General features: G+C 71.5%; 51 protein-coding genes (1 of these 51 running past the window's edge). 29 read left to right on the top strand and 22 right to left on the bottom strand.

The annotated features are described in order from the left end of the window. The 9 genes from SLAV_RS18685 to SLAV_RS18725 form a co-directional block, all read left to right on the top strand. Positions 1-696: the 3' portion of a hypothetical protein gene (locus tag SLAV_RS18685; RefSeq protein ID WP_030225354.1), read on the top strand. It extends 120 nt beyond the left edge of the window; only the last 696 of its 816 coding nucleotides appear in the window; its start codon lies off the left edge, out of view; the stop codon is at positions 694-696. A 109-nt stretch (positions 697-805) separates the two neighbouring features. Then, positions 806-1,540, top strand: a complete 735-nt coding sequence (locus SLAV_RS18690) for a YcnI family copper-binding membrane protein (RefSeq protein ID WP_030225351.1) — start codon at positions 806-808, stop codon at positions 1,538-1,540. 70 nt (positions 1,541-1,610) lie between these two features. Next, positions 1,611-2,264 carry an SCO family protein gene (locus SLAV_RS18695; protein ID WP_030225349.1) on the top strand — a complete coding sequence of 218 codons (654 nt, stop codon included), beginning with the start codon at positions 1,611-1,613 and terminating at the stop codon, positions 2,262-2,264. Next, positions 2,261-2,770, top strand: coding sequence for a copper chaperone PCu(A)C (locus SLAV_RS18700; RefSeq protein ID WP_030225346.1), 510 nt, complete (start codon positions 2,261-2,263; stop codon positions 2,768-2,770). The genes SLAV_RS18695 and SLAV_RS18700 overlap by 4 nt, the downstream gene beginning before the upstream one ends. Positions 2,771-2,792: 22 nt before the next feature. Next, entirely contained in the window at positions 2,793-4,835 is a 2,043-nt protein-coding gene (locus SLAV_RS18705) for a copper resistance CopC/CopD family protein (RefSeq protein WP_030225345.1), read from the top strand. A gap of 5 nt (positions 4,836-4,840) precedes the next feature. Next, positions 4,841-6,124, top strand: a complete 1,284-nt coding sequence (efeB, locus tag SLAV_RS18710; RefSeq protein WP_030225344.1) for an iron uptake transporter deferrochelatase/peroxidase subunit — start codon at positions 4,841-4,843, stop codon at positions 6,122-6,124. A gap of 42 nt (positions 6,125-6,166) precedes the next feature. After that, complete coding sequence (pheA, locus tag SLAV_RS18715) at positions 6,167-7,102, top strand: prephenate dehydratase (RefSeq protein WP_030225342.1); 936 nt, start codon at positions 6,167-6,169, stop codon at positions 7,100-7,102. Between the two features lie 527 nt (positions 7,103-7,629). Continuing rightward, positions 7,630-8,907 (top strand): serine--tRNA ligase, encoded by a 1,278-nt coding sequence (gene serS / locus SLAV_RS18720; RefSeq protein ID WP_030225340.1) that lies wholly within the window; start codon positions 7,630-7,632, stop codon positions 8,905-8,907. Next, positions 8,904-9,716 carry an HAD family hydrolase gene (locus SLAV_RS18725; RefSeq protein ID WP_030225337.1) on the top strand — a complete coding sequence of 271 codons (813 nt, stop codon included), beginning with the start codon at positions 8,904-8,906 and terminating at the stop codon, positions 9,714-9,716. The genes serS and SLAV_RS18725 overlap by 4 nt, the downstream gene beginning before the upstream one ends. A 191-nt stretch (positions 9,717-9,907) precedes the next feature. Here the strand turns inward: SLAV_RS18725 and SLAV_RS18730 are convergent, their stop codons facing one another. From SLAV_RS18730 to SLAV_RS18750, 5 genes are all read right to left on the bottom strand, one after another. After that, positions 9,908-10,555: a rhomboid-like protein gene (locus tag SLAV_RS18730; RefSeq protein WP_037686172.1), complete on the bottom strand. Its 648-nt coding sequence runs from the start codon at positions 10,553-10,555 to the stop codon at positions 9,908-9,910. 84 nt (positions 10,556-10,639) lie between these two features. Next, the gene (locus SLAV_RS18735) at positions 10,640-11,359 is read right to left on the bottom strand and encodes an ABC transporter permease (protein WP_030225331.1); all 720 of its coding nucleotides are present in this window, start codon (positions 11,357-11,359) and stop codon (positions 10,640-10,642) included. Between the two features lie 14 nt (positions 11,360-11,373). Beyond that, complete coding sequence (locus tag SLAV_RS18740) at positions 11,374-12,285, bottom strand: ABC transporter ATP-binding protein (RefSeq protein ID WP_030225329.1); 912 nt, start codon at positions 12,283-12,285, stop codon at positions 11,374-11,376. Beyond that, positions 12,282-13,169, bottom strand: coding sequence for an ABC transporter permease subunit (locus SLAV_RS18745; RefSeq protein ID WP_030225324.1), 888 nt, complete (start codon positions 13,167-13,169; stop codon positions 12,282-12,284). The genes SLAV_RS18740 and SLAV_RS18745 overlap by 4 nt, the downstream gene beginning before the upstream one ends. Continuing rightward, positions 13,159-14,208, bottom strand: a complete 1,050-nt coding sequence (locus tag SLAV_RS18750) for an ABC transporter ATP-binding protein (RefSeq protein ID WP_078950084.1) — start codon at positions 14,206-14,208, stop codon at positions 13,159-13,161. Before SLAV_RS18750 ends, SLAV_RS18745 begins: the two co-directional genes overlap by 11 nt. A 254-nt stretch (positions 14,209-14,462) precedes the next feature. Here SLAV_RS18750 and SLAV_RS18755 point away from each other — a divergent pair, with 254 nt between their 5' ends. The 3 genes from SLAV_RS18755 (at position 14,463) to SLAV_RS18765 (ending at position 18,235) form a co-directional block, all read left to right on the top strand. Beyond that, the gene (locus tag SLAV_RS18755) at positions 14,463-15,332 is read left to right on the top strand and encodes a M24 family metallopeptidase (protein ID WP_030225317.1); all 870 of its coding nucleotides are present in this window, start codon (positions 14,463-14,465) and stop codon (positions 15,330-15,332) included. Between the two features lie 5 nt (positions 15,333-15,337). Continuing rightward, positions 15,338-17,110 (top strand): SDR family oxidoreductase, encoded by a 1,773-nt coding sequence (locus SLAV_RS18760; RefSeq protein WP_030225315.1) that lies wholly within the window; start codon positions 15,338-15,340, stop codon positions 17,108-17,110. A 210-nt stretch (positions 17,111-17,320) separates the two neighbouring features. Further along, complete coding sequence (locus SLAV_RS18765; protein ID WP_030225313.1) at positions 17,321-18,235, top strand: MerR family transcriptional regulator; 915 nt, start codon at positions 17,321-17,323, stop codon at positions 18,233-18,235. A gap of 104 nt (positions 18,236-18,339) precedes the next feature. Here SLAV_RS18765 and SLAV_RS18770 read toward each other — a convergent pair whose 3' ends face one another. Continuing rightward, entirely contained in the window at positions 18,340-19,143 is an 804-nt protein-coding gene (locus tag SLAV_RS18770; RefSeq protein WP_030225312.1) for an aquaporin, read from the bottom strand. Between the two features lie 134 nt (positions 19,144-19,277). Here SLAV_RS18770 and SLAV_RS18775 point away from each other — a divergent pair, with 134 nt between their 5' ends. The 3 genes from SLAV_RS18775 (at position 19,278) to SLAV_RS18785 (ending at position 24,960) form a co-directional block, all read left to right on the top strand. After that, entirely contained in the window at positions 19,278-19,817 is a 540-nt protein-coding gene (locus tag SLAV_RS18775; protein ID WP_030225310.1) for an RNA 2'-phosphotransferase, read from the top strand. A 143-nt stretch (positions 19,818-19,960) separates the two neighbouring features. Then, positions 19,961-21,901, top strand: coding sequence for an HSP90 family protein (locus SLAV_RS18780; protein ID WP_078950083.1), 1,941 nt, complete (start codon positions 19,961-19,963; stop codon positions 21,899-21,901). After that, complete coding sequence (locus SLAV_RS18785; RefSeq protein WP_051840242.1) at positions 21,898-24,960, top strand: hypothetical protein; 3,063 nt, start codon at positions 21,898-21,900, stop codon at positions 24,958-24,960. The genes SLAV_RS18780 and SLAV_RS18785 overlap by 4 nt, the downstream gene beginning before the upstream one ends. Positions 24,961-25,022: 62 nt before the next feature. Here the strand turns inward: SLAV_RS18785 and SLAV_RS18790 are convergent, their stop codons facing one another. Further along, on the bottom strand, positions 25,023-25,925 hold the full coding sequence (locus tag SLAV_RS18790; protein WP_030225303.1) for an LLM class flavin-dependent oxidoreductase: 903 nt from the start codon (positions 25,923-25,925) through the stop codon (positions 25,023-25,025). A 163-nt stretch (positions 25,926-26,088) separates the two neighbouring features. Between SLAV_RS18790 and SLAV_RS18795 the strand changes: the two genes are divergently transcribed. After that, positions 26,089-26,967, top strand: a complete 879-nt coding sequence (locus tag SLAV_RS18795) for a Cof-type HAD-IIB family hydrolase (RefSeq protein ID WP_051840240.1) — start codon at positions 26,089-26,091, stop codon at positions 26,965-26,967. A gap of 10 nt (positions 26,968-26,977) precedes the next feature. Here SLAV_RS18795 and SLAV_RS18800 read toward each other — a convergent pair whose 3' ends face one another. The 4 genes from SLAV_RS18800 to SLAV_RS18815 all read right to left on the bottom strand — a co-directional run bounded on the left by SLAV_RS18800 (position 26,978) and on the right by SLAV_RS18815 (position 34,897). Then, positions 26,978-28,714, bottom strand: a complete 1,737-nt coding sequence (locus SLAV_RS18800) for a sensor histidine kinase (RefSeq protein ID WP_051840238.1) — start codon at positions 28,712-28,714, stop codon at positions 26,978-26,980. A 24-nt stretch (positions 28,715-28,738) separates the two neighbouring features. Next, a complete protein-coding gene (gene cydD, locus SLAV_RS18805; RefSeq protein WP_030225296.1) occupies positions 28,739-32,284 on the bottom strand; it encodes a thiol reductant ABC exporter subunit CydD in 3,546 nt (1,181 codons plus the stop codon). A gap of 87 nt (positions 32,285-32,371) precedes the next feature. Then, entirely contained in the window at positions 32,372-33,373 is a 1,002-nt protein-coding gene (cydB, locus tag SLAV_RS18810; RefSeq protein WP_030225294.1) for a cytochrome d ubiquinol oxidase subunit II, read from the bottom strand. Positions 33,374-33,391: 18 nt separating this feature from the next. Next, positions 33,392-34,897: a cytochrome ubiquinol oxidase subunit I gene (locus SLAV_RS18815; RefSeq protein ID WP_030225292.1), complete on the bottom strand. Its 1,506-nt coding sequence runs from the start codon at positions 34,895-34,897 to the stop codon at positions 33,392-33,394. Positions 34,898-35,086: 189 nt separating this feature from the next. Here SLAV_RS18815 and SLAV_RS18820 point away from each other — a divergent pair, with 189 nt between their 5' ends. Next, positions 35,087-35,455, top strand: coding sequence for a cyclophilin-like fold protein (locus SLAV_RS18820; RefSeq protein ID WP_030225289.1), 369 nt, complete (start codon positions 35,087-35,089; stop codon positions 35,453-35,455). Between the two features lie 42 nt (positions 35,456-35,497). Here the strand turns inward: SLAV_RS18820 and hisC are convergent, their stop codons facing one another. Beyond that, positions 35,498-36,580: a histidinol-phosphate transaminase gene (gene hisC / locus SLAV_RS18825; RefSeq protein ID WP_030225286.1), complete on the bottom strand. Its 1,083-nt coding sequence runs from the start codon at positions 36,578-36,580 to the stop codon at positions 35,498-35,500. Positions 36,581-36,942: 362 nt separating this feature from the next. On the opposite strand from hisC, the gene SLAV_RS18830 reads away from it, so the two are divergent. The 3 genes from SLAV_RS18830 to SLAV_RS18840 all read left to right on the top strand — a co-directional run bounded on the left by SLAV_RS18830 (position 36,943) and on the right by SLAV_RS18840 (position 40,490). Next, complete coding sequence (locus SLAV_RS18830; RefSeq protein WP_030225284.1) at positions 36,943-38,058, top strand: LacI family DNA-binding transcriptional regulator; 1,116 nt, start codon at positions 36,943-36,945, stop codon at positions 38,056-38,058. A 214-nt stretch (positions 38,059-38,272) separates the two neighbouring features. Next, the gene (locus SLAV_RS18835) at positions 38,273-39,529 is read left to right on the top strand and encodes a metallophosphoesterase (protein ID WP_030225282.1); all 1,257 of its coding nucleotides are present in this window, start codon (positions 38,273-38,275) and stop codon (positions 39,527-39,529) included. A 148-nt stretch (positions 39,530-39,677) separates the two neighbouring features. Continuing rightward, entirely contained in the window at positions 39,678-40,490 is an 813-nt protein-coding gene (locus SLAV_RS18840) for a membrane protein (RefSeq protein WP_030225280.1), read from the top strand. Positions 40,491-40,596: 106 nt separating this feature from the next. On the opposite strand, the gene SLAV_RS18845 is transcribed toward SLAV_RS18840, so the two are convergent. The 4 genes from SLAV_RS18845 to thiC form a co-directional block, all read right to left on the bottom strand. Beyond that, on the bottom strand, positions 40,597-41,646 hold the full coding sequence (locus SLAV_RS18845) for an aldo/keto reductase (protein WP_030225278.1): 1,050 nt from the start codon (positions 41,644-41,646) through the stop codon (positions 40,597-40,599). A gap of 155 nt (positions 41,647-41,801) precedes the next feature. Then, positions 41,802-42,224 carry an LppU/SCO3897 family protein gene (locus tag SLAV_RS18850; protein ID WP_030225276.1) on the bottom strand — a complete coding sequence of 141 codons (423 nt, stop codon included), beginning with the start codon at positions 42,222-42,224 and terminating at the stop codon, positions 41,802-41,804. A 202-nt stretch (positions 42,225-42,426) separates the two neighbouring features. Beyond that, entirely contained in the window at positions 42,427-43,164 is a 738-nt protein-coding gene (locus SLAV_RS18855; RefSeq protein ID WP_030225274.1) for a DUF6585 family protein, read from the bottom strand. Between the two features lie 143 nt (positions 43,165-43,307). Further along, entirely contained in the window at positions 43,308-45,095 is a 1,788-nt protein-coding gene (thiC, locus tag SLAV_RS18860) for a phosphomethylpyrimidine synthase ThiC (protein WP_030225272.1), read from the bottom strand. 211 nt (positions 45,096-45,306) lie between these two features. On the opposite strand from thiC, the gene SLAV_RS18865 reads away from it, so the two are divergent. After that, positions 45,307-46,707: a YibE/F family protein gene (locus SLAV_RS18865; protein ID WP_037686167.1), complete on the top strand. Its 1,401-nt coding sequence runs from the start codon at positions 45,307-45,309 to the stop codon at positions 46,705-46,707. A 12-nt stretch (positions 46,708-46,719) separates the two neighbouring features. On the opposite strand, the gene SLAV_RS18870 is transcribed toward SLAV_RS18865, so the two are convergent. The 4 genes from SLAV_RS18870 to SLAV_RS18885 all read right to left on the bottom strand — a co-directional run bounded on the left by SLAV_RS18870 (position 46,720) and on the right by SLAV_RS18885 (position 49,036). Then, positions 46,720-47,169: an SsgA family sporulation/cell division regulator gene (locus tag SLAV_RS18870; RefSeq protein ID WP_030225266.1), complete on the bottom strand. Its 450-nt coding sequence runs from the start codon at positions 47,167-47,169 to the stop codon at positions 46,720-46,722. 96 nt (positions 47,170-47,265) lie between these two features. After that, positions 47,266-48,012 (bottom strand): IclR family transcriptional regulator, encoded by a 747-nt coding sequence (locus SLAV_RS18875; RefSeq protein WP_234333377.1) that lies wholly within the window; start codon positions 48,010-48,012, stop codon positions 47,266-47,268. Between the two features lie 283 nt (positions 48,013-48,295). Further along, the gene (locus SLAV_RS18880; protein WP_030225260.1) at positions 48,296-48,514 is read right to left on the bottom strand and encodes a DUF5326 family protein; all 219 of its coding nucleotides are present in this window, start codon (positions 48,512-48,514) and stop codon (positions 48,296-48,298) included. Positions 48,515-48,718: 204 nt separating this feature from the next. Further along, positions 48,719-49,036 carry a cupin domain-containing protein gene (locus SLAV_RS18885; RefSeq protein ID WP_030225259.1) on the bottom strand — a complete coding sequence of 106 codons (318 nt, stop codon included), beginning with the start codon at positions 49,034-49,036 and terminating at the stop codon, positions 48,719-48,721. 93 nt (positions 49,037-49,129) lie between these two features. Between SLAV_RS18885 and SLAV_RS18890 the strand changes: the two genes are divergently transcribed. The 5 genes from SLAV_RS18890 (at position 49,130) to SLAV_RS18910 (ending at position 52,836) form a co-directional block, all read left to right on the top strand. Continuing rightward, entirely contained in the window at positions 49,130-49,510 is a 381-nt protein-coding gene (locus SLAV_RS18890; RefSeq protein WP_030225257.1) for a phage holin family protein, read from the top strand. 10 nt (positions 49,511-49,520) lie between these two features. Beyond that, positions 49,521-50,030, top strand: a complete 510-nt coding sequence (locus SLAV_RS18895; protein WP_030225256.1) for a low molecular weight protein-tyrosine-phosphatase — start codon at positions 49,521-49,523, stop codon at positions 50,028-50,030. Positions 50,031-50,131: 101 nt separating this feature from the next. After that, positions 50,132-51,223: a cystathionine gamma-lyase gene (locus SLAV_RS18900; protein WP_051840289.1), complete on the top strand. Its 1,092-nt coding sequence runs from the start codon at positions 50,132-50,134 to the stop codon at positions 51,221-51,223. Between the two features lie 176 nt (positions 51,224-51,399). Continuing rightward, positions 51,400-52,296 (top strand): LysR family transcriptional regulator, encoded by an 897-nt coding sequence (locus SLAV_RS18905; protein ID WP_030225252.1) that lies wholly within the window; start codon positions 51,400-51,402, stop codon positions 52,294-52,296. 60 nt (positions 52,297-52,356) lie between these two features. Beyond that, positions 52,357-52,836, top strand: a complete 480-nt coding sequence (locus SLAV_RS18910; protein WP_030225251.1) for an NUDIX domain-containing protein — start codon at positions 52,357-52,359, stop codon at positions 52,834-52,836. 83 nt (positions 52,837-52,919) lie between these two features. Here SLAV_RS18910 and SLAV_RS18915 read toward each other — a convergent pair whose 3' ends face one another. Further along, positions 52,920-54,125 carry a globin domain-containing protein gene (locus SLAV_RS18915; RefSeq protein ID WP_078950080.1) on the bottom strand — a complete coding sequence of 402 codons (1,206 nt, stop codon included), beginning with the start codon at positions 54,123-54,125 and terminating at the stop codon, positions 52,920-52,922. Between the two features lie 120 nt (positions 54,126-54,245). Beyond that, positions 54,246-54,896 (bottom strand): HAD family hydrolase, encoded by a 651-nt coding sequence (locus tag SLAV_RS18920; RefSeq protein WP_030225249.1) that lies wholly within the window; start codon positions 54,894-54,896, stop codon positions 54,246-54,248. 129 nt (positions 54,897-55,025) lie between these two features. Between SLAV_RS18920 and SLAV_RS18925 the strand changes: the two genes are divergently transcribed. The 3 genes from SLAV_RS18925 to SLAV_RS18935 are packed head-to-tail and all read left to right on the top strand — an operon-like array spanning position 55,026 to position 57,635. Further along, complete coding sequence (locus SLAV_RS18925) at positions 55,026-55,925, top strand: GNAT family N-acetyltransferase (protein ID WP_051840235.1); 900 nt, start codon at positions 55,026-55,028, stop codon at positions 55,923-55,925. An 18-nt stretch (positions 55,926-55,943) separates the two neighbouring features. Then, a complete protein-coding gene (locus SLAV_RS18930; protein ID WP_030225247.1) occupies positions 55,944-56,405 on the top strand; it encodes a GNAT family N-acetyltransferase in 462 nt (153 codons plus the stop codon). 54 nt (positions 56,406-56,459) lie between these two features. Then, positions 56,460-57,635 carry a winged helix DNA-binding domain-containing protein gene (locus SLAV_RS18935; protein WP_078950079.1) on the top strand — a complete coding sequence of 392 codons (1,176 nt, stop codon included), beginning with the start codon at positions 56,460-56,462 and terminating at the stop codon, positions 57,633-57,635. Positions 57,636-57,671 lie beyond the last annotated feature (36 nt).

Raw genomic sequence — 57,671 nt, forward strand, 5'->3', positions numbered from 1 at the left:
GTGCCGTGGTGGGCACTGGCCCTGGCCTTCGTCGCCGTCTTCGCGGTCGTGGCACCCCTGGCGGGGCGCCGACGTCCGCTGCCGGGCATCGCCGCCGGACTCGTCGTCGGCCAGCTCGGACTGCACACGCTGTTCGGGCTCGGCCAGCACGGCGCCGCCGCGGCCCAGGCCCCGGCCGATGGAGCCGACGCCTCGCTCGCGGCGCTCGCCGCCCGGCTGGTCTGCGGGGGCAACTCCGTACCGCTCAGCCCGGCCGACGCCCGGCGGATCCTGGAGACCGCCGGACTGGACCCGGCCGCCCTGGCCGGGGAGGCCGCCGCGCAGGCCCACATGGCCCACGCGCACATGGCCTCCGCCCCCGCGGAACCCGCGATCGGCCTGTTCAGCCCGGCCATGCTGGCCGGCCACCTGCTGGCCGCGCTCGCGGTCGGCTGGCTGCTGGCCCGCGGTGACGCCGCGCTGTTCCGGCTGATCGAGCTGTCCCGGCTCTCCCGCGAGGCCGACCCGGTACGTCCGCTGCGCGCCGCGCTGGCCTTCGTACGCGTCCTCGCGGCCGGGCTCCCGGGCGCGCCCGCCGGTGGCCCCCGGGCCCGCCGCACCACGGCGGCACCCGCCGTCGCGACCGGCCGCGACGCGCTCCTGCACACGGTCATCAGGCGCGGACCGCCCGCGGCGGCGTTCGCCCTCGCAGCCTGACGCGGCACCCCACTCCCCGTACGCACAGCGGGAGCACCGGTGCCGCGACCTCCGCGCGCGCCTGTGCGCCGGAGCCACCGTCACCCCCGCATCCTGGAGTGTTCCCGCCGTGAAGACCTCTCGCGTCTCCCTCGCCGCCGCCCTCGCCGCCGGCGCCGTCCTCGTCCTGTCCGGTCCCGCCTTCGCGCACGTCAGCGTGCAGCCCTCGGGCGAGGCCACGAAGGGCGGGTACGCGGTCATCAACTTCAAGGTGCCCAACGAGCGCGACAACGCCTCGACCACGCAGCTCGAAGTGAACTTCCCCGTGGACCAGCCGCTCACGTCCGTCATGCCGCAGGACATCCCCGGCTGGACCGTGACGGTCGAGAAGAGCAAGCTCGACAAGCCGCTGACCGTGCACGGCAAGCAGGTCAACGAGGCCGTCACCAAGGTGACCTGGACCGGCGGCAAGATCGAGCCCGGCAAGTTCCAGCAGTTCCCGGTCTCCGTCGGCAAGCTCCCCGACAACGCCGACCAGATGGTCTTCAAGGCCATCCAGACGTACGACAACAACGAGGTCGTGCGCTGGATCGAGGAGAGCAAGCCGGGCGCGGCCGAGCCGCAGACCCCGGCGCCCGTGCTGAAGCTGACCGCCGCCAAGGCGGCCGACGACCACCACGACGACGACGCCGCCAAGCCCGCCGCCGGGGCCACCGCCACCGAGGGCGACAAGAAGGACGCGCACGACGAGGCCGCCGCCAAGAGCGACTCCGACACGACGGCCCGTGCCCTCGGCATCGCCGGCATCGTGATCGGCCTCGGTGGCGTCGCCTTCGGCATCGCCTCGCGCCGCCGCGCCTCCTGACACCGCGCGCCCCCGGGCGCCTGTCGTTACGAGTACGTCCGTACATCCCCGATCCCAGGGACACCTCTTCATGCGCACCACACGTGTGACGGTCGCCGCCCTCGCGGTGGCGACCGCGCTCGCCCTCACCGCCTGTGGCGGTGAGACGGCCAAGAACACCGGCACGGTCACGCAGATCACCGGTCAGAAGAAGGCCGGAGCCGCCACGGTCCTCGACCGCCCCTTCGACAAGCCCGAGCTGGTCCTCACCGACACCACCGGCAAGCCGTGGAACCTGCGCGAGCAGACCAAGGGCCGCCCGACCCTCATCTACTTCGGCTACACGAACTGCCCGGACGTGTGCCCCCTGACGATGAGCAACATCGCCGTCGCCAAGAAGGCCCTCCCCCAGGCGGACCGGGACAAGCTCCAGGTCGTCTTCGTCACCACCGACCCCGAACGGGACACCCCCGACTCCCTCGGCGCGTGGCTCAGGGCCCAGGACCCGTCCTTCACCGGACTGACCGGGGACTTCGCCACCATCCAGGCCGCCGCACGCTCTCTCGGCATCGGTATCGAGGCCCCCAAGAAGGAGGCGGACGGCAGCGTCGTCTCCATGCACGGGGCCCAGGTCATCGCGTTCTCGCCCAAGACCGACGAGGGCTACGTCCTCTACGGCGAGGGCACCACCGTCGATGACTACACCAAGGACCTGCCGAAGATCGTCAAGGGAGAGAACCCGTGAACACCCGCACCACCCGCACCCTCGCCGTCGCCCTCTCCCTGACGGCGGCACTCGCGATATCCGGCTGCTCGTCCTCCGACTCCTCGGCACCCTCCGGCTCCTCCGACGGCGCCGGGGAATCGGCCAAGCCGAAGATGACGGTCAGCGGGGCCTTCATGCCCGAACCGGTCAACGACAAGATGGCCGGCGCTTTCATGGTCATCAAGAACGACTCGAAGACGGCCGACAAGCTGACCGCCGTCACCAGCCCGCTCTCGGACGATCTGCAGATCCACGAGACCAAGGACCAGAAGATGCAGCAGGTCCAGGCCATGGACGTGCCGGCGAACGGTGAGCTGAAGCTGGAGCGCGGCGGCAGCCACGTCATGTTCATGGGTCTCAAGAACACGCCGAAGGTCGGTGACAAGGTCACCGTAGAGCTGCGTTTCGAGAAGGCCGACCCGGTCAAGGTCGAGCTGGACGTCAAGGAACGGACGTACAACGCGCAGAACTCCAATGCCCACTGACGGACCGAGGAACTGACACGCCATGACGGCCACCGCCCCCGCTCCTTCACCGGCCCGCGCCGCCCGCGCCACGGCATACCTGCCGCGGCTGGCGCTGGTCCTCGCAGCCCTGCTGGCATCCCTGTTCACCGCGGCCTCCCCGGCCTCGGCACACGCCGCACTCACCGCGAGCGACCCCAAGGACGGGGCGGTGGTCGCCACGGCACCCGCCCAGGTCACCCTCTCCTTCTCGGAGCAGGTCGCCATGGGTGACGACTCCATCCGCGTCATGGACCCGCAGGGCAAGCGGGTCGACACCGGTGAGCTGCGGGACATGTGCAGCGGATCGACGGTCCGCTACGGCACCGCCCTGCACAGCGGCCTGCCGAACGGCACCTACACCGTCGCCTGGCAGGCCGTCTCCGCCGACAGCCACCCGGTCTCCGGCGCCTTCACCTTCTCCGTGGGCGCCCCGTCGGCCACCAGCGTCTCCCTCCCCGACCGGCAGGCGGGCGGCGGGCCCGTCGGCGTCGTGTACGACATCGCCCGCTACGCCGCCTACGCCGGGTTCACCGTCCTCGTCGGCGGCGCCGCCTTCATCCTGCTGTGCTGGCGCCGGGGCTCCGCCGAACGGCCGCTGCAGAAGCTGGTGGTGCGCGGCTGGGTCACCCTCACCGCCGCCACCCTGGCGATGCTGGTGCTCCGGACCCCGTACACCGGCTCCGGGAAGTTCGCCGACGTCTTCGACCTCGACGGGCTCCAGGCCGTCCTGGAGACCAAGACCGGCGCCTCGTTCGTCTCCCGGCTGCTGCTCCTCGGCGCGGCCGCGCTGTTCATCGCCGTGCTCTTCGGGGCGTACGCCCGGCGCCAGAAGACCTCTCTCGAAGCCGTCGACGAGACCGGGGCCGGAGACGGAACCGGAGCCGAAGCCGAAGCCGCCGACGAGGCGGAGAAGGAGACGAGCGACCTCGCCTTCGGGCTCGCCATCGGCGGCACCGTCGTGGCCGGCGGCATCGCCGCCACCTGGGCGCTCGCCGAACACGCCTCCACCGGGATCCAGCCCGGCATCGCGATGCCGGTCGACATCCTGCACCTGCTCGCCGTGGCCGCCTGGCTCGGCGGTCTGGTCGCGCTGCTGGTCGCGCTCCACAAGGTGCCGGACATCGAGCGGGAGGCCGTCCAGCGCTTCTCCAAGGTCGCCTTCATCAGCGTCCTGGTCCTCACCGTGACCGGCGTGTACCAATCCTGGCGCCAGCTCGGCAGCTGGTCGGCCCTGACCGGCACCAGCTACGGCCGGCTCCTGATCATCAAGGTCTCGCTGGTCGCCGTCCTGGTCGCCATCGCCTACCTCTCGCGGAAGTGGACGGGGCGGCTCGGGGAGGTCCGTTCCACCGAGGATGCCGGGGCCGGAGCGACCGGGGAAGAGCCCGCCGAGGTGCTCGCGGGGGCCGATGTTTCACGTGAAACATCGACCGGCTCCGGCTCCGGCTCCGACGCCGGAGCCGACGCCGACCCCCGGCGGGCCGCGCAGCTGGCGCGCCAGCGCGCCGCCCGCGAGAAGGCCCGCGAGAAGCAGGTCCGCGACGCTGATCCGGGCCGCGCGGGGCTGCGCCGCTCGGTGCTCGCCGAAGCCGGTGTGGCCGTGGTCCTGCTGGCTGTGACCACCGTCCTGACCAGCACCGAACCCGGCCGCGCCGCACAGCTGGAGACGAACCGCAGCACGGCCGGCCCGGCCGTACCCAACCGGGCCGTCAAGATCACCCTGCCGTTCGACACCGGCGGCCAGAACGGCAAGGGCACCGTCCGGCTGGAGCTCGACCCGGGCCGGGTCGGCGCCAACACCCTGCACCTGTGGGCCGACGGCGAGGACGGCAAGCCCCTCGACCTCCCCGAGATCAAGATCGCCTTCACCCTCCCGGCCAAGGAGATCGGCCCGCTGCCGGTCGCCCCGGACCGCGACGCTCCCGGACACTGGAGCGCGTCCGGGGTCCAGCTGCCGCTCGCGGGGGAATGGCGCATCGACGTGACCGTCCGTACCTCGGACATCGACCAGACGACCGTCCAGAAGAACGTGAAGATCGGCTGAACAGCGTGACCGAAAGCACCGGGAGTAACCCCGACATCGAAATCTCCCGGCGCCGCCTGCTGGGCACCGTCGGCGCCGCGGGCGCCGCCGGGCTCGCACTCGGGGCCACCGGCGGTGCCCTGGTGCATTCGGCGGTCTCCGACTCCCCGGCCGGCGCCCCGGGCGCCGCCGGGGCACCCGGCTCCCTCGGAGCCACCCGGGTCGCCTTCGAAGGGGACCACCAGGCGGGCATCACCACCCCGCTCCAGGCCAAGGGGCACGTCCTCGCCTTCGACCTGGCCCCGGGCGCCGGGCGCAAGGAGGCCGCCGCGCTGATGCGCCGCTGGTCCGACACCGCACGGCGGCTGATGGCCGGCGAGACCGCCCCGACGTCGGACAGCGGGATCGCCCTCGACGCGGGGCCGTCCTCCCTGACCATCACGTTCGGCTTCGGACACTCCTTCTTCGAGCGCACCGACCTCGTGGCGCGCCGCCCCGCCGCCCTCGACCCGCTGCCGGACTTCTCCTCCGACCGCCTCGACGCCCAGCGCAGCAACGGTGACCTGTGGGTGCAGATCGGCGCCGACGACGGACTCGTCGCCTTCCACGCCCTGCGCGCCGTGCAGAAGGACGCCGGGGAGGCCGCCCGGGTGCGGTGGCAGATGAACGGTTTCAACCGCTCTCCCGGCGCCACCAGCACCCCGATGACCGCCCGGAACCTGATGGGCCAGGTCGACGGCACCGGGAACCCCAAGCCGGCCGATCCCGACTTCGACCGGCGGATCTTCGTCCAGGGCGCCGGCCCCGGGCCCGCGGAACACTCCTGGATGGCCGGTGGCTCGTACGCGGTCGTCCGCCGGATCCGGATGCTGCTCGACGACTGGGACAAGCGGTCCCTGGCGCAGCAGGAGCAGGTCATCGGCCGGACCAAGGCCACCGGGGCACCCCTGACCGGCGGCGGGGAGACCACGAAGCCGGCCCTGGACAAGCTCGGCCCCGACGGCAAGCCGGTCATCGCCTCCAATGCCCACGCCCGGATCTCCGCCCCGGAGCAGAACGGCGGCGCCGCGATGCTGCGCCGGCCCTTCTCCTTCCACGACGGGATCGCCGCCGACGGCACGCCCGACGCCGGACTGCTCTTCATCTGCTGGCAGGCCGACCCGCTGCGCGGGTTCGTGCCGGTCCAGCGCAAGCTCGACCGCGGCGACGCACTGTCGGAGTTCATCCGGCACGAGTCGAGCGGTCTGTACGCCGTCCCGCCCGGGCCGCGCAGCGGGGAGTACGTGGGGCAGCGCCTGCTCGAAGGGTGAACAGCCCCACGGGGGCGGGTGCCCCGGCATTAGGCTGATCGCATGTCGGCCACCCGCTTCACCTATCTCGGTCCCGAGGGCACGTTCACCGAAGCCGCCCTTCGCACCCTGCCGGAAGCCGCCACCCGGGAGCTCGTCCCGATGGTGTCGGTCCCGGCCGCCCTGGACGCCGTGCGCAACGGCGAGGCCGCCGCGGCGCTGGTGCCGATCGAGAACTCGGTGGAGGGCGGGGTCACCGCCACCCTCGACGAGCTGGCCTCGGGCGAGCCGCTGATGATCTACCGCGAGGTGCTGCTGCCGATCGCGTTCGCGCTGCTGGTGCGGCCCGGGACCAAGCTGTCGGACGTCAAGACGGTCACCGGGCACCCGGTGGCCCAGCCCCAGGTGCGCAACTGGCTGCGGACCCACCTGCCCGACGCGGTCTGGGAGTCGGCGGCCTCCAACGCCGACGGTGCGCGGCTCGTCCAGGAGGGCCGCTTCGACGCCGCCTTCGCGGGCGAGTTCGCGGCCGCCACGTACGGGCTGGAGGCGCTGGTCACCGAGATCCACGACGCGCAGAACGCCGAGACTCGCTTCGTGCTCGTCGGCCGGCCCGCCCGGCCCGCGGCGCCCACCGGCGCCGACAAGACCTCCGTGGTCCTCTGGCTCGGCGACGACCACCCCGGTGCGCTGCTGGAGCTCCTCCAGGAGTTCGCCGTCCGCGGGGTGAACCTGATGCTGATCCAGTCCCGGCCGACCGGGGAGGGCATCGGCAACTACTGCTTCGCGGTCGACGCCGAGGGCCACATCTCCGACCGCCGGGTCAGCGAGGCGCTGATGGGCCTCAAGCGGACCTGCCCGCAGGTGCGCTTCCTCGGCTCCTACCCGCGGGCCGGGGTCGCTCTGAGTGAGGTGCGCGCCGCGCGGCCGGGAACCTCCGACAGCGACTTCACGGAGGCCTCCGACTGGCTGACGCGCTGCCTCGACGGCCGGGCGTAGGTCCTCGTCCACTGTCCACAGAGTTATCCACAGGCCGAGATGGGGACCTGGGGACAAGTCGACAGAGCGGCACGACAAGGTCGACAAATCGTCCGGGTGACCCAGGTTTCGCGCTGGGGAGCGGTAGGTGAACGGCGTCACCCACGTATCACCGATCAACTCTTTGGGGCGAGTCATTCCCACCCGAATGAGTGTGTGAGGGCGGTTTGAACCCTGATCGGCCCCGACCGCTCACCGATCCCTATTGATCTCATTCCGTGTCCACAGAACCAGCGCACAGCCTGTGGATAAGACGGCCCTGTGGGGAATTCCTGTGGACAAGGAAGCCCCTGCGCGGCTGCTCAGGCCCTGGCGGACCCCCGTCGTTGTGCCCCTTTTCGGGGAATGGGGCCGGTTTTATCGACCGGCCCGCGGGGGCCGGATCCGGCCGCGGGGCAAGAGTTTTGCATTCGTACCAATTGGGACATAGCGACACGCAGCGTGATATCGATGTGATCCCGGGAACCCCAGCCCGGTAGCCTGGAGGGGTGATTGACCTTCGGCTGCTCCGTGAAGACCCTGACCGTGTCCGCGCCTCGCAGCGCGCCCGTGGAGAGGACGTCGGCCTCGTCGACGCACTCCTCTCCGCCGATGAGCGCCGCAGGTCCTCCGGCATGCGCTTCGACGAGCTGCGCAACGAGCAGAAGTCCCTCGGCAAGCTCATCCCCAAGGCCTCTCCGGAGGAGCGGGCCGAGCTGCTGACCAAGGCCGAGCAGCTCAAGCAGGACGTCAGGGCCGCCGAGTCCGAGCAGAACGAGGCCGACGAGGCTGCCAAGAAGCTCCTGCTCCAGCTCGGCAACATCGTCCACGGCGACGTCCCGGTCGGCGGCGAGGAGGACTTCACCGTCCTGGAGACGCACGGCACGATCCGCGACTTCGCCGCCGAGGGCTTCGAGGCCAAGGACCACCTGGAGCTCGGCGAGTCCCTGGGCGCCATCGACGTCGAGCGCGGCGCCAAGGTGTCGGGCTCGCGCTTCTACTACCTCACCGGTGTCGGCGCCCTGCTGGAGCTGGCCCTGGTCAACGCCGCGATCGCGCAGGCCACCGAGGCCGGCTTCATCCCGATGCTCACCCCCGCGCTGGTCCGCCCGCGCGCCATGGAGGGCACCGGCTTCCTCGGCCAGGCCGCGGAGAACGTCTACCACCTGGAGAAGGACGACTACTACCTGGTCGGCACCTCCGAGGTCCCGCTCGCGGCGTACCACATGGACGAGATCATCGACGCCGACAAGCTGCCCCTGCGGTACGCCGGCTTCTCGCCGTGCTTCCGCCGCGAGGCCGGTACCTACGGCAAGGACACCCGCGGCATCTTCCGCGTCCACCAGTTCGACAAGGTCGAGATGTTCTCGTACGTCGCGCCGGAGGATGCCGAGGCCGAGCACAAGCGCCTCCTCGACTGGGAGAAGCAGTGGCTGACCAGCCTGGAACTGCCGTTCCAGGTGATCGACGTCGCCACCGGCGACCTGGGCGCCTCCGCCTCCCGCAAGTTCGACTGCGAGGCCTGGATCCCGACCCAGGGCAAGTACCGCGAGCTGACCTCCGCCTCGAACTGTGACGGCTTCCAGGCCCGCCGCCTGTCGATCCGCTACCGCGAGGGCAAGAAGACCGCGCCCCTGTCCACGCTGAACGGCACCCTGTGCGCCGTCCCGCGCACCATCGTCGCCATCCTGGAGAACCACCAGCAGGCCGACGGCTCGGTGCGGGTTCCCCCGGTGCTCCGTCCGTACCTGGGCGGCCGTGAGGTGCTGGAGCCGATCGCCAAGTGAGCCCGGCCCCGTTCCCCTACAAGCTCGTCGCGACGGACCTCGACGGCACGTTGCTGCGTGACGACGACACCGTCTCGGAGCGCACGCGTGAAGCGCTCGCCGCGGCCACCGCGGCGGGCGCGGCGCACATCGTCGTCACCGGCCGGGCCGTGCCCTGGACCCGTCATGTGCTGGACGACCTCGGCTACAAGGGGATCGCCGTCTGCGGGCAGGGCGCCCAGGTCTACGACGCGGGGGCGCACCGTCTGCTGACCTCGGTGACGCTGGACCGGCAGCTGGCCGGGCTGGCGCTGTCGAAGATCGAGGCCGAGGTGGGTCCGCTGGCCCTGGCCGCCAGCCGGGACGGGGTGGACGGCGAGGTGCTGTTCGGCCCCGGCTACCAGGTGCAGGAGGGCCTCCCCGCGCAGTACCTGGAGGACACCGCGGCCGTCTGGACGGCGCCGCTGAACAAGCTGTACATCCAGCACCCGGGCATGGGCGAGGACGCACTCGTCAAGGTGGCGCGGGCGACCGTGGGCAACCTGGTCGACATCGTGATGGCCGGTCCGGGGATAGTGGAGATCCTGCCGCTGGGGCTGAGCAAGGCCACCGGCCTCTCGCTCGCCGCCCGCCGGCTGGGCGTGAAGGCGGCCGAGACGATCGCCTTCGGCGACATGCCCAACGACATCCCGATGTTCGGCTGGGCCGCGCACGGCGTCGCGATGGCCAACGCCCACGCGGAGCTCAAGGCCGTGGCCGACGAGGTCACCACCTCCAACCAGGAGGACGGCATCGCCGTGGTGCTGGAGCGCCTGCTGGGCGCCGCGTAGCGCGACGGCCGCAAGGACGTACGAGAGGTCCGGGACAGCCCGCGCCGCGAGGCGCGCTCGAAGTGGCTGCCCCGGACCTTTTGTTGCTCCCCGCGCCCCTCACTCTGCCGGGGGCGCAGGACCCGTACCAGCGAATTTCCCGGCGGGGCCGAGGGCCGAGGCGATGTTTCACGTGAAACACCGGCCGGGCGTCAGGGGGCGGCGGCTGCCGGGTGGGGGTCCGGATGCAGGGTCAGCGGCCAGGCGAGCAGCCCGACGGCGAGCGAGATGGCGTGGCCGAGGTCGGTGAAGGTGCCGCCGGTGAGCAGCGGGAGGCCGAAGAAGGCCACGGCTCCGGCGAGGTACAGCCATCTCCAGGGGCCCGGGAGCCGGTAGGTCAGCACGCCGACGGAGGCCGCGAGGCCGTAGCTGACGCCGATGTCCACGACGTGGGTCATGCTGTGCGGCGCGCGGTTGTCCTGGATGGCCATCAGGAGGAACTTCTGGCTGGCGAGGGTGGCGACGACGTGGGCGGTCGCGACGATCACGAGCCAGCGCAGGGTGCCGAGCCAGCGCTCGACGGTGGCGTGGAAGAGCTCGAAGAGCACGGCGTACAGGGCGAGGGAGGCCGGGTCCTCGATCCAGAAGGCACTGCTGATCAGGGCCCGTATCGGGTGTTTGACCAGTTCGTGGATGTTGCTGCTGTTGCGGTGGAGCAGGACGTGCTCGACCCGGTCGGGCGCGATCACGACGACGACACTGGTGACGGCGATGATGAGCAGCCAGATGTGGGTTCCGGGCGAGGCACGTATCCAGGACCGCAAGGGCCTGGACGGCTCGGGCTCGGTGTGCTCGATCATGCACCGATGATGCCGTGTACGACGGTGCCCCGCCTGGCCGGTGGGCCGGGCGGGGCACGGGTCGTGCGGTGGTGCGGGGGGGGCCTACTCCTCGCCGGCGAGGGTCAGACGGCGCAGCTTCTGGCCCGCGTACGCGGTGGCGCCGACGGTGACCACGATCAGCAGGACCACGGCGGTGGGCAGGCCGACGCTCGCGTCCACGTACCCCTGTCCGGCCACCTTCTCGGCCAGGGCCAGGGCCCACTGCTGGACGCTGAGGGTCTTGGCGCCGGAGACCAGGCTGCCGAAGAGGGACTCCCAGATCAGGGCGTAGACCAGGCCGAAGACGACCGCGTGCCGGCTGACGGTGCCCAGCAGCAGGAACAGGGCGCTGTAGGCGATCGAGGCGACGAGCGCGGCGACCGTGTAGGCCACGGCGATCTGCTGGCCGTTGCCGTTGAGGATGAAGCCCGCGATCAGGGTCGGGATGGCGGAGAAGGCCATCGTGACGGCGATCGCGACGATCAGCTTGGTCAGGATGATCGTCGGGCGCTTCACCGGCTTGGAGAGCAGGTAGACGATCGATCCGTCGTCGATCTCGGGGCCGATGGCTCCGGTGCCGGCGATGACGCCGATCAGCGGGACCATCGTGGCGAGGGCGAAGCCGCCGAGCAGGTCGGCCGCCACCTTGTCGTCCACGCCGGTGAAACCGCGGACCGCGGCGGAGATGACGATCAGCAGGGCGGGCAGCGCGAAGAGGATCAGTGCGCGGCGGCGGCCGAGCAGGGCCCGGTAGGTGAGCCGGGCGACGGTGGGGTTGTACATGGGTGCCAGCTCCTTCAGGCCGCGACGAGGTAGGAGAAGACCGACTCTAGGGACTCGTCGGAAGGCGAGACCGTCAGCAGCCGGATGCCGTGCGCGCGGGCGACCTGCGGCAGCAGCTCGGTGAAGCGCCCGAAGTCGACGGCCTGGATGCGCAGGGCGCCTTCCTTCAGGTCGACCTCGATGCCGGCCGTGGACGGGTCGGCGATCAGGGCCGCGGCGAGGGCCCGGTCGTCGGAGGAGCGGATGAGGTAGCGGTGGGGGCGGTCCGTCATCAGGCGACGGATCTTGCGGAAGTCGCCGGAGGCCGCGTGCCGGCCGGCGACCACCACCTCGATGTGGGAGGCGAGCTGCTCGACCTCCTCCAGGATGTGGGAGGAGAACAGTACGGTGCGGCCCTCGTCGCCCATGCGCCGCAGCAGGTCCATGAGCTGCATGCGCTGGCGCGGGTCCATACCGTTGAAGGGCTCGTCGAGGAGCAGGACGGAGGGGTCGTGGACGAGCGCGGAGGCCATCTTCACGCGCTGGCGCATGCCCTTGGAGTACGTGGAGATCTTGCGGTCCTGCGCGTACTCCATCTCGACGGTGGCGAGCGCCCGCTGGGCGTCCGCGGCGTCGAGCCCGTGGAGCTCGGCGTTGGCGACGACGAACTCCCGGCCGGTGAGGAAGTCGTACATCGCCTCGCGCTCGGGGACGACGCCGATCTGCTTGTAGACCTGCTCGTTGCGCCAGATGGGCGCTCCGTCGAGGGTCACGGTGCCCGTGGAGGGGGCGAGGAAGCCGCCCATCATGTTGATGAGGGTGGACTTCCCGGCGCCGTTGGGGCCCAGCAGGCCGGTGACGCCGGGACCAATGCGCATGGTCACGTCGTTGACGGCGACGACGTTCCCGAACCAGCGGGAGGTGTGGTCGATGTCGATGATGGTCACAGCCCGGCCTTCCGGTAACGGGCCATCAGGGCGGCGTAGGAGCCGACGATGAGGCCGAGGACGACGAGCAGGTAGACGAAGCCGAACCCGGCGGAGGGGCCCTCGCCACCGGGGAAGGCGGAGGTCGCGCCGAGGAAGGCGGTCTGCACGCCGTCGATCAGGGTGATGGGGGAGAACAGGCCCATCAGGTCGATGGCCCCGGTGTGGCCGGTGTTGTAGGCCACGCCCTGCACCGCCGTGACGGCGCCGTAGGGGATCAGGAGCAGGCCGATGACGGCGGCGACGCCGAACCCGCGGCGCGGGGTGAGCGCGGCCATGACCAGGCCGAGTCCCGCGAAGAGCAGTGACAGCAGCAGTACGGACACCAGTCCCTGCCCGAATCCCTTGGTCTGGTCGCCGAAGTCGAACTTCGCCAGCAGCGAGCCGATCCACATGATCAGCAGCGGGGTGGCGGTGAGGATGAAGAGGGCCGAGGCCATGGCCGCGTACTTGGCCACGACGTAGTCGACCCGCTCGATGGGCCGCGAGAAGTACAGCGGCACGGTCTTGAAGCGCAGGTCCCGGGAGACCGACTGGGGTGCCTGGGAGGCGAGGTAGAGGCCGATGATCACCTGCGTGGTCAGGGCGTACGTCGTGTACTTGATCGGCAGGTCGGTGGAGCCGGGGACGGCGATCGCCACCGCGACGATGATCAGCGCGGGGACGCACATCACCGCGAAGAGGATCATCGGCAGCACCTTGGACTTGGCGGAACGGCCGAGTCCGTACGCGCCCCGGAGGGACTGCGAGAAGAGGGAGGTGCGGGCGTAGGAGCGCCCGAGGCGGGGGCCGTCGTAGGACCGGTAGCCGATGTTGTGGATCTGGGTCGAGGTGTCAGGCGCCATCGGAACCGGCTCCCTTCTGCTGGGTCTGGAACTGCGGGACGGGCGGGGCGGCCACGGGGGCCTGGGCGGCCTGCGCCGCCTGCGCCGCCTGCGCGGCCCGGTCGCCGTCGTGGAAGACCTCGGCGATGTGGTGGCGGCGCTGCTCCATGCGGACCAGGCCGAGCCCGAGGTCGGCGACGGTGTCGCGGACGGTGTCGTACGTGTCCTCGCCGGTGGCCTCGACCAGGAGGATGTGGCCGGCGCCGGGCAGGCCCTGCTCCTCGCCCGCGTGCAGGACGATGCCCGCCGCGGTGAGCGCCGCACGCACGGCGGCGGTGCCGTCGGGGTGCCTGTCGGAGTCGGTGACCTCGACCGCCAGGGTGGTGGTGGTCTGGGTGAAGTCGCTGGTGGAGCTGGAGCGCAGCAGCTTGCCGCCGTCGACGACGACCACGTGGTCGCAGGTCCGCTCCAGCTCGCCGAGGAGGTGGGAGGTGACCAGGACGGAGATGCCGAAGTCGGTGTGGATGCGGCGGATCAGGCCGAGCATCTCGTCGCGGCCGACCGGGTCCAGGCCGTTGGTCGGCTCGTCGAGGAGGACCAGCTGCGGGTCGTGGACGAGCGCCTGGGCCAGTTTGACCCGCTGCTTCATGCCGGTGGAGTAGCCGCCGATGGGGCGGTAGCGCTCCTCGTACAGCCCGACGTGGCGCAGGGTGTCGGCGGTGCGTTCGCGGGCCGCGGTCGGCGGCAGCCCGGACATGCGCGCCATGTGGACGACGAACTCCGTGGCGGAGACGTCGGGTGGCAGGCAGTCGTGTTCGGGCATGTAGCCGACGCGTTCACGGATGGCGCTGCCATGCGTGGCGACGTCGAGTCCGAGCACGGCGGCGCGGCCCTCGGTGGCGGGGGACAGTCCGAGCAGAATCTTGATCAGCGTGGACTTGCCGGCTCCGTTGGCGCCCACGAGCCCGGTCACTCCGGGCCCGATGTCCAGGGAGAGCCGGTCGAGGGCGGTCACTCGGGGGTACCGCTTGCTCAGGCTTTCGGTCGCGATGACAGTCACGCGTTCGACGTTAGTGCCGCGGGCGGCCCGGATCGTCAGACCTGGAGCGGGATCACGTATCCGCCTTGAGGACTACGGACCCTGACGCGAGGCTGATGCCCGCCCGGCCGCCGGCGCTCCCGCGGGAGCTTTGGACATGGCCCGGACAACTTTGTCCACAGGTCCGTGCACGGGCCTTGACGCGATCTCCGGTCATTGTCACATTCATCAGTGTCAAGTTACGGGCGCGCACGCCTACAGGACGGACGGCTGGCATGGCTGGGGCAACCAAGCAACGCACCGCGCACGACCGGGCAGGGCTCTCCGACGAACTGCGCGGGTTCAGAGAGGTCCAGCGCCTCGCCTACGAGTGCGCCGAGACCGTGGCGGCGCAGCTGCGGCCCGGCGTGACCGAGCGCGAGGCGGCCCGGATGCAGCGCGACTGGCTGCGCGAGCGCGGGGTGCGGGACTGGTTCCACCTGCCCTTCGCCTGGTTCGGCGACCGCACCGCCTTCGTGAACTTCAAGATCCCCCTCCAGTTCTTCCCGACGGGGCGGAAGCTGGAGCCGGGCATGCCGTTCATCCTCGACATGGCCCCCGTGTACCGGGGGTATGCGGCCGACATCGGGTACTCCGGCAGCCTCGGCCTGCACCCCGTGCAGGACCGGCTGATGTCCGACCTGCGCCCGCACCGGGAGCTGATCCTGGAGCAGGTGCGCGAACGCCGCCCCCTCCGGGAGATCTACGAGAACGTCGAGCGGCTGATGACCCGCCAGGGGTACGCCAACCGTCACCGGGCCTACCCCTTCGGCGTCATAGCGCACAAGATCGACCGCGTCCGGGAGCGGCGCTGGTCCCCGACCGCGTTCGGGTTCGGCACGCAGTCCCTGAGGGGACTGGCCGCGGACGCCCTGCACGGGCACCGCGAGGGCTGGTCCCCGCTGTGGAGTCCCTACCGCTTCTCCGACCACCCGCCGCAGCCCGGCCTGTGGGCGGTGGAGCCGCACCTGGGCTTCCGGGGGACCGGCGCGAAGTTCGAGGAGATCCTGGTGGTCACCGACTCCCGGGATCCCGGGGAGAGCGCGTTCTGGCTGGACGACGACCTGCCGCACGTGCGGCGCTGGGCTGAGGAGAAGGCGGCATGAGCGGGATGAGCGGTACGGCACTGGCGGGCGCCCGGGAGCGCCGGGTGAGCACCGGCGGCATCGAACTGTGCGTCGCAGAACTGGGGGACCCGGACCACCCGACCGTGGTGCTGGTGCACGGCTATCCGGACAGCAAGGAGGTCTGGTCGGAGGTCGCCGAGCGGCTCGCGTCCCGCTTCCACGTGGTCCTGTACGACGTCCGCGGCCACGGGCGCTCCTCGGCGCCGGTGCCGCTGCGCGGGGGCTTCACCCTGGAGAAGCTGACCGACGACTTCCTGGCGGTGGTGGACGCGGTCAGCCCGGACCGCCCGGTGCACCTGGTCGGCCACGACTGGGGCTCCGTACAGGGCTGGGAGTTCGCCACGGTCGCCCGCACCGAGGGGCGGATCGCCTCCTTCACCTCCATGTCGGGCCCCTCCCTCGACCACTTCGGGCACTGGATCAAGAAGCGGATGACGCGGCCGACCCCGCGGCGGGCCGCCCAGCTGCTGAACCAGGGCGTGAAGTCCTGGTACGTCGGCATGCTGCACACGCCGGTGCTGCCGGAGCTGGCCTGGCGCGGGCCGCTCGGCAAGCGCTGGCCGAAGATTGTCCAGCGGGCGGAGAAGTTCCCGGACAGCTCCTACCCGACCGCCTCGCTCCGCGAGGACGCGGCGCACGGAGCCTGGCTCTACCGCGACAACGTCCGGCCCCGCATGCGTAGGCCGCGCACCGACGCGTACGCGCACGTACCGGTGCAGCTGATCGTGCCGACCGGGGACGCGTTCCTCTCCGAGCGGCTCTACGACGACACGGAGCGGTGGGCGCCGGACCTCGTGCGCCGGACCCTGTCCGCCAAGCACTGGATCCCACGGACCCGGCCGGACCAGGTGGCGTCCTGGATCTCCGAGTTCGTGACCGCGCGGGAGGAACCGGCCGCGCGGGCACCGCAGCAGAAGGCCCCCGGCCGCCACGCCGACCGCTTCGGCGGCCGGCTGGTCCTGGTCACGGGCGCCGCCAGCGGCATCGGACGGGCCACCGCGTTCGCGTTCGCCGAGGCCGGGGCCCGGGTCGTGGCCGTGGACCGGGACGCCGAGGGCGCGGCGCGCACCGCGGAGATGGCCCGGCTGGTCGGTGCGGCCGAGGCCTGGGGCGAGTGCGTCGACGTCAGCGACGAGCAGGCGATGGAGAAGCTCGCGGCGAAGGTCGCCACCGAGTACGGCATCGTCGACGTCCTCGTGAACAACGCCGGGATCGGGCTGTCGGGACCCTTCCTGGAGACCACCTCCGAGGACTGGAAGAAGGTCCTCGACGTCAATCTGTGGGGTGTCATCCACGGCTGCCGGATCTTCGGGAAGCAGATGGCCGAGCGCAACCAGGGGGGCCACATCGTCAACACCGCCTCCGCCGCGGCCTACCTGCCCTCCCGGACCCTGCCCGCCTACAGCACCTCCAAGGCGGCGGTGCTGATGCTGAGCGAGTGCCTGCGCGCGGAGCTCGCGGACAAGTCGATCGGCGTCTCGGCGATCTGCCCGGGCATCGTCAACACCAACATCACGGCCACCTCGCGGTTCGCCGGGGTGGACGCGGCCGAGGAGAAGCGCCGCCAGGAGCGCTCCTCGCGGCTGTACGGGCTGCGCAACTTCCCGCCGGAGAAGGTCGCCGAGGCGATCCTGCTGGCCGTGGTGAAGAACCAGGCGGTGGTGCCGGTGACCCCGGAGTCCAAGGGCGCCCTGTGGATGTCGCGCTTCACGCCGCGCACGCTGCGGCGGATCGCGCGGCTGGAGCCCCGGCTGTGAGCGGGGCCGGACGGAGGCGGGCCGTGACCGGTGGACCGGGTCCGGCGCGCAGAGAGCCGGGCACGGCCATACCCCGCTCCTTCCGGCGGTCGTACCATCCCTCGCAGGAGGGCTCGCTGCGCAGGGCGGTCGAGTACCTGGCGGCGTCTTCTGCCGCCCGGACCGCGGCGGGCGCGGTCGGCCGAGCCGCCATGTCGTAGGGAGCCGGGATTGTCCGATCAGGCGGTAGCGGAGTACCGGATCGAGGATCTGGCCCACCACAGCGGAGCGACGGTACGCACGATCCGGGCGTACCAGGACCGCGGTCTGCTCCCGAAGCCGGAGCGCCGCGGCCGGTCCAACGTCTACCGGGACACGCATCTGGCACGGCTGCGGCAGATCGCCGACCTGCTGGACCGCGGCTACACCCTGGCCTCCATCAAGGAGTTGCTGGAGGCCTGGGACGCGGGACGCGGGCTGGGCGGCGTCCTCGGCCTGGTGGCCGAGGTGCACGGCCCGTGGACCGACGAGGAGGCGGCCCGGATCAGCCGGGCCGACCTCAACGAGCGGTTCGGGGGCCGGCCCGACGACGACGCCGTGGACGAGGCGTGCGAGCTGGGGGTGCTGGAACGGATCACAGGGCGCCCGGACGAGTTCCTGGTGCCCTCACCGCAGGAGCTGGCGGTCGCGGCCGAGCTGTACGCGGCCGGGGTGCCACTGGTGGCGATCACCGGACACCTGCGCGAGCTGCGCGGGCAGGTGGAACACATCGCCTCCCGCTTCCTGGAGTTCACCACCGAGCACGTCTTCGCCCGCTACCTCGGTCAGGTGCCGCCGACCGACGCGGACGCGGCGGAGGCGGCGACGATGGTGCGCAGGCTGCGGCCCCTGGCCCAGCAGACGGTGGACGCCGAGCTCGCACGGGCGATGCGGCTCTTCGCGACCCGGCACCTCCAGCGGCACCTGGGGGCCGCCGGCGGGGCGCAGACCTCCGGCCCGGCGCCGGTGGCCCTGCCCGCCGAGACGGTGCGGGCGGTACAGGAGCTGGTGGGTCCCGCACACGTGGCGGAGTTTGTCCGGGCCGCGACGGAACGCGAGCTCCAGGCCCGGACCATGAACGATCTGGTCAGCAAGGGCGGCCGATAGTGCTCGATCAGCAGTCCACAGGGCGAATCACACGGTTGTCACCGAAACCCACCGAAACGGCTGTGGACAACTCCCCTTCTGCTGTGGGGAACCTGCTCTGATCCTCAGACGACGGCCTCGAAAGCGGGACCGGTGCGGGTGATATCGGCCACCGGTTCCGCCTCGTCCGCGGTGAGCGGTCCGGACGCTCCGGCGCCCGGCACGCGCTCCGCCGGCCGGGCGCCGCGGTCGCGTCCGTAGAGGAGGGTGGCCAGGGCGAGGCCCACACAGCCTCCCAGCAGCTGGGCCGCGACGAAGCCGGGCAGCGACTGCGGGGCGATGCCGGTGAAGGAGTCGCTGAAGGCCCGGCCGACGGTGCCCGCGGGGTTGGCGAACGACCCCGAGGAGGTGAACCAGATCGCGGCGGCGATGTACGCGGCGACGGCGGACGGGATCAGCCGGGACCGGCCGATGCGGCCGAGCCCCTGGATGACCAGGACCAGGCCGGCGGTGGCGACGATCTCCCCGATCAGCAGGTGGCCGTCGTCGCGGACCCGCGTGGAGAACACCCCGGGGGTGCGGCCGAACATCACCTCGGCGAGGACGGCCCCGCCGATGGCCCCGGCGGTCTGGGCGGTGGCGTAGGCGAGGGCCTCCCGGACGTCGAGCCCCTCACCGCCGGTGCGGCGGGCCCACCAGGCGGTCAGGGTGACGACCGGGTTGAGGTGGGCTCCGGACAGCGGCCCGAAGAGGGTGATGATCAGCCCGAGGCCGATGGCGGAGGCGAGCGAGTTGGCGACGAGGGCCACTCCCGTGTCGCGGCTGAGGGACGCGGCCTGGATGCCGGAACCGATCACCACCACGAGCAGGCTCGCGGTGCCGATGAGCTCAGCAGTCACGCGCCGTAGCAGTGAAGCCTTATTTGTCATAGTTTCTCCCTGTGGGCAGCAGTTCAGCGGAAAATGTATTCCGTATCTTGGAAACGCGATAGAGGGGGTCCGCGTTCAACGGGGCGGCAGAAAATCCCTGCTCGTGCCCGTCCCGACCCGGCAAGCTGGGGGCCATGGACGACAGACGCACCGTGAAGGTGTCCAAATACGTCTCGAAACACCTGCGGCATCAGCCGGATCGGATCGGACTGGTGCTCGATCCCCAGGGATGGGTGGAGATCGACGATCTCCTGAGCGCCGCCGCGGCCCACGGATTCCACTTCACCCGAGCCGAGCTCGACCACGTGGTCGCCGCCAACGACAAGCAGCGCTTCGCCGTCGACGGCACGCGCATCAGGGCCAGCCAGGGGCACACGGTGGCGGTGGACCTGGGCTTGCCGGAGGCCGAACCGCCCGCGTTCCTCTACCACGGCACCGTCGCCGCGGCCCTGGACGCCATCCGCGCCGAAGGCCTGCGCCCCATGGCCCGCCACCACGTCCACCTGTCACCCGACCGCGAGACGGCGACGCGCGTGGGGGCACGGCGGGGCCGGCCGGTGGTGCTGACGGTGGACGCCGGCGCGATGCACGCGGCCGGACACGTGTTCCGCATCAGCGCCAACGGGGTGTGGCTGGCGGAGGTCGTGCCCCCGGAATTCCTGCGCTTCCGGTAAGGGCGGGACAAGTAAGAGCGGACGAGCCGGAATTCACGGGAAGACTGTCAGATCATCCCCCTAATCTGTTCTCGTTCCGGGATCAGTGAGGGGGGAACCTCGCGATCGCCGACCATCCCTGTGACCACGCGAGGTGACACCCCATGACGTCCGACTCCCTTTCCTCGTCCGACCTCACCGACAGCACGAAACCCACCGCGGCGGGCGGAGCCGAGGCCGGAACCGGAGGCGGAACCGGAGCCGAGGTCAGCAACTTCCAGGTCGACCTGCGCGGTCTGGTCGACCTGCTCTCCCACCACCTCTACTCCAGCCCCCGCGTCTACGTCCGCGAACTCCTGCAGAACGCCGTCGACGCCATCACCGCCCGACACGCCCACGAACCCGGCGCCCGCGTCCGCATCCGCCTGTCCGCGTCCGCCGGCCGCGTCACCATCGAGGACTCGGGCATCGGCCTGACCGCCGCCGAGGCCCACTCCCTCCTCGCCACCATCGGCCGCAGCTCCAAGCGCGGCGGCAACGGCACCGACCCCGACATCCGCGGTCTGGAGACCACCCGCCAGGAGTTCCTCGGCCAGTTCGGCATCGGCCTGCTCGCCTGCTTCGTCGTCGCCCGCCGGATCAGGGTCGTCACCCGCTCCGCCCGCGACCCCCTGGCCGCGCCCGTGGAGTGGCTGGCCACGGACGACGGCTCGTACACCGTGCGCGAACTGCCCCACGAGGCCCGCCCGGAGCCCGGCACCACCGTCCACCTGGAGGCCCGCCCCGGCGCCGAGGAGTGGACCGAACGCGCCAGGGTCGAACGGCTCGCCCGCGACTACGGCTCGCTCCTGCCCTACGAGATCACCTTCGACGACGGCCTCGGCGGCGACCCGCGCCCCGTCACCGACCGGCCCGCCGTGTGGGACCGCGCCTTCCCCACCCCGGCCGCCCGCCGTGTCGCGCTCGCCGGGCACTGCGCCGCCCTCTTCGGCTTCACCCCCCTCGACAGCATCGACCTCGACCTGCCGGTCGCCGGAATCCGCGGGGTCGCGTACGTCCTGCCCGAACCCACCAGCCCCGCCCACCGGGCCGGACACCGCGTCCACCTCAAGGGCATGCTGCTGACCGACCGGGCCGACAACCTGCTCCCCGACTGGGCGTTCTTCGTCCGCGTGGTCCTCGACACCGACACGCTGCGCCCCACGGCCTCCCGCGAGAACCTCTACGACGACGAGACCCTGGCCGCCGTACGCGAAGCCCTCGGCGCCCGCGTCCGGACCTGGCTGGCCGAGCTCGCAGCCAGTGAACCCGACCGGCTGGCGGCCTTCCTGAGCGTCCACCACCTCGGCGTGAAGTCGCTGGCCCGGCATGACGCCGAGCTGCTCGCACTGATGCTGCCGTGGCTGCCCTTCGAGACCAGCGACGGCTCGATGAGCCTGGAGGAGTTCGCGGCCGCCCACACCGACATCCACTTCACGCGCACCGTCGAGGAGTTCCGCCAGATCGCCCCGATCGCGGCGGCCCACGGCCTCGGCGTCATCAACGCCGGCTACACCTACGACGCCGACCTGCTGGCGCTGCTGCCCTCCGTGCGCCCGGACCTCAAGGTCACCGAGCTCGACGCGGGAGCGGTCACCGAGCGCCTCGACCCCGTCGCCACCGAGGTCGAACTGGCCCTCGCCGCCTTCCTGGCCACCGCCCGCACCCGTCTGGAACCCCAGAGCTGCGACGTGGTGCTGCGCGCCTTCCAGCCCGTGGCCGTCCCCGCCCTCTACCTCGACGACCGCCAGGCCCGCCAGGAACGCGACCGCACGGCCGCGCTCGACAACGCCGATTCCCTGTGGAGCGGCATCCTCGGCTCCCTGCGCGGCTCCGGCCCCCGGGCCCGCCTGGTCCTCAACCACAACAACCCGCTGATCAGGCGCATCGCGGGCCTACCCGACCCGACCCTGACCGGCACGGCCGTCGAATCCCTCTACGGACAGGCCCTGCTGATGTCCCAGCGGCCCCTGCGGCCGGCGGACTCCACCCTGCTCAACCGGGCCTTCCTCGGGCTCCTGGAATGGGCGACCCACTCCACCGCGGCCCAGGAGGACGGCAAGTGAGCACCATGACCGACGAAGAGATCCGGCAGGGACTGCAGCAGAACCGCGGCCTGCCCTACGGCGCGGCCCGCAACGCCCAGGCCGAGGCACTCACCGCGGCCGCCGAGGTCAGCGGGGACCCCGCACTGTTCCGCCAGGCGCTGATCACCCAGATCGACGCCTACGAGTACAGCGCCGAACGCACCCGCATGGTCGTCCCGTTCGCCCGCCTCCTCCAGGAGTACGACCGCGACCCCACGGCCTTCGACGGCGGCCACGCCCACGCCCTGTTCTGGCGCTTCAAGTGGGTGGCCGGCCGGATCGTCGAATCCCCCGAGATCCCCATCGAGACGGTCACCCGCTGGCTCGACGACATGGAACGGCGCTACCGGATCGCCGGGTACAGCGAACGCGCCGTGCGCCAGTCCGAGTTCTACCTCGCCCACGCCACCGGAGACCGCGAGCGGGCCGAACGGGCCATCGCGCGGTGGCGAGCCGCCGACCGCGACTCCATGAGCGACTGCCGCGCCTGCGAGACCCACACCCAGGGCTGGTTCTGGGCCGACCGGGGCGAGGACGCGAAGGCGATCGAGGTCTGGGAGCCGGTCCTCGGCGGCGACCAGACCTGCATGGAGGAGCCGCACCGGGTCCTCGCGCGCTCCCTGCTGCCCCTCGTACGGCTCGGCCGCGCCGACGAGGCCCGCTCCCACCACCTGCGGGGATACCGCCTGGCCCGGGGCAAGGAGAGCCTGCTGCGCTCCATCGGCGAGCACATCGAGTTCTGCGCCCTGACCGGCAACGAGGCCCGCGGCCTGGAGATCCTCTCCGAACACGCCGTCCACCTCGGACCGCTCGCGGACGTCGACACCCAGATGGAGTTCTTCGGCGGCGCACTGGTCCTGCTGCACCGGCTGAACCGGCTCGGGCACGGCGCGGACCTGTCCGTCCCCTACGAGGGGTCCCCGCGCACCGTCGACGAGCTGTACGCGATCCTGCGCGACCAGGCCCTGGCGATCGCCGCCCGCTTCGACGCCCGCAACGGCGGCAGCCGGGTCTCGGACGAGTTGCGCGAGCGGATCGGACGGGAGCCGCTGCTCGACGTCCTCCCGCTGGGGGTGCGCAGCGCCGGACTGCCGCGAGCGGTGCCGGTGACGCCCGCCCCGGCCGCGGCACCGACCCGGCCGGAGGCCCCCGGGGCCGGGCTCGACGCCCTCGTGGAGCGCGCCCGCACCGCACGCGACTCGGGTCACCCGGGGGCGGACGCCCTGTGGGCGGAGGTGGCCGCACGGATCTCCGCCCTCCCCGCCCCCGAGGTGGACCCGCTGGTCACCGCCGACGTGGCCGACCACCAGGCCCTGGCCGCCGCACGGGCCGGGGCGAAGGAGGCCCCGCAGCTGCTGGCGGACGTCCGCGACCGGTACCGGGCACTGGGACGGGCGGAGCGCGTGGCCCTCACGGAGCTCCGGCTGGCGACCGCCGCCGCCCAGTCCGGGGAGGAGCCCGGACGGGTCCGGGAACTGCTGGCGGCCGCACTGCGCGCCGCCGAGGCACTGGACCCGGCCGAACCGCTGCGGACCCGGCGGATCGCGCTCGCGGAGCTGTCGTCGATGCGCGTGGAGTCGTACCTGCGCACGGTCGAGGCGACGCGCACGCAGGACCACGACCACGGGCATGACCACGGCCACGGCCACGGGGAGGAGCACGGCCACGAGGTGCTGGTGGCCGGACTCGGCGAGTTCGTCGCCACCTACGGCCCGGACCTCGCCGACCTGACCGCCGAGGCCGAGGAGACGCTGGGCCGGCTGGCGCTCTCCGCGGGCGACACCGACCGGGCCCTGCCCCTGCTGGCCTCCGCCGCGGCCCGGGTGGTCGGGGCCGACCGTCCGTGGGAGGCCGTGGACCCACTCGTGCTGCGGGCCGGCGTGCTGCTGTCCCTGGAGCGGCCCGAGGAGGCCGAGGAGGCCGCGCGGTCCGCCCTGGAACACGCCGCGGAGGTCGTCGACGCCGAGCAGCAGGGCATCGTACGGATCACCCTCGCGGACGTCCTGCTGCGCCGGGACTCGGCGGCGGAGGCCGCCGAGCACGCCCTGACGGCGGCGCACTGGTTCGACCAGGCCGGCCTGGCCTCCGACGGCGGCGCCCAGGCCCGGCTGCTGCTGGCCCGGGCCTATGCCGGGGAGGGCCGGACCGCCGACGCGGCGGAGGTGCTCCAGTCCACGCTGCCCGACCTGCTCCGGCACGGCGAGGGCCAGGCCGTCTCGGCGCGGGAGTTCCTGGGCAACCTGCTGCGGGAGCTGCGCGATGCGCGCGGCGCCGCGGAACAGTTCCTGCTGGCGGCGGAGCTGGTGCAGGGCTGGGAGGACCCGCGTCCGCAGGCGGGCTTCGCCCAGGCGGCCGCCGACTGCCTCTCCGACGCCGGCCTGGCCGGGGAGGCCGTCGCCGCCTACGAGCGGGCCCTGGAACTGCGGCGGCTGACCGGGGAGGCCGTCGTCTCCGAGGCGCGGATCCTGCGTTCGCTGGCCTGGCTGGGGCTGCGCGAGGCGGTCACGGACGAGACGACGGCCGCCGCCCGAACCCGGATGGACGAGGCGGCCGGGGTCCTGGAGGCCGCCCTGGCCCGGGACCCGGAGGATCCGGAGCTGCGGTCCGAGCTGGCCCAGACCTGGCACCAGCTGGCCCAGGTACTGGACCGGCGGGTCAGCGCCGAACTCCCCGACGAGGACGGGGACGAGGACGGGGACGAGGACGGTCGGGAAGGCCGGGAGGGCCGGGACGGGAGCGGTACCTCCCCGGCCCGGAACACGCTGGGCGCGGCGGGCATCGAGGCGCTGCGACTGGAGGAGATCGGGCTCTGGGAACGGGCGGCCGCGCTCTACGCCGCGCTCGGGACCGCGTACCTCCAGGAACGCTTCCAGTGCCTGAACAACGCCGCCTGGACGGACCAGGAGCTGGGACGGCCGGCGGCGGGGGCCGCCCGGATCTCCGCGCTGATCGAGGAGGTCGGGGCGCTGCCCGAGGGAACGGCCCCGGAGTGGCTGCTGCCGCAGGCGCATCGGGTCGTCACGCACCTGACGGCCTGAGGACACGACCGGCCCGGCCGGGACCCGCCCCGCGGCGGGTCCCGGCCGGAGCGCTGGACTTGTCAGGCGCCGAGCTGGGCGAGCGCCTCGGTGGCGATCCGCTCGAAGACGTTCTCGTCGGCCGCGAAGTCGGAGTCCGGGATCGGGGCGTGGATGACGATCTCGGTGAAGCCCAGCTCACGGTGCCGGCCCGCGAAGTCGACGAACGCGTCCACGGACTCCAGCATGGTGCTGCGCTCCGGCGTGAAGCCGGTCAGCAGGACCTTCTCGATGGTGTCGGACTCGCGCCCGATCTCCGCCAGGGCCTTCTCCAGCTTGCCGACCTGGACGCGCAGGGCCTCCAGCGACTGCTCGGGCGTCCCCTCGAAGACCTTCGGGTCACCGGCCGTCACCCAGGCCTGACCGTGGCTCGCGGCGAGCTTCACCCCGCGCGGGCCGGTCGCGGCCACGGCGAACGGCAGCCGCGGGCGCTGCACGCAGCCCGGGATGCTGCGGGCCTCCACGGCGGAGTAGAAGGTGCCGTGGTGGGTCAGGGAGCTCTCGGTCAGCAGCCGGTCGAGCAGCGGCACGAATTCGGCGAAGCGGTCCGCCCGCTCGCGCGGGCTCCACTCCTCCTGGCCCAGCGCCACCGCGTCGAAGCCGTTGCCTCCCGCGCCGATGCCGAGGGTGATGCGTCCGCCGGAGACGTCGTCCAGCGTCATCAGGTCCTTGGCCAGGGTCACCGGGTGCCGGAAGTTCGGCGAGGTCACCAGCGTGCCCAGCCGGAGCCGATCGGTGACGGCGGCGGCAGCGGTCAGGGTGGGTACGGCCGCGTACCAGGGTCCGTCGCGGAAGGTCCGCCAGGTGAGGTGGTCATAGGTGTAAGCGGTGTGGAACCCGAGCCGCTCGGCCCGCTCCCACTGGTCACGCCCGCCCTCGTGCCAAGGACGGACCGGGAGGATGACAGTGCTCAGACGCAGACTCATGCGTTCGAGCCTACGGGCGCCTCCGCACCAACCGCACATTCCGCACCGCGCGTCCCGCCGGTACGGGGCGCCCGCCGACGTGCCCGCGCCGTGTTTCACGTGAAACATCTCGACGGTTTCACGTGAAACATATCCGCACCGGCTGGCCTGGGCGCCGGGGAGCATGGGCGAAGATGGAGCGGTGACCTCGGCTCCTCAGCGCCCGGACGGGCCAACCCCCGTGACCCGGCTCATCGCCACCGACCTCGACGGCACCCTGCTGCGCGACGACAAGTCCGTCTCGCACCGCACCGTGGCCGCGCTCGCCGCCGCCGAGGAGGCCGGGATCGAGGTCTTCTTCGTCACCGGCCGCCCGGCCCGCTGGATGGACGTGGTCAGCGATCACGTCCAGGGCCACGGCCTGGCGATCTGCGCGAACGGGGCGGCCGTCGTCGACCTCCATGCCGACCGGGAGTTCGTGCAGGTCAGGGCGCTGCCCCGGGCCACCGCCCTGACGGTCGTACGGACCCTGCGGAAGGCCGCCCCCGGTACCTCCTTCGCGGTCGAGCTGACCACCGGCATCAACTACGAGCCGGCCTATCCGCCGTTCTTCGAGAGCCCGGGCGCCACGGTCGCCACCGCCGAGAAGCTGCTGAACGAGGAGACCGACGACACGGCGGCGCCCGTGCTGAAGCTGCTCGCCCACCACGCCGAACTGGCACCGGACGAGTTCCTCGCCCTGGCCCGCTCGGCCGCCGGCGCCTACGCATCGATCACCCGCTCCAGCCCGACCGCCCTGCTGGAGATCAGCGGGCTCGGTGTGTCCAAGGCCAGCACCCTGGCCCGGTGCTGCGCCGAGCGCGGTATCTCCCCCGCCGAGGTGGTCGCGTTCGGGGACATGCCGAACGACGTGGAGATGCTCCGCTGGGCGGGCACCTCGTACGCGATGGGCAACGCCCACCCGGACGTGATCGCGGCCGCCTCGGGCCGTACGGTCGCCAACAACGAGGACGGGGTCGCCGTCGTCATCGAGCGCATCCTCGCCGAACGCTCCGCGGGATGACGGCACGGGCCTAGAGCGGGGCCTCCCACACCAGGGTCGTCCCGCCGCCCTCCTCGCCGATGCCGGGCCCGTAGAAGCTGGTTCCGCCCAGCGACTCGGCCCGGCGGCGCAGGTTGCGCAGGCCGCTGCGCCGTCCGCCCTCCGTGATGCCCACCCCGTCGTCCGCGACCTCCAGCCGCACTCCGGGCCGGCCGTCGTCCAGGGTGACGGTGGAATCGAGCACCACCTCGATGCGGGAGGCCTCCGAGTGCCGGAAGGCGTTCGACAGGGCCTCGCGCAGGGCCGCGATCAGGTTCTTGCCGACCAGCTCGCCCACCACCGTGTCGATCGGGCCCAGAAAGCGGTGCGCGGGCTTGAAGCCCAGCGGCACGGCGGCCATGTTGATCTCCCTCAGCACCCGGGTGCGCAGTCCCGAGGGGGCCTCCGCCGGGCCCTGCTGGAGCGCGAAGATCGCGGTCCGGATCTCCTGGATCGTGACGTCCAGCTCGTCCACGGCCTTGCCCACCCCGTCACGGACCTCCGGAACGATGGACCTCCGCTGGGCGCCCTCCAGCATCATCCCCGTGGCGAACAGCCGCTGGATGACCAGGTCGTGCAGGTCGCGGGCGATCCGGTCGCGGTCCTCGAACACCGCGAGCCGCTCCCGGTCGCGCTGCGCCTCGGCCATCATCAGCGCGAGCGCGGCCTGCGAGGCGAACTGCGTGGCCAGGGTCCGTTCCGCCTCGGTGAACGGCCTCTTGCCACGGGCCCTGGGGGTGACCAGGGCGCCCAGCACCCGGCCACCGCTGTGCAGGGGGAGCATCATGCAAGGCCCGTACTGGCTGGTGAGCCGGCTGATCATGCGCGGGTCACCGGCGAGGTCGTCCACGAACACGGGCTCACCGCGCAGCAGCCTGTCCACCACCGGACTCTCCGCCGGGATGACCACGCCGAGCGAGGTGGCCGGGTTCTCGGCGGAGACGGCGACGATCTCCATCCCGCCCTCCTCCGCCGGCAGCATCACGATCCCGGCGGCGGAGTCGGCCAGCCGGCGGGCCTGTTCGGCGACCACCGCGAGGGCGTCGTCCGCGTCCCCGCCCGACAGCAGGGCGGTGGTGACGGCCACCGACCCGTCGATCCACCGCTCGCGCTGGGTCGCGGCCTCGTAGAGCCGGGCGTTGCCGATGGCGATGCCCGCCTCGGTGGCCAGCACCCGGACCATGTGGACGTCGTAGTCGTTGAACTCGCCGCCGCCGTTCTTCTCGGCGAGGTAGAGGTTGCCGAAGATCTCGCCCTGGACCCGGATGGGCACCCCGAGGAAGGTCTTCATGGGCGGGTGGTGTGCGGGGAACCCGGCCGACCTCGGATCCTTCGCCAGATCGGCGAGGTGCACCGTGTCCGGATGGGAGATCAGCGCACCGAGCAGACCCCGCTTGCCGTCCGGACGGCTCCCGATCTTCCGCGCCAGCTCGGCGCTGACGCCGTAGGTGACGAAGTCCGAAAGGCCACGGCCCTCGACGTCCACGACGCCGATCGCCGCATAGCGGGCGTCGGCGAGCTCGGCGGCCGTCTCACAGATGCGGTCGAGCGTGGAGTGCAGTTCGAGCCCGGTCCCGACCGAGCGCATGGCCTCCAGGAGTTGGGGGACCCGGGCGGTCAGCTCGGTGGACAGCCCCTGCAGGCTCCGGGTGGCCCGGGTGGCGGCCTCCAACGGGTCCGGCGTTCCCCCTGTGGGGTCCGGTGGTTCCTGAGACTCCTGCGCTGACATGTCCTTGAGAGTAGTTAGTCCCGTTTAGGAGGGAAAGTCAGCAAGGTGAAACTCGGCCAGTGCCCCGTCCGCCTCCCGTTCCCGTTCCAGGAGCCCGCGCAGCGGACCCTCGACCGCCGCCAGCTCGGCGTAGGCACCCCGCTGGACGACCGCTCCCCGGTCCAGGACGAGCACCTCGTCCACCGCCTCCAGCCCGGCCAGCCGGTGCGTGATCAGCACGGTGGTCCGGCCCTCGGTCGCCGCCAGCAGATCGGCCGTCAGGGCGTCCGCGGTCGCCAGGTCCAGGTGTTCGGCCGGCTCGTCCAGCACCAGCACGGGGAAATCGGCGAGCAGCGCCCGGGCCAGGGCCAGCCGCTGGCGCTGTCCCCCGGAGATCCGCTCACCGTGCTCGCCGACCAGGGTGTCCAGCCCGTCCGGCAGGCCGTCCGCCCACTCCAGCAGCCGGGCCGCGGCGAGGGCCCCGCGCAGTTCCTCCTCGCTCGCCCCGGTGCGGGCCAGGCGCAGGTTCTCGCGGACCGAGCTGTCGAAGAGGTGCGCGTCCTGGGCGCACAGACCCACGGAGCGGCGTACGTCGTCGCCGTCCAGGGTGCGCGCGTCGACACCGCCCAGGGTGTACCCGCCCTCGCGCTGGTCGAGGAACCGCAGCAGGACCTGGGCGAGGGTGGTCTTGCCCGAGCCCGACGGCCCGACGACCGCGATGCGCCGCCCCGCTTCGAGGGTCAGGTCCAGCCCGTGCAGCGCGTCCCGTTCCTGGCCCGGGTGGCGGGCGGCCAGCCCGGTCAGCCGCAGGGGGAAGGGCGAGCCCGCCGGCTCGGCCGGCTCCGCCGGCTCGGTGACCGGCACGGGCGCGTCGATGACCTCGTAGACCCGCTCCGCGCTACGGCGCACCCGCTGGCGGTACTGGACCGCCAGCGGCAGCCCGCTGACCGCCTCGAAGGCGGCGAGCGGGGTGAGCACCACCACCGCCATGGCCACTCCGGACAGCCGTCCGGAGGCGACGGCCTCCGCGCCCGCGAGCGCCGCGCACACCACCGTGAGCCCGCACACCAGCGCCGACAGCCCGCTGCCGAGTCCGGTGGCGGCGGCCCCGCGCGAGGCGATCCGGGTCAGCACGCCGTCGCTCTCCCGCGCCCGCCCCTTCCGGTCGGCCAGGGCTCCGGCGACCGTCAGCTCGGCGGTGCCGGTCAGTAGATCGGTCACCCGGGTGGCGAGCTCGCCCCGCGCCGGTGCCAGCCGCCGCTCGGCGGCCCGCGAACAGGCCCCGCTGACCAGCGGCACCACGACCCCGGCCAGGAGCAGACCCACCGCGAGCGCGGCCCCGGCCTCGGGCAGCAGCCAGGCGGTGAACGCCACCGACCCGGTGCCGACCAGTACCGCGGTGCCGACCGGCAGCAGCCAGCGCAGCCAGTAGTCCTGCAGGGCGTCGGCATCCGCGACCAGCCGCGACAGCAGGTCCCCGCGCCGCTGTTCCCGCAGTCCGGCGGGCGCGATCCGCTCCAGGCGGCGGTACACCGCGACCCGCAGGTCCGCGAGCATCCGCAGCACGGCGTCGTGCGACACGAGCCGCTCGGCGTAACGGAAGACGGCCCGCCCGATACCGAAGGCACGTGTGGCCGTGACGGCCACCATCAGGTACATCACCGGCGGCTGCTGCGAGGCCCGGGAGATCAGCCACCCGGACACGGCCATCAGGCCGACGCTGCACCCGACGGCCAGCGCACCCAGCAGCAGCCCGCGCCGGAAGCGGCCCTGCCAGGCCGAAGCCACCGCCCGCACCCGGCGCAGCGGGTCACCGCCGCCGCTGTCGCCGCCCCCGGCGACCGCGTCCCGCTCGGGCGCCGCACCCAGGATCCACTCCCCGGGATCGGCGGCCACCGGACCGCGCGGGGCGCTCACGACTGCCGGGACCCGGTCCGCGGGCAGGACCGGAGCCCCCTCGCCCACCCGCACCACCCGGTCGGCCACGGCCAGCAGCGCCGGCCGGTGCACGACCAGCAGCACGGTCCGCCCGACCGCGAGGCGGCGTACGGCCTCCACCACGGCGGCCTCGGTCCCGCCGTCCAGGGCGGCCGTCGGTTCGTCCAGCAGCAGCACCGGCCGGTCGGCGAGGAACGCCCTGGCCAGGGCCAGTCGCTGGCGCTGGCCCGCGGACAGGCCCACCCCGCCCTCACCGAGCGGGGTCCGCGTCCCGCCCGGCAGGGCCGACACGAACTCCCAGGCCCCGGCGTCGCGCAGCGCGGCCTCCACGGCCTCGTCGGAAGCCCCGGGGCGCGCCAGCCGTACGTTCTCGGCGATGGTCCCCGCGAACAGGTGCGGGCGCTGCGGCACCCAGGCCACCCGCTCCCGCCACTGCTCCAGGGAGAGCCCGTCCAGGTCCGCGTCCCCGATCCGGACCCGCCCGCCGGTCGGCGTCACGAAGCCCAGCAACACATGGAGCAGGGTGGACTTGCCCGCCCCGCTGGGCCCGGTGAGGGCCACGCACTCGCCCGGCGCGACGGTGAACGACACCGGTCCCGGCGAGCTCGCGCTCCGCCCCTCGTAGCGGACCTCGACCGCGTCGAACTCGATCCGCAGCCCGTCGGCGGGCACCGGCGCCCCGCCGCCCGGCGCGGGGGCGGGGGTCTCCAGCACCTCGAAGATCTGCTCCGCGGCGGCCAGCCCCTCGGCGGCCGCGTGGTACTGCGCCCCGACCTGGCGCAGCGGCAGGTACGCCTCCGGCGCCAGGACCAGGATCACCAGGCCGGTGTACAGGTCGAGCTCCCCGTGCACGAGCCGCATGCCGATCGTGACCGCGACCAGCGCGACCGAGAGGGTGGCGAGCAGCTCCAGCGCGAACGAGGAGAGGAAGGCGATGCGCAGCGTGCGCATCGTGGCCCGGCGGTAGTCGTCGGTGATCGAGCGGATCGACTCGGCCTGCGCCTTGGCCCGGCCGAAGACCTTGAGCGTCGGGAGCCCCGACACGACGTCCAGGAAGTGACCCGAGAGCCGCGACAGCAGCCGCCACTGGCGGTCCATCCGGTTCTGCGTGGCCATCCCGATCAGAATCATGAACAGCGGGATCAGCGGCAGGGTGACCACGATGATGGCCGCCGACACCCAGTCCTCGGTGACGATCCGGGCGAGAACCGCCACCGGGACCACCACCGCGAGCCCCAGCTGGGGCAGGTAGCGGGAGAAGTAGTCGTCGAGCGCGTCCACGCCCCGGGTGGCCAGTGCCACCAGCGAACCCGTCCGGTGGCCGTCGAGCCGTCCCGGCCCGAGGTCCGCGGCCCGTTCCAGCAGCCGGCCCCGTAGCTCCGACTTGACCGCCGCACTGGCCCGGTGCGCAGCGAGCTCCGTGAGCCAGGCGACCAGGCCGCGCCCCAGCGCCACCGCCGCGAGCAGCAGCAGGGGCGTCCGCAGCGCCCCGCCGTCGAGCCCCTCCTCGAAGGCGCCGACCACGATCTCGGCGATGAGCATCGCCTGACCGACCACCAGCCCCGCCCCGGCGAGCCCCAGCGCGACCACCGCCCCCAGGAAGAGGCGGGTGGAGCGGGCGTACCGCAGCAGACGCGGGTCGATCGGTTTCACGTGAAACATCCCCTCGGCAGGGTCAGGCAGGGACCGGTCCTCCGGGCCGTCCGTCGGATACGGGCGGCCCGGGGACCGGGCGCGGGGTCAGTGCGCGTCGGCGATGTGCTGCGTACCGATGCGCTTGCGGAACACCCAGTAGGTCCAGCCCTGGTAGAGCATGACGAGCGGGGTGGCGACGCCCGCGCACCAGGTCATGATCTTCAGCGTGTACGGGGTGGACGAGGCGTTGGTGACCGTCAGGCTCCAGGCGTCGTTCAGCGAGGACGGCATGACGTTCGGGAACAGCGTCAGGAAGAGCATCGCGACGGCTGCCGCGATGGTGATCCCCGACAGGGCGAACGACCAGCCCTCCCGCCCGGCCAGGTTGCAGCCGAGAGCCGCGACCAGCGCCGCCACGGCGACGGCCATGGCGATCAGGCTCCAGCCGTCACCGCGCGAGACCTGGGTCCAGATCAGGAAGACGAGGGCCAGGACGGCCGTCACCACGCCCAGCCGGGTCGCCAGCGCGCGCGAGCGGTCCCGGATGTCACCGAGGGTCTTCAGCGAGGCGAAGACCGCCCCGTGGAAGGTGAAGAGGGTGAGGGTCACCAGACCGCCGAGGATCGAGTAGACGTTGAGCAGGTCGAAGAGGCTGCCGACGTACTCCATGTCCTGGTCGATCTTGACTCCGCGCACGATGTTGGCGAAGGCCACGCCCCACAGGAACGCGGGGATCAGCGAGGTCCAGAAGATCGCGTGTTCCCAGTTGGTCTGCCACCTTTCCTCGGGCCGCTTGTGGCGGTACTCGAAGGAGACGCCGCGGACGATGAGGCAGATCAGGATGAGCAGCAGGGGCAGGTAGAAGCCGGAGAAGAGGGTGGCGTACCACTCCGGGAAGGCGGCGAAGGTGGCGCCGCCCGCCGTGAGCAGCCAGACCTCGTTGCCGTCCCAGACGGGTCCGATCGTGTTGATCAGGACCCGCCGCTCCTTGCGGTCGCGGGCGAGCAGCTTGGTCAGGACGCCGATCCCGAAGTCGAAGCCCTCCAGGAAGAAGTAGCCGATCCACAGGACGGCGATCAGTACGAACCAGACGTCGTGAAGTTCCATGGTGTGGTCTCCTCAGCCTCAGTACGAGAAGGCCATCGGCCGGTCGGGGTTCTTGCCGTCCCCGCCGATCCTGGTGGGCGGGTTGAGGTCGTCCTCGGTGAGTTCCGGGGGACCGGCCTTGACGTATTTCACGAGCAGCCTGACCTCGATCACCGCGAGCACGGCGTAGAGCAGGGTGAAACCGATCATCGAGGTGAGCACCTCGCCCTGGGAGACGCCGGGCGAGACCGCGTCCCGCGTGCGCAGGACGCCGTAGACCACCCAGGGCTGGCGGCCCATCTCGGTGAAGATCCAGCCCCAGGAGTTGGCGATGAGCGGGAAGCACATGGTCCAGAGCGCGACGAGCCAGTACATCCGGGCCCACCGGGGGCTGAGCGCCTTCTTGAAGAGGACGAGGTGGGGGACCTCGTCCTCACCGGTGCGCAGGGCCGGCGGGAGCAGGAAACGCTTGCGGGTCAGCCACAGCCCCAGCATGCCGATCCCGAGGGAGGCCATGCCGAAGCCGATCATCCACCGGAAGCCCCAGTAGGCGACGGGGATGTTGGGCCGGTAGTCGCCGGGGCCGAACTTCTCCTGCTCGGCCTTGTTGACGTCGTTGATGCCGGGGACGAAGGAGGTGAAGTCGTCGTTGGCGAGGAAGGACAGCAGGCCCGGGATTTCTATGGCCACCTTGTTGTGGCCCTTCTCGACGTCGCCGTAGGCGAAGACGGAGAAGGGGGCGGGCGCCTCGCCGTCCCAGAGGGCCTCGGCCGCGGCCATCTTCATGGGCTGCTGCTTGAACATGACCTTGCCGAGCAGGTCGCCGCTGATCGCGGTGCCGAGGCCCGCGATGATCATGACGACCAGGCCGAGCCGCAGCGAGCTGCGCATCACGGGGACGTGCTTCTTGCGCGCGAGGTGGAAGGCGGCGATGCCGACCATGAACGCGCCTCCGACCAGGAAGGCGGCCGTGATGGTGTGGAAGAACTGGGTGAGCGCGGTGTTCTGCGTGAGGACCTGCCAGAAGTCCGTGAGCTCCGCCCGTCCCCGCTCCTCGTTGATCCGGTAGCCGACCGGGTGCTGCATCCAGGAGTTCGCCGCCAGGATGAAGTACGCGGACAGCACGGTGCCGAGCGAGACCATCCAGATGCAGGCGAGGTGGATCTTCTTCGGCAGCTTGTCCCACCCGAAGATCCACAAGCCGATGAAGGTCGACTCGAAGAAGAAGGCGATCAGCGCCTCGAAGGCCAGCGGCGCGCCGAAGATGTCGCCGACGAATCGCGAGTAGTCGGACCAGTTCATGCCGAACTGGAACTCCTGGACGATGCCGGTGACGACACCCATCGCGATATTGATCAAGAAAAGCTTGCCCCAGAACTTCGTGGCCCTGAGGTACTTCTCCTTCTCCGTGCGCACCCAGGCGGTCTGCAGGCCGGCGGTCAGCGCGGCGAGCGAGATCGTGAGCGGAACGAAGAGGAAGTGGTAGACGGTGGTGATGCCGAACTGCCAGCGCGCCAATGTCTCAGGCGCCAAAGCTAGGTCCACGTCGTCTTCTCCTTGTCGTCGCCGTGGTCACAGCGGGCAGTCTGCCTGGCGGGTTCCCCCCGAAACGGGAGGAAGCAGGACACGCTTGTGAACGCGTTCACATTCACAAGCATTATGGCGCACCCCTTTCGACGGCTTCCAGCCGGGGTCCCTCTAGCCAAGAAATTCAACAGATTGTTGAATGTGGCCATGCAGATTCGAATCTCATGGCCTGCGGGCCTGCTCACCGCCACCCTCGACGACACCCCGACCAGCAAGGCGCTGGCCGCGGCCCTGCCGATTTCGGCCTCCGCGAACACCTGGGGCGAAGAGGTCTACTTCGACACCGGGGTCTCCGTCGCCCTGGAGGACGACGCCCAGCAGGTCGTCGAGCCGGGCACGGTCGCGTTCTGGACCGAGGGCGACGCGCTCGCGCTCCCCTACGGCCCGACGCCCATATCGCGCGGAGGCGAGAGTCGCCTGGCGAGCCCCTGCAACGTGCTCGGCTCGTTCGACGGCGACCCCCGCCTCCTGGCCACCGTCCGCGACGGCGACCCCATCCGCGTGGAACTGGTCTGAGGACCCCGGCTCCCCGGGGCCCCCTACCGCTCCCCCCGCTCCCTACAGCTCCTTGAAGAACGCCGCCGCCGTGTGCAGGAAGAGGTCGTTCGCCTCGGTCTCACCGATCGTGACCCGCAGGCCCTCGCCCGCGAAGGGCCGGACCACCACGCCGGCCTTCTCGCAGGCCGCCGCGAACTCGGCCGTCCGCTCGCCCAGCCGCATCCACACGAAGTTGGCCTGCGTGTCCGGGACGACCGTCCAGCCCTGGGCCAGCAGCGTGGCGTGAACCCGGGCGCGCTCGCCCACCAGAGCCCCGACCCGGCCCATCAGCTCGTCCTCCGCCTGCAGCGAGGCCACGGCCGCGTCCTGCGCGAGCTGGCTCACGCCGAAGGGCACCGCCGTCTTGCGCAGCGCGGCGGCCACCGGCTCGTGCGCCACCGCGAAGCCGACGCGCAGCCCGGCAAGACCGTACGCCTTGGAGAACGTACGCAGCACGGCGACGTTGGGGCGGTTGCGGTAGAGCTCGATGCCGTCCGGAACGTCGGTGTCGCGCACGAACTCGCGGTACGCCTCGTCCAGCACCACCAGGACGTCCGAGGGAACCCGGTCCAGGAACCGCTCCAGCTCGGCACGGCGCACCGCGGTGCCGGTGGGGTTGTTGGGGTTGCAAACGAAAATCAGCCGGGTCCGGTCGGTGATCGCGGCGGCCATCGCGTCCAGGTCGTGCACGTCGCCGTCGGTCAGCGGGACCTGTACGGACGTGGCACCCGAGATCTGCGTGATGATCGGGTACGCCTCGAAGGAACGCCAGGCGTAGATGACCTCGTCGCCCGGGCCGGCCGTCGACTGGATCAGCGACTGGGCCACGCCCACGGAGCCGGTGCCCGTGGCGATGTGCTCGACCGGCACCCCGAAGCGCTCCGCCAGCTCGTTGACCAGACCGGTGCACGCCATGTCCGGGTAGCGGTTGAACCGGCCCGCGGCGGCGACCGCGCTCTCCAGCACCCCCGGAAGGGGCGGGTACGGGTTCTCGTTCGAGGACAGCTTGAACGCGACGGCCCCGCCCCCGGCCGCGGGCTTGCCGGGCTTGTAGGTGGGAATGCCGTCCAGCTCGGCGCGCAGCTTCGGGCTCTTCTCGCTCACCGCAGGTCCTCCTCGACCGTCCCGCCGACCTCTCCGTCGACTCAATACTGCTCACCTTATGAGGATTCCGCCGATCCGAGAATGGCGGGCGCCAGGAACACTGGGGGAGCGCGCGCATATATGCGCGCGCCGGTGGCCCGCGCCGTGGCGCGCGTCCCTCGTGCAGGTGAGTTGAGAGCGGCCGCAAACGGCTCCGTTTTGGCATGCTCCTACCCGTCGACAAGCTTCACCCTCACTCTGAGCCACCAAAAACCTTCAGTTCCAAGGTCATTGAGGGTGGCGAACCATGCAGAAACGTGCCTGTCAACGCGTGCATATGCACCCGGACCGACCACCCCTCAGAGCCCTAATATCGGCTCGCCATGACAGCAGCAGGGAAGCATCAGGTGAGCCGGACCGAGAGCACCCGGCGGGTCGGCGGCCGACAGGGCCGGGCCGGCATCAGAGACGTGGCCGCCGCGGCGGGCGTCTCCATCACAACCGTCTCCGACGCGCTCAATGGCAAGGGGCGGCTGCCGGACGCCACCCGCCGCCACGTCCGCGAGGTCGCCGACCGGCTGGGCTACCGCCCTTCCGCAGCGGCCCGAACCCTCCGTACCGGCAAGTCCGGCCTCATCGGCCTGACCGTGACCACGTACGGGGATGAACCTTTCACCTTCACCGAATTCGCGTACTTCGCCGAGATGGCACGGGCCGCCACCTCCGCCGCGCTGGCCCGTGGCTACGCCCTCGTCATCCTCCCCGCCACCTCACGACACGACGTCTGGTCCAACGTGGCCCTCGACGGCACCGTCGTGATCGACCCCTCCGACCACGACCCGGTCGTCAGCGAGCTGGTCCGCCAGGGCCTGCCCGTGGTCTCCGACGGCCGCCCGGCCGGCACCCTCCCCGTCACCGCCTGGGTCGACAACGACCACGAGGCCGCCGTCCTGGGCCTGCTCGACCACCTCGCCGCCGCCGGCGCCCGCCGCATCGGGCTGCTGACCGGCACCACCACCGACACCTACACCCGGCTCTCCACGACCGCCTACCTGAACTGGTGCGAACGCGTCGGCCAGGATCCCGTCTACGAGTCCTACCCGGCCCACGACCCGTGCGCCGGCGCCGTGGCCGCCGACCGGCTGCTCGCCCGGCCCGACCGGCCGGACGCCGTCTACGGACTCTTCGACCCCAACGGCACCGACCTGCTCGCCGCCGCCCGGCGCTACGGCCTGCGCGTGCCCGAGGACCTGCTCCTCGTGTGCTGCAGCGAATCCACCGTCTACGCCAACACCGAACCGCCCATCACGACCCTCTCCCTCAAACCCCGTCGGATCGGCACCGCCGTCGTGCAGCTGCTGATCGACGCGATCGAAGGGGTCGACACCGGACGCCCCGTGGAACAGGTCGTCCCGACCGAGCTGATCATCCGCACCTCCTCGCAGCGCAGGACACCCCGGACCACCGTCAGCCCGCCCCGCTCGCCGGCCCAGGACTGACCGCCGTACCCACCCCAACGGCGGGGCCATCGGCCCCGCCGAGGATTCAGCAACACCCAAATCGGGAGAAAACAGCAGGAAGGATCGGCTCCGGACAGGATTCACCACCCCTGGTGCGTCACAGAGCGCGAGCCGCATTCCTATGATGGGCGCACGACATCACGGACCCTCCACCCAGGAGGCAGAGGGTCCGCAGGTGTACGGCAGCGCGACGGTGGTGGAGGGGTCGATGACTCAGGGGGCCGGTCAGGGACCCGCGATGCGGACGGACACGCTGCGGGACTTCCGGGTGCCGGTCTCCGAACCCGCGCCGTACGCCGTGTCCGCCGGACTGCCCGGCGAGAGCCCGGTCTACGGCGAGTACCCCGCGTACTACGCCGAAGGCGCGCCCGCGGACCCGCGGCCCGGGTACCCGCCGGAGCCCATGGGGCCCCCGGCGCCCGGCCCCGTCGGCTACCCCGGGACGGAGACCGTCCCGCACCAGCGGCCCTCCGCCCACGCGGAGTTCCCCGCCGCGGACGATCCGGACGACGGCTACACGCCCACGCAGCGCGACCTGCCCGTCATCGGGCGCGCCGCCGTCTCCGGCGGGCCCGGTGACACCGTCCAGGTCCACTACGTCCCCCAGGAGGCCCCGGCCGCCGGTCCCGGGCCCCTGTACGTCGTCGGCGACGTCCACGGCTACCTCGACGAGCTCGTCACGGAACTCCAGGCCCAGGACCTGATCGACGCCGACCGCCACTGGTCCGCCGGGAACGCCCGGCTCTGGTTCCTCGGCGACTTCACCGACCGCGGCCCCGACGGCATCGGCGTCATCGACCTCGTCATGCGGCTCTCCGCCGAGGCCGCCGCCGCCGGCGGCTACTGCAAGGCCCTGATGGGCAATCACGAACTGCTGCTCATCGGCGCCAAGCGGTTCGGCGACACCCCCATCCAGTCCGGTGCGGGCACGGCCACCTTCCAGGCCGCCTGGCTCCTCAACGGCGGCCAGCGCACCGACATGGACCGGCTGGAGGACGTACACCTGCAGTGGATGTCCCGGCTCGACGCGGCCACCCTGGCGGACGGACACCTGCTGCTGCACTCCGACACCACCGCCTACCTCGACTACGGCGACTCCATCGAGGACGTCAACGACACCATCCACGAACTGCTCAACCGCCACGACGCAGACATCACGTGGGACCTGTTCAGGAAGTTCACCAAGCGCTTCGCCTTCCGCGACGAGGAGACCGGTCCCGGAGCCGTACGGGAGCTCCTCGGCACCTACGGCGGCGGACGCGTCGTCCACGGCCACAGCCCGATCCCCTACCTGCTCGGCGAGGTGGGCACCGAGGACGGCGACGAGTCGCACGGACCGGAGGCCGTCGACGGGCCGCACGTGTACGCGGACGGCCTGGCCATCGCGATGGACGGCGGCGTGACCATGGAGGGCAAGCTGCTCGTCGTTCAACTACCTCTGAGCGACTGAGCGTTCTCGGAGCGGGGTAATTCAGCAAAGCCCCTGTCACCGCGTGGCAGGGGCGCTCTACCATCGCTCTATCCGTAGCAGGCTCTCCTCCGTTTGTGCCGGCGCCCGGGTCTACGCGGGCAAACCGGCTTGTACGGAGCACAGGGGGATGCACATGACCAGCGCTCCGCACCTGCTGACCGAAGACCGACCCGAGTTCGACCGGCTCCTCGACGAAGCACTGCGCACGGCGGACGAACGGCCCGAGCTCGCCACCCTCGGGGAACGACTGAACGCCGAACAACTGCGCACGATGGCGCTGAGCGCCAGCGCACTGCTCACCGCGGCTGCCGCCGCGGAGTACGACCACTACGTCAAGGTCCGCGAAGAACTGCGCGAAGGGGCCCTGACGGCCTCCGCGAGCGGCATCGAGGACGGCACCGACCAGGAGGACGGGGCCGGCGCGAGCGCCGTGATCGCCGTCCTCGCGCCCGTCCTAGCGGGCACCGCCATGCTGATCTTCCTGCTGGTGGGCTACAGCCTGAAGATGATCGATCCCGAACCGGCCTTCGCCAGAACGATGCTGACGGCAGGCTGGCTCTTCGGTGCGCTGACCGTGGCCGCCCTGCTCTTCGCGGTGATCGGGCTCCTCGTGACCGCGATACGCAACAGCTCGACGGAGGTGGCGGCCGAGGAGGCCGTGCCGATACCCGACGAGCTCTCCCGGGCCCGCGAGGCCTGGCGCAACGCGCTGCTGGAGCGCGGCATCATGCCGTTCCTGCGCGACGCGCTCGCCGACCCCAGTGCCGGGTCCGGCTACCCCGTACCGCGCACGCCGGGGGCCGGGCGCATCCCCAACCTGGGATACACCCGGCCCGACTTCACCAGCCCCGGACCACGCTCACAGGGCTCCAGGCCCGGCTACACACCCCCGGACTTCACCAGCCCCGACTTCGGCGGCCCGGAGCACGAGACGGAGTAGACCGGCTCCGGGGAACCGCACCCGGCCGATGTTTCACGTGAAACCACGCACCGGAGGTCCGTTGCCCGCCGTCCGGCGACGGGTACCGGACGGCGGAGGCGCCCGACTACCCCGCGGCCCGGTCCTGCAGCGCCCGTCGCCGCTGAGAGGGGTCCGTCAGCGCAGGCGCGCGCCAGACGCCGTCCGGGTGGTAGAGGTTCACGCCCGGTGCCACGATCTCGTCGATCCGGTCGAGCACCGCATCGTCGAGGACCAGACCGGCCCCCTTCACCAGGGACTCCATCTGCTCCATGGTGCGCGGTCCGATGATCACCGAGGTGACCGCGGGGTGCGCGACGGGGAAGGCGACCGCCAGCTCCGGCAGCGTGCAGCCGATCTCCTCGGCCAGCGCGACGAGCTGTTCCACGGCCTCCAGCTTGGCGACGTTCACGGGGATCGCCGGATCGAAGCGCGCCGGATTCAGCGCCGCCCGCCCCGAGGTCAGGTCGACGGGCCGGCCGAGGCGCTGCTTCCCGCTCAGAAAACCCGAGGCCAGCGGGCTCCAGGTCAGCACGCCCATCCCGTAGCGGCGGGCAACCGGCAGGACGTCGGCCTCGATCCCCCGCGCCAGGATCGAGTACGGCGGCTGCTCGGTCCGGAAGCGGTGCAGCGCCCGCCGCTCGGCGACGTGATGGGCCTCGACCAGTTCCTCGGCGGGAAAGGTCGAGCACCCGAAGGAACGGATCTTGCCCGCCGTGACGAGGTCTCCGAGGACGGACAGCGTCTCCTCGACATCGGTCGTGTGGTCCGGGCGGTGCACCTGGTAGAGGTCGATCCAGTCGGTGTCCAGCCTCCGCAGGCTGTCCTCCACGGCCCGGACGATCCAGCGCCGCGAATTGCCGCTGCGGTTGCGGCCCTCTCCCATCTGGAAGTGGACCTTCGTGGCGAGCACGACGTCGTCGCGACGCCCCTTGAGCGCCTTGCCGACGATCACCTCGGACTCTCCGGCGGAGTACATGTCCGCGGTGTCGACGAAGTTGATGCCCAGGTCGAGCGCGGCATGGATGATCCGCCCGCACTCCTCGTGATCGGGGTTCCCCACTGCCCCGAACATCATCGTTCCGAGGCAGTGCGCACTCACCTCGATGCCGGTCCCGCCCAGATTTCGGTATCGCATGGTCATGCGGCCGCACTCTAGGAGCTGGAGCACACTCCAGGGCAAGACCGCTCCACCGGTCAATCAAATCCGTGTTTTCCGGACACGCCCTGCTCCGGGACGCTGCACACCCGGCACAACCGCCTTACGGAGAAAGAATTCTGACGGTACGCCGATTACTTCTTCGGCGTCAGACAGAGCACGAACTTCTCGTTGTCCAACTGCTGCGCGAGCGCGTCGAATCCGTCGCCGCAGACATTGATGTCGAAGGTGTCGTCGACGACCTTCGACACGGTGTGCGTGGCCTTGCCGTCACCGCAGCCGACCGTGTCGACCGACGGGTTGTTGGCACTGCCGGTGACCGTGACGCAGTCGCCGACCTTGGCGTGCACCGGCCCGTTGATCGCTTCGCCGATGGCCACCTTGACGATCGCCAGAACGATGATCAGCGCGAGAGTGCCGAGCAGCGAGAGCACCTTCTTGCGCTTGCTCTTCTTGGGTGCTGCTGCCGCTTCCTGTATGGCCTCGCCGTACGGGAAGGGAGTCGCGGCGAACGCCTCGGGCGACGGCTGGGCCTGGGGGTTCTGCGGGGTGGTCATGGGATCCTCTGATGTGCGTAGCGTGGGGGGGGTCGTGCTCGCCGAACCCTACAGACACACAATTTCCATGTTCCCGACAATCGCTGCGATTTCAAGCCGCGCGTTATTCAGGTGAAATGCAAAGACTCGCCAAACGAGTTGATGCATCGGCGTCGCGGCTCTCCGGCAAAGCGTCGGACTCCCTCACCGGCTCCGAACGGCTTCAGCCACGCAGCTGGTCGACCACGGCCAGGAACACGAAGAAGTTGGGGACTTTGTGCACCGGGGTGTTGGACCAGGCCAGCAACTTGCCCGACTTCCCCACGAACACCACGCCGTTCTTGACCTCGACCCGCTCCACCGCGCTCCACGGCAGGCTGCCCCGTTTCGCGGTCGCCATCCCATGGGCGTTCACCGCCACGTCACCGAACCGGACGGTGTCGCCGCGGCCCACCAGATCGAGCGCTCTCGGCAGCTGCGCCCTGGTGATCTCGTGCTGAATGGCGGCTCCCCAGACCTCCGGGTCCGCGTAGAAACCCGTCAACTGGATCGTGGAACCGTCCGGCTTGAACAGCGTGTACAGGTAGCTCGTCCCGACGTACACACCGTTCGCGTAACGCCTGGTGATCTGCTGGAGCACCGATACCGAGTCCCACCGGAACGCGACCGGACGGTCACGATCGCTCACGATGAGCCCGTGGTCGAAGCAATGGATGCGCTTCGCGGCTTGCTTGCTGTTGAAGTTGGGCGTCTGCAGGAGCCGCCAGATGAAGAACAGACCGGGCAGGACGAAGGCGAGCAGTCCCAGGAGGCTGAAGAAGACCATCCCGATGACGGCCCACATGCCCGCCCGCTTCGGGAGGAAGGACGCCCGCAGTTCTCCCAGCCCTTCGGAAGCCGCCAGGTCCAGGACCTCGCCGGGAAGCTGCTCCTGGACCGGACGGGACTGTACGCGTTGCACTGGCGCCTCTTTCATGCCGGAGAAAACCGCAGGTCGGCCGAGTGGGCCACCGGATGCTACTGGCAACCGACCGCGAACGACAGGGGCGCCCGAAGTGCCGTCCCGAGAAGCAACGGCCTCCCGGGACGGCGTTCGGCACGAGGTCAGTCCGCCAGGGGCAGGTAGACCCGGTTGCCGGCGGCGGCGAACTCGGCGGACTTCTCCGCCATGCCCGCCTGGATCTCCTCGGCCTTCAGGTCACCGCCGTGCTCGCGGCGGATGTCCTGGGAGATCTTCATCGAGCAGAACTTCGGACCGCACATGGAGCAGAAGTGCGCGGTCTTCGCGGGCTCGGCCGGAAGGGTCTCATCGTGGAACTCGCGGGCCGTGTCCGGGTCGAGGGCCAGGTTGAACTGGTCCTCCCAGCGGAACTCGAACCGCGCGTCCGAGAGGGCGTCGTCCCATTCCTGGGCGCCCGGGTGGCCCTTGGCCAGGTCGGCGGCGTGAGCGGCGATCTTGTAGGTGATCACGCCGGTCTTCACGTCGTCCCGGTTCGGCAGGCCCAGGTGCTCCTTGGGCGTGACGTAGCAGAGCATCGCGGTGCCCCACCAGGCGATCATCGCCGCGCCGATGCCCGAGGTGATGTGGTCGTACGCGGGCGCGACGTCCGTGGTCAGCGGGCCGAGCGTGTAGAACGGCGCCTCCTCGCAGATCTCCTGCTGGAGGTCGATGTTCTCCTTGATCTTGTGCATCGGGACGTGGCCCGGGCCCTCGATCATGGTCTGCACGTTGTGCCGCTTGGCGATCGTGTTCAGCTCGCCCAGCGTCTTCAGCTCGGCGAACTGCGCCGCGTCGTTGGCGTCCGCGATGGAGCCGGGGCGCAGGCCGTCACCGAGCGAGTAGGTGACGTCGTAGGCCGCGAGGATCTCGCAGAGCTCCTCGAAGTTCGTGTAGAGGAAGTTCTCCTTGTGGTGCGCCAGGCACCACGCGGCCATGATCGAGCCACCGCGCGAGACGATGCCGGTCTTGCGACGGGCGGTCAGCGGCACGTAGGGCAGCAGCACGCCGGCGTGGACCGTCATGTAGTCGACGCCCTGCTCGGCCTGCTCGATGACCGTGTCCTTGTAGATCTCCCAGGTCAGGTCCTCGGCACGGCCGTCGACCTTCTCCAGCGCCTGGTAGAGCGGCACGGTGCCGATAGGGACGGGGGAGTTGCGCAGCACCCACTCGCGCGTGGTGTGGATGTTGCGGCCGGTGGAGAGGTCCATGACCGTATCGGCGCCCCACTTGGTCGCCCAGGTCATCTTGTCGACCTCCTCCTCGATGGAGGAGGTGACCGCGGAGTTGCCGATGTTGGCGTTGACCTTCACCAGGAACCGCTTGCCGATGATCATCGGCTCGATCTCCGGGTGGTTCACGTTCGCCGGGAGGACCGCGCGGCCCGCGGCGATCTCCTCGCGGACGACCTCGGGGGAGACGTTCTCGCGGATCGCGACGTACTCCATCTCCGGGGTGATCTCGCCCCGGCGGGCGTACGCGAGCTGGGTGACGGCGGCGCCGCCACGGCCGCGGCGGGGCTGGCGGGGCCGGCCCGGGAAGACGGCGTCGAGGTTCTTGAGCCCGCCACGCGGCGAGGTGTGCTTGATGCCGTCGTCCTCGGGGCGCACGGGACGTCCCGCGTACTCCTCGGTGTCGCCGCGGCCGATGATCCAGTTCTCTCGCAGGGGCGGCAGGCCCCGGCGCACGTCGGTCTCGATCTGGGGGTCGGTGTACGGCCCGGACGTGTCGTAGAGCGTGACGTCCTTGCCGTTGGTGAGGTGGACCTGGCGGACCGGCACCCGGATGTCCGGGCGGGAGCCCGCCAGGTATCCCTTGTGCCAGCCGGGCTGGCGCTCGGTCTGGCCGTCGGCGTCCTGGCTGACGGCAGGCGTGCGTGCGTCCTGAATGGTCATGAGACCTGATCTCCCTACGCCGGCATTACCCGGTAACAGGTTCGGCGGTCGGCGCAGCCTCTTCCCGTACGCATTTTCATGCGCGTACGGTGATCAGCGCCCTCTCAGCCCGGTGCTCCGAGCTCCCGCGTTGTGCAAAGTAGCCCCCACGCTAGCGTCATCTGTGGCGTGCTGAACAGTGGGCCCCCTCATCTCTTGCGATGATCTGCCGGTGACGTCCTTGCCGCAGCCCCCCACCACGCCCACGGACCCCCACAGCCCCACCGGTCACGATCACGCGTCCCACGGACATGCGACCGGCGGCTCTCCGGGCGGCCACAGCCATGGCCACAGCCACGGCCACGGTCCGGCCGCCCCGGTCTCCAAGCACCTGCGCAAGGTGATCGCCGCCGTGCTGATCCCCTTCGCCGCCGCCGTCTTCGTCGGCATGGCCGTGCTCTGGCCGGGCGGCGCCCCCGCCCACGAGCGCACCGGAGTGGGCTTCGACCGCCAGACCCAGCAGGGCACGGTCGTCGCCTTGGCGAAGGTCGACTGCAAATCGGTGAACGCCTCCCAGGTACCGCCCACCGGCGACACCTCCACCCCGGAGGGCCGCGAGACGCAGGCCGCGCAGACCGGGGAGTGCAAGAAGGCGACGGTCGAGGTCGCCAGCGGACCGGACAAGGGCCGGGCCTTCTTCGAGATCGTCCAGCCCGGCGCCCCGCGGCAGTTGGAGAAGGGCCAGGAGGTGGTGGTCGCGTACGCCCCGGACGCGCCGCGGGACCTCCAATACTCCGTCGTCGACGTGAACCGCAAGCTGCCGCTGGCCCTGCTGGCCGGGATCTTCGCCCTGGCGGTCGTCGTGGTCGGGCGGATGCGCGGGGTGTTCGCGCTCGTCGCCCTGGTGGTGAGCTTCGCGATCCTGACGCTGTTCATCCTGCCCGCGATCCTCCAGGGCTCGAACCCCCTGCTCGTCGCCGTCATCGGAGCCAGCGCGATCATGCTGATCGCCCTCTACATGTGCCACGGCCTGACGGCCCGGACCTCGGTCGCCGTCCTCGGCACCCTCGTCTCGCTGCTGCTGATCGGGCTGCTGGGCTCGCTCTTCATCGACTGGGCCTTCCTGAGCGGCAACACGGACGACAACACCGGGCTGATCCACGGCCTCTACCCGCACATCGACATGAGCGGTCTGCTGCTCGCGGGCGTGATCATCGGCTCGCTCGGCGTCCTCGACGACGTGACCGTGACCCAGACCTCCGCGGTCTGGGAACTCCACCAGGCCGACCCGGCGATGGGCCCGCGCGGCCTGTACCGGGCGGCCATCCGGATCGGCCGCGACCACATCGCCTCGGTCGTCAACACCCTGGTGCTCGCCTACGCGGGCGCCGCGCTGCCGCTGCTCCTGCTTTTCTCGATCGCGAACAGCAGCATGGGATCGGTCGCCAACAGCGAGCTGGTCGCGGAGGAGATCGTGCGCACCCTCGTGGGCTCCATCGGGCTCGTGGCCTCCGTCCCCGTCACCACCGCGCTCGCCGCGCTGGTGGTCTCCGCCGACCGGACGGGCCCGTCGGCCGCCGCGACGGTCCCGCAGCCCGCCCGCGGCGGCCGGGGCCGCCGGCGCAAGCGCTGAGGGAACGCCGGATCAGCCGGCGTTCTGCTCGTTCTGCCGCGCCTCGGCCAGGATCTTGCCGAGCTCCACGTCCAGGTTCTCCTCGAAGTCGCCGAGGTCGCGCTCCCGACCGAGCGGAACCAGCCGGTCCGTACGGTCGAGGAAGGCGACGAGCGGCGCCGCACTCGCGCGGAACAGGGCCCGGTCACAGCCCACCTGGAGGCGGATGTGGACGTCGGACAGCTCCTCGGGGTGGGTGGGGGCGATGTGCACATCGCCGTCGCCGCACGCCTTGTTGATGCCGTCGAGCAGCAGTTCCCGGCCGAACGCCCAGGTCACGGGGGCGTCTCCGGGAAGGTGGAAGGTCAGGCGCACCGCGTAGGGGTCACGGGCCTCGTATCCGAGTTCCACCGGGATCCGGAACGCGAGCTCCTCGGAAACGAGGAAGCTCATCATGACCTCTGCCTGTACCGACTCGCGCATTGCCTACCCCGCTGTAGTGGAAGTGGCCAGGAATGTCCCCCAAGGCCCACTTGACAAGAGTGGTGTAAGCGATGGCAGATCACAAGGAGTGAGTTTTCAGATACTGATAGAGAACGAAAGGGTGCTCAACAGCGCGCCTACTTCACTCCGTAGCCGATCGACCGCATAGAGCAACTTGTCCTGCTGGTGCAGGGGGAGGGAAATCGCCATGGTCGCGGCGGTGTCGCCGGCGGTGATCGGAATGGCCGCGCACACCGTCCCCAGGGAGTACTCCTGCCGCTCCGTCACGGGCTGCATCCGCTCCAGGGACCCGATCCGCTCCTCCAGCGCGCTCACGTCCCGCACCGTGTAGGGGGTGATGCTCTCGACCGGATGGCGGTCGTAGTAGTCCCTGCGCGTCTTCTCGTCGAGCTGGCCGAGCAGGCACTGCCCGATGGCGTGCGCGTGGCCGGTCTCGCGGAAGTCGGCCCACTCCTCGCACGCCGGGCGGGCAGGGGTGTCCGAGACACCCACGACCTCGATCTCACCCTCGCGGTAGACCGCGAAGTAGACGGGGGCCCCGACCACGTCGCGGAAGTGCGCGAGCGAGTCGAGGATCATGCTGCGACGTTTCTGCTGAAGTCCGCCGCCCGCCAGCCGGACGGCCGCCGCGCCGAGGACGAACACACCGCCCTCCCGCCGCAGATAGCCCTCGTGGGTCAGGGTGCGCAGCAGGTGGTACGCCGTGGGGAGCGGCAGCCCGGCTTCCCGCGCCAGCTGCTTCGCCGGGGCTCCCCCGCTGTGGGACCCCGCCGCTTCCAGCAACCTCAGCGCCCGCTGCACCGAACCGATCAGGGTCGGCACACCGACGTTGTGAACCGAAGCCAAAGCTCACCCCCAGGCGTGGCGGCGGACCTCGGGGGAGCCCGCCCTGCGGGGTCCGCCCCCGCGTGCACCGTGGCTCCTGGGGTTGTCGCCCGGCGGCCGCTCGACGTGACCGCCTCTTCGGAGCAGGTGTACGGGCTGCCCGTGCCCAGGAAACAGCACGGATTGTCACTCTAACCACCGGTTACCGGCGAGTGGGCGGTTTGCCCACTGCCGTTCCCCCGCCTGGGTCAATCGCGGTACCGCTCCCGGGTGGTACGTCCTACCAGTCGCCCGCGGAGGACTTCGAACCGCTGCCCGTGAACTTCTTGACCGCGAAGATCAGGCCACCGACGAGGGCGACGAAGAGCAGGGCCTTGAAGACGAAGGCGATCAGCGTGCCGATGATGGTGGTGATCACTCCGCCGAAGACGAAGATCGCAAGCAGCGGTACCGCGACCCACTTGACCCACCAGGGCATGCCCGCGAATGCCGCTCGGATGCCGTCCATGTCGCTACCTCTTCCTCGTCCGTGACTTCCTGCTCCGATGCTAGGAGCGCACGGTGCGGCGCGGGGGCCCGCGAGCCCTCGGAACCCCCTGATCCGCCCCCCTAGGGGGACCGGGCCCGCGACCCTCACCCGGCGGCCGGCCGACCCGCCGGTCCGCCGGCCCGGTCCGCCGGCCGACCCGTCGGTCCGGCGCCGTCAGCCCTCCGGCGGGGAGAAGACCACCATCACCTTCAACGGCTCGGTGATGTGGTGGAACTTGTGCGGCACCCCGGCCGGTACGTAGACGACGCTGCCGTTCGCGACCGTCGTGGTCTCCTCCCCGACCGTGATCGAGGCCCGTCCGCTGACCACGAAGTAGACCTCGTCCTGCCGGTGCGGCTGCTGCGGATCGCTCTGGCCGGCGTCGAGGGCGTACAGCCCGACCGACATGTTGCGCTCCCGCAGGAACTGGAGGTAGGCGCCGTCGTTGGCGGCCCGCTCCGCTTCGAGCTCGTCCAGCCTGAAGGCCTTCATCGTTGCCGTTCCCCTTGCCCTTGCTCGGTGGTGCCGTGGGATCCGCTGATCTGCCGATGTCCCACCCGGTTCTTCCCTGGCACGATCAGACACATGACGAATTTCGTAGTCAAGACGCTGGCCAATGCGGCGGCCCTGGCGGTGGCCGTCTGGCTGCTCGCCGGGATCACCCTCGACGACGGCAGTACCCTGGCGCGCCGCGCGCTCTCGCTGATCCTGGTCGCCCTGGTCTTCGGCCTGGTCAACCTGATCGTCAAGCCCGTGGTGAAGCTGCTCTCGCTCCCGCTGTTCGTCCTCACCCTGGGCCTGTTCACCCTCGTCGTGAACGCGCTGATGCTGCTGCTGACCTCCTGGCTGGCGGACCTGCTCAACCTCAGCTTCCACGTCGACGGCTTCTGGACCGCCGTCGTCGGCGGACTGATCATCTCCGTCGTCTCCTGGGCCGTGAACATGGCCCTGCCCGAAAAGAACTGAGCGGACCGCCGTGTACCGCGTGTGCTTCGTCTGCACCGGCAACATATGCCGCTCCCCCATGGCCGAATCCGTCTTCCGCTCCCACATCGCCGACGCCGGACTCGACGACCTCGTCGAGGTGGACAGCGCCGGCACCGGAGGCTGGCACGAGGGCGACGGCGCCGATCCGCGCACCGTGGCCGTACTCGAAGCCGCCGGATACGAACAGGACCACCGGGCACGGCAGTTCCGGGCCTCCTGGTTCGACCGCGTCGACCTGGTCATCGCCCTCGACGCCGGTCACCTGCGCGACCTCCGCGCCCTCGCGCCCACCCCGGAAGCCGCCGCCAAGGTCCGGCTGCTGCGCTCCTACGATCCCGCGGCCCCGGCCGCACGGGACGGCGCGACGGACGCGCTGGACGTGCCGGACCCCTACTACGGCTCCCTCGACGGCTTCGAGGAGTGCCTGGAACTGGTCGAGGCGGCGAGCCCGGGGCTGCTGGACGCCGTACGCGCGGCCGTGAAGGAGACCACCCCGTGAACACCCACCCCACCGGCGCGGACCACCCCGCCGACGCCGCCCGGTACGCCGACGCCGACGCCGCCCGGTACGCGGACGCCACCCGCGCCGTACGCGCCGGGCTGCCCGAGCCCGTCAAGAACGAACCCACCCTCCCCGGGCCCGTCTTCGCCGCGCACTTCCACCTCCCCGGCGAGGTGAGCGGCCCGTACACCTACGGCCGGGACACCAACCCGACCTGGACCCTGCTGGAACGGGCCATCGGCGAACTGGAGGCACCCGGTCAGGACGGCGTGGACACCGTCGTCTTCGCCTCCGGCATGGCCGCGGTCTCCGCCGTCCTGCTCTCCCAGGCCCGCACCGGCGACACCGTCGTCCTGCCCGACGACGGCTACCAGGCGCTCCCCCTGGTCCGGGAGCAGCTCCAGGAGTACGGGATCCACGTGCGCACCGCCCCGACCGCCGAGGACGCGCAGCTCGCCGCCCTCGACGGCGCCCGGCTGCTGTGGATCGAGACCCCGTCCAACCCCGGGCTCGACGTGTGCGACGTACGCCGGCTCGTGGCGGCCGCCCACGCCGGTGGCACCCTGGTCGCCGTCGACAACACCCTGGCGACCCCCCTCGGCCAGCGCCCCCTGGAACTCGGCGCGGACTTCTCCGTCGCCAGCGGCACCAAGGGCCTCACCGGCCACGGCGACCTGCTCCTGGGCTACGTGGTCTGCCGCGACCCCGCCCTGGCCGCGGGCATCCGCCGCTGGCGCAAGGTCGTCGGCGCGATCCCGGGCCCCATGGAGGCATGGCTAGCCCACCGCTCCCTGGCCACCATCCAGTTGCGCGCCGAGCGCCAGTGGGGCAACGCCCTGGCGGTCGCCGAGGCGCTGGCCCACCGGTCCGAGGTCACCGGGCTGCGCTACCCGGGACTCCCCTCGGACCCCTCGCACAAGACGGCCGCCCGGCAGATGAGCGGCTTCGGCTCGGTCGTCTCCTTCACCCTGCCGGACCGCGCGTACGCGGAGCGCTTCATGAGCGCCCTGCGCCTGGTGGAGGACGCCACGAGTTTCGGCGGAGTGCGATCCACCGCGGAGCGGCGCGGACGCTGGGGCGGGGACGCCGTACCCGAGGGCTTCATCCGGTTCTCGGCGGGCGCCGAGGATCCCGGCGACCTGGTCGCCGATGTGCTCCGGGCCCTTGATTCCGCGGGTTCCGGGGGCTGACCGGCCCAGGGAAAAGCGGTCCGAGCCTCCCCCCTGGTGGCTCGGACCGCCCGGGTTCCCTAGCAGAAGAACCACGCCATCAAGGCTAGTTGACTCAGCGTCAGAGTCCAATCACGGTAGCGACAGGGGCCTATCGGCATATTTATAGTTGAAGGCCCCCACCGAGAGGGGCCGACATGGACCTGGCCCTGCTGCGCACCTTCGTCGCCGTCCACCGGGCCGGCTCGTTCACCCGGGCCGCCACGCTCCTCGGGCTGTCCCAGCCCGCCGTCACCTCACAGATCCGCACCCTCGAACGCCAGCTGGGCCGCCCCCTCTTCCACCGCCGGGCCCGCGGCGTCACGCCCACCGCCGTCGGTGACGAACTGGCCCACAAGGCGGCCCCGCACCTCGACGCCCTGCTGCGGATCACCGAGATCGAACGGGAGGCCACCGGTACCTCGCGCACCCTCCACCTGGCCGGTCCGCCCGAGTTCCTGTGCCTGCGGGTGCTCCCCGCCCTCGCGCCCCTGGTCGGGCAGGGACAGAGCCTGCGCACCGCCCTCGCCCCCGACGCACGGGAGACCCTCGACGGGCTGGCCGCCGGACAGCACGACCTGGTCGTCACCCCCACCCGCCCGCGCGGCACGCTGTTCACCGCCAACGCCCTGTGCGACGAGGAACAGGTCCTGGTCTCCGCGCCCTACTGGGCCGCCCTCACCGAGCGGGCCGAACTGCACGACAAGGGCCCCGCCGCCCTGGACGGGATCCCGGTCGTCGAGGTCCACGAGAGCCTGCCACTGGTCACCCGCTACTGGGCCGCCGTCTTCGACTCCGTCCCCGAGTGCGCCGCCACCGTCGTCGCGCCCGACCTGCGCGCGGTACTCGAATGCGTCCGGGCCGGCGCCGGTCTCGCCGTCCTGCCCCGCTACCTGTGCCAGGACGCCCTCGACCGCGGGGAGATCGTGGCGCTGCTGGAACCGGCCGTACCGCCCCTGCGGACGTGGTTCCTCGTCGTACGGGCCGGCAGCCTCGCCCTCGCCCATGTCGCGCGCGCCCACGACCGCCTGCTGCGCGCCGCCGCGCAGTGGTGAGCCGCCGGGTTTCGGACCGTGGCGCGTTTCAGGAGCCCGGTACTGGGCCACTCTTCTCCCATGACCGAACGTCCCGTGGTCAAACGCACCGCCCGCGCGATCCTGCTCGACGGTGACGACCTGATCCTCATCAAGCGCACCAAGCCCGGCGTCGACCCGTACTGGGTCACGCCGGGCGGGGGAGTGGAGCCCTCGGACGCCACCGTCGTCGACGCCCTCCACCGAGAACTCCACGAAGAACTCGGCGCCAAGATCACCGATGTGGTGCCCTGTTTCGTCGACACCGTCGAGCACATCGCCTCCGGCGGGGTGACCGGCGTGAAGGTGCAGCACTTCTTCGTCTGCCACCTGGAATCGATGGACCCCGCCCAACGGCACGGCCCCGAGATCGACGAGCCCGAGGGCGAGTACGAGATCGTCCGCGTGCCCTTCAGCCGGGTCGGCATCGCTGCCGTCCACCTGGTGCCGCTCTCGCTCCGCCACTACCTCGACGGCAACATCGAAGGGGTCCGCGCCATGCACGCTCCCGACCTGGGCTGAGGCCACCCGGAACGCGGACAGGGGAGCGGGCGGACAGGGGAGCCGGCGGGCAGGGGAGCCGGCGCACAGGGGCCGCGCCGGTTTCAGCCGGCCACGTCCGCCAGCTCCTCGACCGCGTCGTGACGGATCCGCTCACCGGGGATCCCGATCCGCTTGAGCGCGTCCACACCACTGCGGATCATCGCGGGCGGCCCCGAGATGAAGGCGTCGTACGAGCTCCACGGCCCGTGTTCGCCGATGGCCTGCGGGAGCTGGCCCGCCAGCCCCTCGCCGATCACCGGGCGCACCGACAGCCAGGGGTGGGAGCGCTGGAGACCCAGCAGGGTGTCCTTGTCGTAGAGGTCGTGGTCGCTGCGCGCCCCGAAGAAGACCTCCATGGGGCGCCGCTCCCCGTGCCCGGCGACGTCCTCGATCAGGGCCTTGATCGGGGCGATGCCGGTTCCCCCGCCCAGGCACAGCATCCCGTTGTCGGTGCTGTGGTCCACCACCATCGACCCGGCCGGCGGCCCCAGCCGCAGGACGTCGCCCGGCTGGGCGTGCCGGACCAGGGCGTTGGATACCCAGCCCGCCGGTACGGCTTTGACGTGGAAGGACAGCAGTCCGTCGGCTCGGGGGGCGGAGGCGAAGGAGTAGTGCCGCCACACCCGCGGCCACCACGGGGTCTCCAGGCTCGTGTACTGGCCCGCGAGGAAGGGGTACGGCTGGTCGGGGCGGACGGTCAGCACCGCGATGTCGGAGGTGCGCAGCTCGTGCGAGACCACCTCCGCGTGCCACCAGGCGGGTGCCCTGGCCTCGTCCTCGGCCGCCGCGTCGATCATGATCTGTGAGATGGCGGTGTAGGCGCGCACCCACGCCGCCTGGGTCTCCGGCCCCCATGTGCGTTCCGCGTACCGGGCCAGAGCCCCGATCAGGGCCTCTCCCACCGCCGGGTAGTGGCCGGCCATCGTGCCGTACTTGCGGTGCCCGGTGCCGAGCCGGCGCAGGTAGGGAGTCAGCACCGCCGGGTCGTCGATGTGCTCGGCGGCGGTCAGCAGTGCCTTCAGCAGCCGGTCGCGCTGTACGTCCATCGCCGCCGGGAACATGCCCCGGACTTCCGGGTGCCCCGTGAACACGAGGGCGTAGAAGTACGAGGTCACCCTGTCGGCGACGGGTGCGATCTCGGTCAGGGTCCGGCGGATGAGCACGGCGTCCGGGGAGGGCTCGACGGCCCCGCCCCCCGAAGGTATCCGGCCCGTCGGTCTTGCCGATCTGGTGGGCGCAGCGTCCATGCGGTGCCTCGCTTCGAGCATCTCGGTCGGGTCTGCACGCGCCACGGCCTCGAATCCGTGGTTCCGGGTTTCACAGCGTGCCAGCCGACCCACAGCCCGGCGGGGGAATGGGGAAAACCGTTTCCCGGGCCGCCTTTCCCCTTAAGATGCCTCTCCTCCCCGGCGCGTCGTCCCGAGGAGCCGGTACGCCTCGCGCAGGTCCCTGCCCTCGTAGACATGGGTCGCCCGGCGGGCCAGGTGGGGCCTCGCGTTCACCGCCACCGACCGCGGGACCGCTTCGAAGAGGACCGCGTCGGTCATGGAATCCCCGTAGGCGACGCAATCGGCCCGGGTCACCCCGAACCGTTCGCAGAGCCGGTCGGCGACGTCCACCTTGGCCTCGGGGGTCAGGATCCCCGTCACGTCGACGGGCCGGGTGAAGGGCACCTCCGGGAAGACCGATCCATGGGCGGCGTGCGCGCCCCACTCCAGCAGCAGCTCGACGAAGAACGAGGGCGACAGCGAGATCACCGCGCAGAGGTCACCCCGCTCCGCGATCTCCCGCCAGACCTCCCGGATCCCCGACAGCCACGGGGACCCGTCGAAGGCCGCACGGACGTGGGCGGGCGTCAGATCCGCCCACAGGCCCCGGGCGGCCACCGAGAACTCCTGCGGACCGATCTCGCGCGCCCCGAAGGCCCGCTCCAGCTCTGCGATCTCGGCCGATCTCCCGAGCTGGCGGGAGATCTCGACCGGTGCGGCGGATCCGTACATCAGCGTGCCGTCGAGATCGAAAAGGTGAAGCACCGTCATGGTCGTCGAGGCTAGCCGTTCCCTTCCCGCACCGGCCACCGCCGGGATGTTTCACGTGAAACAGACCCTGGTTTCACGTGAAACATCGGCCCGCCCGTCTCCTGAATCCCCTGGACTCCCCCCGAGTCGATGATCCACTCTGGGCCGGTGACACCACGACTCCTCACCGACCTGCCCATCCGTGCGCTCACCCCTGACGATCTCCGTCACTGCGCCGACCTGTCCGAGGACCGCGGCTGGCCCCGCGAAGACCACAAATGGGGATTGCTCCTCGCCGCCGGAAACGGCTACGGCATCGACGCCCCCGACGGCCGCGGACTCGCCGCGGCCTGCGTCGTCACCCGCTACGGAGACACCCCGGCCAAGCCGGACCTCGCCGCGATCGGAATGGTGCTCGTCGCCGACCGGTACGCCCGCAAGGGCCTCGGGCGCCGGCTGATGGCCCACGTGTGCGACGACGTCCTCGCCGGTGTCCCGCTCACCCTGCATGCCACCCCCTACGGTCGCCCGCTCTACGAGGAGCTCGGCTTCGACACCACCGGACGGGCGGAGATGGTCCGGGGCCCCTTCCGTCCCGAGGCCGACGGCGGCACCGCCGTCCCCGTCAGGCCCGCCACGGCCGAGGACCTCGCACGGATCGTCCGCCTGGACACCGAGGTGTTCGGTACCGACCGGACCCACATGATCGCGCGGCTGCCCGCCTTCGCCGACAAGGTGCTCGTCGCCGAGGACGGCTCCGGCGCCCTCATCGGCTACGCCGCCCTCTGGCCCAACATGGACACCCATGTCATCGGCCCGCTGATCGCCCGGGACACCGCCACCGCCCGGGCCCTGGTCACCGCGCTGGCGGCCACCACCGAACGCCCCCTGCGCACGGACGTCGACGTACGCCACGAGGAACTCCTCGCGTGGCTCAAGGCGCGCGGTCTGCAATCGCTGGCCTTCAACGCCGTCATGACCAGGAGCATCCCCGGTCTCCCCGGCGACTGGACCCGCCGCTGGGCACCCCTCACCGTCGCCGCGGGCTGACGGAGAAAGGCCTCCACCATGACCGAGAACCCCGAACTGACGATCCGGCCCGCCACCGAGGCGGACCTGCCCGCCATCGTCGCCATGCTGGCCGACGACCCGCTGGGCGCCACCCGGGAATCCCCGGAGGACCTGACCCCCTACGTCGCGGCCCTCAAGCGGCTGGCCGACGACCCCCACCAGCACGTCGTCGTCGCCGTCCGCGGCGAGCGCGTCGTGGGCACCCTCCAGCTGACGATCGTCCCCGGCCTGTCCCGCAAGGGCGCCACGCGCTCCATCGTCGAAGGGGTGCGGGTCCACGCCGACGAACGCGGCAGCGGCCTCGGCACCCGGTTCATCGAATGGGCCGTGGAGCGGTCACGGCAGGAGAACTGCCGACTCGTCCAGCTCACCTCGGACGTGACCCGCACCGACGCGCACCGCTTCTACGAGCGGCTCGGCTTCACGGCCTCCCACGTGGGGTTCAAGCTCCAGCTCTGACCGCCCCCGGCAAAGGCCGGGCCGCTGTCGGCGGCCCGGCCTACGATCGGGAGGGTGAGCACCGGCCTCCCCCTCATCACGACCGCGGATCGTCGCCACCGGCTGGGCCGGCGGCATCGGCTGGCCCCTTCTGCCCGTGCCGCCACCCCGGGCCAGGCGGCGGACGCCGTCGTCGCCCTGCATGCCACCGACGCCGCCACCGTCCACCTCTCCGCCCGCGCCCGCCTCACCGAAGGCGGACCCGCCGCGATCGAGGCAGCCCTGTACGAGGACATCAGTCTCGTCCGGCTGCTCAGCATGAGGAACACCCTGTTCGCCGTCTCCACCGAACTCGCCCCCTACGTGGACGCGTCCTGCGCCCGGAGCATCGCGGCGAAGGAACGCCGCAGCCTCCTCAAGCACCTCGCCGAGGACGGCCAGGGCCTCGACGCCGAGTGGCTGGCCAGGGCCGAGAACGCCGCTCTCGACGCCCTGGACACCCTGGGGCCCTCGACCGGCAGCCAGCTCTCCGCCGCCGTCCCCGCCCTCCGGCAGAAGATCACCATCAACCGGGGCAAGAAGTACGAGGCCGAGACCGGGGTCGCCACCCGGGTGATCCGCGTGCTGGCCGCCGAGGGCCGGATCCGCCGGGACCGGCCCCGCGGGTCCTGGACCTCCAGCCAGTTCCGCTGGGTGCACACCGAGCCCTGGCCGGCCCTGCCCGCCGCCGAGGCCCGTGCCGAACTCGCCCGCCGCTGGCTTTACGCCTACGGACCGGCCACCGAGGCCGACCTCAAGTGGTGGACCGGCTGGACCCTGACCGACGTCCGCAAGGCCCTGGCCGCCGTGGCCCCCGCGCAGGTCCGCCTGGAGGACGGGGGCACGGCCCTCGTGCTGCCCGGCGACACCGCGGCCGAGCCCGCGCCGGAGCCCTGGGCCGCGTTCCTGCCCGGTCTCGACCCCAGCGGCATGGGCTGGGCCGACCGCGGCTTCCACCTCGACCCCGCTCACCGGCCCGCCCTGTTCGACTACGCGGGCAACATCGGCCCGACCGTGTGGTGGAACGGGGAGATCGTCGGCGGCTGGGCCCAGCGGGCGGACGGGGAGATCGTCTGGCGGCTGCTGGCCGACCCCGGCCGGGCGGCCGCGGAGGCGGTCACGGCCGAGGCCGCCCGGCTCGCCGAGTGGGTGGGCGACGCCCGGATCACCCCGCGGTTCCGCACCCCGCTGGAGCGCGAACTCACCGCCTGACCCGGGCCGCCGTGCCGCCGGGGCCCGACGTCGAGG

It is taken from the genome of Streptomyces lavendulae subsp. lavendulae (assembly GCF_002803845.1).
Classification (GTDB): domain Bacteria; phylum Actinomycetota; class Actinomycetes; order Streptomycetales; family Streptomycetaceae; genus Streptomyces; species Streptomyces lavendulae.

Bases quoted from the DNA above. Each gene is read 5' to 3' on its own strand.
- SLAV_RS18695 (WP_030225349.1), top strand. From the start codon at position 1,611: ATGCGCACCACACGTGTGACGGTCGCCGCCCTCGCGGTGGCGACCGCG.
- SLAV_RS18705 (WP_030225345.1), top strand. From the start codon at position 2,793: ATGACGGCCACCGCCCCCGCTCCTTCACCGGCCCGCGCCGCCCGCGCC.
- pheA (WP_030225342.1), top strand. From the start codon at position 6,167: ATGTCGGCCACCCGCTTCACCTATCTCGGTCCCGAGGGCACGTTCACC.
- SLAV_RS18730 (WP_037686172.1), bottom strand. From the start codon at position 10,555: ATGATCGAGCACACCGAGCCCGAGCCGTCCAGGCCCTTGCGGTCCTGG.
- SLAV_RS18735 (WP_030225331.1), bottom strand. From the start codon at position 11,359: ATGTACAACCCCACCGTCGCCCGGCTCACCTACCGGGCCCTGCTCGGC.
- SLAV_RS18745 (WP_030225324.1), bottom strand. From the start codon at position 13,169: ATGGCGCCTGACACCTCGACCCAGATCCACAACATCGGCTACCGGTCC.
- SLAV_RS18755 (WP_030225317.1), top strand. From the start codon at position 14,463: ATGGCTGGGGCAACCAAGCAACGCACCGCGCACGACCGGGCAGGGCTC.
- SLAV_RS18760 (WP_030225315.1), top strand. From the start codon at position 15,338: ATGAGCGGTACGGCACTGGCGGGCGCCCGGGAGCGCCGGGTGAGCACC.
- SLAV_RS18770 (WP_030225312.1), bottom strand. From the start codon at position 19,143: ATGACAAATAAGGCTTCACTGCTACGGCGCGTGACTGCTGAGCTCATC.
- SLAV_RS18775 (WP_030225310.1), top strand. From the start codon at position 19,278: ATGGACGACAGACGCACCGTGAAGGTGTCCAAATACGTCTCGAAACAC.
- SLAV_RS18780 (WP_078950083.1), top strand. From the start codon at position 19,961: ATGACGTCCGACTCCCTTTCCTCGTCCGACCTCACCGACAGCACGAAA.
- SLAV_RS18790 (WP_030225303.1), bottom strand. From the start codon at position 25,925: ATGAGTCTGCGTCTGAGCACTGTCATCCTCCCGGTCCGTCCTTGGCAC.
- SLAV_RS18795 (WP_051840240.1), top strand. From the start codon at position 26,089: ATGGGCGAAGATGGAGCGGTGACCTCGGCTCCTCAGCGCCCGGACGGG.
- SLAV_RS18800 (WP_051840238.1), bottom strand. From the start codon at position 28,714: ATGTCAGCGCAGGAGTCTCAGGAACCACCGGACCCCACAGGGGGAACG.
- cydB (WP_030225294.1), bottom strand. From the start codon at position 33,373: ATGGAACTTCACGACGTCTGGTTCGTACTGATCGCCGTCCTGTGGATC.
- SLAV_RS18820 (WP_030225289.1), top strand. From the start codon at position 35,087: ATGCAGATTCGAATCTCATGGCCTGCGGGCCTGCTCACCGCCACCCTC.
- SLAV_RS18830 (WP_030225284.1), top strand. From the start codon at position 36,943: ATGACAGCAGCAGGGAAGCATCAGGTGAGCCGGACCGAGAGCACCCGG.
- SLAV_RS18840 (WP_030225280.1), top strand. From the start codon at position 39,678: ATGCACATGACCAGCGCTCCGCACCTGCTGACCGAAGACCGACCCGAG.
- SLAV_RS18845 (WP_030225278.1), bottom strand. From the start codon at position 41,646: ATGCGATACCGAAATCTGGGCGGGACCGGCATCGAGGTGAGTGCGCAC.
- SLAV_RS18850 (WP_030225276.1), bottom strand. From the start codon at position 42,224: ATGACCACCCCGCAGAACCCCCAGGCCCAGCCGTCGCCCGAGGCGTTC.
- thiC (WP_030225272.1), bottom strand. From the start codon at position 45,095: ATGACCATTCAGGACGCACGCACGCCTGCCGTCAGCCAGGACGCCGAC.
- SLAV_RS18870 (WP_030225266.1), bottom strand. From the start codon at position 47,169: ATGCGCGAGTCGGTACAGGCAGAGGTCATGATGAGCTTCCTCGTTTCC.
- SLAV_RS18885 (WP_030225259.1), bottom strand. From the start codon at position 49,036: ATGAAGGCCTTCAGGCTGGACGAGCTCGAAGCGGAGCGGGCCGCCAAC.
- SLAV_RS18890 (WP_030225257.1), top strand. From the start codon at position 49,130: ATGACGAATTTCGTAGTCAAGACGCTGGCCAATGCGGCGGCCCTGGCG.
- SLAV_RS18905 (WP_030225252.1), top strand. From the start codon at position 51,400: ATGGACCTGGCCCTGCTGCGCACCTTCGTCGCCGTCCACCGGGCCGGC.
- SLAV_RS18910 (WP_030225251.1), top strand. From the start codon at position 52,357: ATGACCGAACGTCCCGTGGTCAAACGCACCGCCCGCGCGATCCTGCTC.
- SLAV_RS18915 (WP_078950080.1), bottom strand. From the start codon at position 54,125: ATGCTCGAAGCGAGGCACCGCATGGACGCTGCGCCCACCAGATCGGCA.
- SLAV_RS18920 (WP_030225249.1), bottom strand. From the start codon at position 54,896: ATGACGGTGCTTCACCTTTTCGATCTCGACGGCACGCTGATGTACGGA.
- SLAV_RS18925 (WP_051840235.1), top strand. From the start codon at position 55,026: ATGATCCACTCTGGGCCGGTGACACCACGACTCCTCACCGACCTGCCC.
- SLAV_RS18930 (WP_030225247.1), top strand. From the start codon at position 55,944: ATGACCGAGAACCCCGAACTGACGATCCGGCCCGCCACCGAGGCGGAC.